The 57,671-nt window shown below is 51.2% G+C and carries 55 protein-coding genes, 1 tRNA gene and 4 pseudogenes (2 of these 60 running past the window's edge); 38 read left to right on the plus strand and 22 right to left on the minus strand.

From position 1 onward, the window contains the following. From E7747_RS03535 to E7747_RS03570, 8 genes are all read left to right on the plus strand, one after another. On the plus strand, positions 1-17 hold the 3' portion of the coding sequence (locus E7747_RS03535) for a hypothetical protein (protein ID WP_136414146.1). It extends 448 nt beyond the left edge of the window; only the last 17 of its 465 coding nucleotides appear in the window; its start codon lies beyond the left edge, outside the window; the stop codon is at positions 15-17. Positions 18-394: 377 nt separating this feature from the next. After that, on the plus strand, positions 395-1,771 hold the full coding sequence (locus E7747_RS03540) for a TrpB-like pyridoxal phosphate-dependent enzyme (protein ID WP_136414148.1): 1,377 nt from the start codon (positions 395-397) through the stop codon (positions 1,769-1,771). Positions 1,772-1,865: 94 nt separating this feature from the next. Then, a complete protein-coding gene (gene fmt, locus E7747_RS03545) occupies positions 1,866-2,828 on the plus strand; it encodes a methionyl-tRNA formyltransferase (protein ID WP_136414149.1) in 963 nt (320 codons plus the stop codon). A gap of 290 nt (positions 2,829-3,118) precedes the next feature. Then, on the plus strand, positions 3,119-3,721 hold the full coding sequence (locus tag E7747_RS03550; protein WP_123614031.1) for a CvpA family protein: 603 nt from the start codon (positions 3,119-3,121) through the stop codon (positions 3,719-3,721). Between the two features lie 8 nt (positions 3,722-3,729). Beyond that, positions 3,730-5,202: a Fe-S cluster assembly protein SufB gene (gene sufB / locus E7747_RS03555; protein ID WP_123614202.1), complete on the plus strand. Its 1,473-nt coding sequence runs from the start codon at positions 3,730-3,732 to the stop codon at positions 5,200-5,202. Further along, positions 5,202-5,957 (plus strand): SAM-dependent methyltransferase, encoded by a 756-nt coding sequence (locus E7747_RS03560; protein ID WP_370275933.1) that lies wholly within the window; start codon positions 5,202-5,204, stop codon positions 5,955-5,957. The genes sufB and E7747_RS03560 overlap by 1 nt, the downstream gene beginning before the upstream one ends. An 84-nt stretch (positions 5,958-6,041) precedes the next feature. Beyond that, on the plus strand, positions 6,042-7,082 hold the full coding sequence (locus tag E7747_RS03565; RefSeq protein WP_136414151.1) for an MBL fold metallo-hydrolase: 1,041 nt from the start codon (positions 6,042-6,044) through the stop codon (positions 7,080-7,082). Positions 7,083-7,103: 21 nt separating this feature from the next. Continuing rightward, a complete protein-coding gene (locus E7747_RS03570; RefSeq protein WP_136414153.1) occupies positions 7,104-7,757 on the plus strand; it encodes a hypothetical protein in 654 nt (217 codons plus the stop codon). 81 nt (positions 7,758-7,838) lie between these two features. On the opposite strand, the gene E7747_RS03575 is transcribed toward E7747_RS03570, so the two are convergent. The 10 genes and pseudogenes from E7747_RS03575 to aspS form a co-directional block, all read right to left on the minus strand. After that, positions 7,839-9,071, minus strand: a complete 1,233-nt coding sequence (locus E7747_RS03575; RefSeq protein ID WP_123614028.1) for an S-adenosylmethionine:tRNA ribosyltransferase-isomerase — start codon at positions 9,069-9,071, stop codon at positions 7,839-7,841. Beyond that, positions 9,068-9,721 (minus strand): ribulose-phosphate 3-epimerase, encoded by a 654-nt coding sequence (gene rpe, locus E7747_RS03580; protein ID WP_136414155.1) that lies wholly within the window; start codon positions 9,719-9,721, stop codon positions 9,068-9,070. Before rpe ends, E7747_RS03575 begins: the two co-directional genes overlap by 4 nt. 62 nt (positions 9,722-9,783) lie before the next feature. Next, complete coding sequence (locus tag E7747_RS03585; RefSeq protein WP_136417015.1) at positions 9,784-10,422, minus strand: DedA family protein; 639 nt, start codon at positions 10,420-10,422, stop codon at positions 9,784-9,786. Positions 10,423-10,698: 276 nt separating this feature from the next. Then, a complete protein-coding gene (locus E7747_RS03590; protein ID WP_228449238.1) occupies positions 10,699-11,217 on the minus strand; it encodes a uracil-DNA glycosylase family protein in 519 nt (172 codons plus the stop codon). Positions 11,218-11,322: 105 nt separating this feature from the next. Beyond that, positions 11,323-12,518 (minus strand): annotated as a pseudogene (locus E7747_RS03595) (FprA family A-type flavoprotein). Positions 12,519-12,664: 146 nt separating this feature from the next. After that, positions 12,665-13,231 carry an elongation factor P gene (gene efp / locus E7747_RS03600; protein ID WP_123614025.1) on the minus strand — a complete coding sequence of 189 codons (567 nt, stop codon included), beginning with the start codon at positions 13,229-13,231 and terminating at the stop codon, positions 12,665-12,667. Positions 13,232-13,290: 59 nt separating this feature from the next. After that, positions 13,291-13,857, minus strand: a complete 567-nt coding sequence (locus tag E7747_RS03605; RefSeq protein ID WP_136414157.1) for an FKBP-type peptidyl-prolyl cis-trans isomerase — start codon at positions 13,855-13,857, stop codon at positions 13,291-13,293. 51 nt (positions 13,858-13,908) lie between these two features. After that, positions 13,909-14,673, minus strand: a complete 765-nt coding sequence (locus tag E7747_RS03610; RefSeq protein ID WP_123614023.1) for a zinc ribbon domain-containing protein — start codon at positions 14,671-14,673, stop codon at positions 13,909-13,911. 35 nt (positions 14,674-14,708) lie between these two features. Then, positions 14,709-15,521, minus strand: coding sequence for a Nif3-like dinuclear metal center hexameric protein (locus E7747_RS03615; protein ID WP_123614022.1), 813 nt, complete (start codon positions 15,519-15,521; stop codon positions 14,709-14,711). 9 nt (positions 15,522-15,530) lie between these two features. Continuing rightward, a pseudogene (gene aspS, locus E7747_RS03620) lies at positions 15,531-17,293 on the minus strand (aspartate--tRNA ligase). A 282-nt stretch (positions 17,294-17,575) separates the two neighbouring features. On the opposite strand from aspS, the gene E7747_RS03625 reads away from it, so the two are divergent. From E7747_RS03625 to E7747_RS03650, 8 genes are all read left to right on the plus strand, one after another. Then, positions 17,576-18,100, plus strand: coding sequence for an RNA polymerase sigma-70 factor (locus E7747_RS03625; RefSeq protein WP_136414159.1), 525 nt, complete (start codon positions 17,576-17,578; stop codon positions 18,098-18,100). 287 nt (positions 18,101-18,387) lie between these two features. Beyond that, entirely contained in the window at positions 18,388-18,930 is a 543-nt protein-coding gene (locus tag E7747_RS03630) for a FecR family protein (protein ID WP_228449240.1), read from the plus strand. Beyond that, on the plus strand, positions 18,891-19,046 hold the full coding sequence (locus E7747_RS16865) for a hypothetical protein (protein WP_228449241.1): 156 nt from the start codon (positions 18,891-18,893) through the stop codon (positions 19,044-19,046). Before E7747_RS03630 ends, E7747_RS16865 begins: the two co-directional genes overlap by 40 nt. Then, the gene (locus E7747_RS16870) at positions 19,043-19,522 is read left to right on the plus strand and encodes a hypothetical protein (RefSeq protein WP_228449242.1); all 480 of its coding nucleotides are present in this window, start codon (positions 19,043-19,045) and stop codon (positions 19,520-19,522) included. The genes E7747_RS16865 and E7747_RS16870 overlap by 4 nt, the downstream gene beginning before the upstream one ends. Continuing rightward, positions 19,522-21,672 (plus strand): TonB-dependent receptor plug domain-containing protein, encoded by a 2,151-nt coding sequence (locus tag E7747_RS03635; RefSeq protein WP_228449243.1) that lies wholly within the window; start codon positions 19,522-19,524, stop codon positions 21,670-21,672. Before E7747_RS16870 ends, E7747_RS03635 begins: the two co-directional genes overlap by 1 nt. Positions 21,673-21,682: 10 nt before the next feature. Beyond that, positions 21,683-22,702, plus strand: coding sequence for a DUF4249 domain-containing protein (locus E7747_RS03640; protein WP_136414161.1), 1,020 nt, complete (start codon positions 21,683-21,685; stop codon positions 22,700-22,702). A gap of 74 nt (positions 22,703-22,776) precedes the next feature. After that, positions 22,777-23,307: a hypothetical protein gene (locus tag E7747_RS03645; protein WP_136414163.1), complete on the plus strand. Its 531-nt coding sequence runs from the start codon at positions 22,777-22,779 to the stop codon at positions 23,305-23,307. Further along, positions 23,291-23,476, plus strand: coding sequence for a hypothetical protein (locus E7747_RS03650; RefSeq protein WP_136414165.1), 186 nt, complete (start codon positions 23,291-23,293; stop codon positions 23,474-23,476). The genes E7747_RS03645 and E7747_RS03650 overlap by 17 nt, the downstream gene beginning before the upstream one ends. Positions 23,477-23,514: 38 nt before the next feature. Here E7747_RS03650 and E7747_RS03655 read toward each other — a convergent pair whose 3' ends face one another. Continuing rightward, a complete protein-coding gene (locus tag E7747_RS03655) occupies positions 23,515-23,766 on the minus strand; it encodes a hypothetical protein (protein WP_136414167.1) in 252 nt (83 codons plus the stop codon). Between the two features lie 508 nt (positions 23,767-24,274). On the opposite strand from E7747_RS03655, the gene E7747_RS03660 reads away from it, so the two are divergent. Then, positions 24,275-26,023: a phospho-sugar mutase gene (locus E7747_RS03660; protein ID WP_136414169.1), complete on the plus strand. Its 1,749-nt coding sequence runs from the start codon at positions 24,275-24,277 to the stop codon at positions 26,021-26,023. 153 nt (positions 26,024-26,176) lie between these two features. Then, positions 26,177-27,619: an alanine/glycine:cation symporter family protein gene (locus E7747_RS03665; RefSeq protein ID WP_228449244.1), complete on the plus strand. Its 1,443-nt coding sequence runs from the start codon at positions 26,177-26,179 to the stop codon at positions 27,617-27,619. 11 nt (positions 27,620-27,630) lie between these two features. Here E7747_RS03665 and E7747_RS03670 read toward each other — a convergent pair whose 3' ends face one another. After that, the gene (locus E7747_RS03670; RefSeq protein WP_136414171.1) at positions 27,631-28,257 is read right to left on the minus strand and encodes a porin family protein; all 627 of its coding nucleotides are present in this window, start codon (positions 28,255-28,257) and stop codon (positions 27,631-27,633) included. Positions 28,258-28,692: 435 nt separating this feature from the next. Here E7747_RS03670 and E7747_RS03675 point away from each other — a divergent pair, with 435 nt between their 5' ends. Next, positions 28,693-29,178, plus strand: coding sequence for a hypothetical protein (locus E7747_RS03675; RefSeq protein WP_136414173.1), 486 nt, complete (start codon positions 28,693-28,695; stop codon positions 29,176-29,178). 142 nt (positions 29,179-29,320) lie between these two features. Here E7747_RS03675 and prfB read toward each other — a convergent pair. Then, a protein-coding gene (gene prfB / locus E7747_RS03680; protein ID WP_136414175.1) for a peptide chain release factor 2 occupies positions 29,321-30,437 on the minus strand; the annotation gives its coding sequence in 2 pieces (ribosomal slippage) (positions 29,321-30,373 and positions 30,375-30,437; 1,116 coding nt in all). 122 nt (positions 30,438-30,559) lie between these two features. Here prfB and E7747_RS03685 point away from each other — a divergent pair. Then, positions 30,560-32,221, plus strand: a complete 1,662-nt coding sequence (locus E7747_RS03685) for a putative transporter (protein WP_136414177.1) — start codon at positions 30,560-30,562, stop codon at positions 32,219-32,221. Between the two features lie 71 nt (positions 32,222-32,292). Here E7747_RS03685 and E7747_RS03690 read toward each other — a convergent pair whose 3' ends face one another. From E7747_RS03690 to speA, 3 genes are read right to left on the minus strand one after another with little or no spacing between them, the layout of a single operon-like run. Beyond that, a complete protein-coding gene (locus tag E7747_RS03690) occupies positions 32,293-33,207 on the minus strand; it encodes a glutaminase (RefSeq protein ID WP_136414179.1) in 915 nt (304 codons plus the stop codon). Between the two features lie 29 nt (positions 33,208-33,236). After that, complete coding sequence (truA, locus tag E7747_RS03695) at positions 33,237-33,977, minus strand: tRNA pseudouridine(38-40) synthase TruA (RefSeq protein WP_317130222.1); 741 nt, start codon at positions 33,975-33,977, stop codon at positions 33,237-33,239. A gap of 5 nt (positions 33,978-33,982) precedes the next feature. Then, positions 33,983-35,884 (minus strand): biosynthetic arginine decarboxylase, encoded by a 1,902-nt coding sequence (speA, locus tag E7747_RS03700; protein WP_123613997.1) that lies wholly within the window; start codon positions 35,882-35,884, stop codon positions 33,983-33,985. 252 nt (positions 35,885-36,136) lie between these two features. Here speA and E7747_RS03705 point away from each other — a divergent pair. From E7747_RS03705 to E7747_RS16480, 8 genes and pseudogenes are all read left to right on the plus strand, one after another. Next, a pseudogene (locus tag E7747_RS03705) lies at positions 36,137-37,819 on the plus strand (tetratricopeptide repeat protein). Positions 37,820-38,051: 232 nt separating this feature from the next. Then, entirely contained in the window at positions 38,052-38,750 is a 699-nt protein-coding gene (locus E7747_RS03710; RefSeq protein WP_136414181.1) for an ion channel, read from the plus strand. A gap of 105 nt (positions 38,751-38,855) precedes the next feature. Next, positions 38,856-39,773, plus strand: a complete 918-nt coding sequence (locus tag E7747_RS03715; protein ID WP_228449245.1) for a serine O-acetyltransferase — start codon at positions 38,856-38,858, stop codon at positions 39,771-39,773. A 129-nt stretch (positions 39,774-39,902) separates the two neighbouring features. Beyond that, positions 39,903-41,489 (plus strand): THUMP domain-containing class I SAM-dependent RNA methyltransferase, encoded by a 1,587-nt coding sequence (locus E7747_RS03720; protein WP_136414183.1) that lies wholly within the window; start codon positions 39,903-39,905, stop codon positions 41,487-41,489. 142 nt (positions 41,490-41,631) lie between these two features. Then, positions 41,632-42,904 (plus strand): annotated as a pseudogene (gene purD / locus E7747_RS03725) (phosphoribosylamine--glycine ligase). A gap of 53 nt (positions 42,905-42,957) precedes the next feature. Further along, the gene (locus E7747_RS16475) at positions 42,958-43,956 is read left to right on the plus strand and encodes a hypothetical protein (protein WP_168185216.1); all 999 of its coding nucleotides are present in this window, start codon (positions 42,958-42,960) and stop codon (positions 43,954-43,956) included. Positions 43,957-44,078: 122 nt separating this feature from the next. Beyond that, positions 44,079-44,912, plus strand: a complete 834-nt coding sequence (locus tag E7747_RS03730; RefSeq protein ID WP_168185217.1) for an NAD(P)-dependent oxidoreductase — start codon at positions 44,079-44,081, stop codon at positions 44,910-44,912. After that, positions 44,875-45,024: a hypothetical protein gene (locus E7747_RS16480; RefSeq protein WP_168185218.1), complete on the plus strand. Its 150-nt coding sequence runs from the start codon at positions 44,875-44,877 to the stop codon at positions 45,022-45,024. The genes E7747_RS03730 and E7747_RS16480 overlap by 38 nt, the downstream gene beginning before the upstream one ends. Positions 45,025-45,029: 5 nt before the next feature. On the opposite strand, the gene E7747_RS03735 is transcribed toward E7747_RS16480, so the two are convergent. From E7747_RS03735 to E7747_RS03745, 3 genes are read right to left on the minus strand one after another with little or no spacing between them, the layout of a single operon-like run. Then, the gene (locus E7747_RS03735) at positions 45,030-45,713 is read right to left on the minus strand and encodes a response regulator transcription factor (RefSeq protein WP_123613990.1); all 684 of its coding nucleotides are present in this window, start codon (positions 45,711-45,713) and stop codon (positions 45,030-45,032) included. Next, positions 45,706-46,758, minus strand: coding sequence for a sensor histidine kinase (locus E7747_RS03740; protein ID WP_136414187.1), 1,053 nt, complete (start codon positions 46,756-46,758; stop codon positions 45,706-45,708). The genes E7747_RS03735 and E7747_RS03740 overlap by 8 nt, the downstream gene beginning before the upstream one ends. Beyond that, a complete protein-coding gene (locus E7747_RS03745; RefSeq protein WP_136414189.1) occupies positions 46,758-47,096 on the minus strand; it encodes a hypothetical protein in 339 nt (112 codons plus the stop codon). Before E7747_RS03745 ends, E7747_RS03740 begins: the two co-directional genes overlap by 1 nt. Positions 47,097-47,264: 168 nt before the next feature. Between E7747_RS03745 and E7747_RS03750 the strand changes: the two genes are divergently transcribed. The 5 genes from E7747_RS03750 to E7747_RS03770 all read left to right on the plus strand — a co-directional run bounded on the left by E7747_RS03750 (position 47,265) and on the right by E7747_RS03770 (position 53,073). After that, on the plus strand, positions 47,265-49,301 hold the full coding sequence (locus E7747_RS03750; RefSeq protein ID WP_136414191.1) for an outer membrane beta-barrel protein: 2,037 nt from the start codon (positions 47,265-47,267) through the stop codon (positions 49,299-49,301). Between the two features lie 188 nt (positions 49,302-49,489). Next, positions 49,490-50,365 (plus strand): DMT family transporter, encoded by an 876-nt coding sequence (locus E7747_RS03755; protein WP_136414193.1) that lies wholly within the window; start codon positions 49,490-49,492, stop codon positions 50,363-50,365. A gap of 158 nt (positions 50,366-50,523) precedes the next feature. Further along, positions 50,524-51,870, plus strand: a complete 1,347-nt coding sequence (gene gldE, locus E7747_RS03760) for a gliding motility-associated protein GldE (protein ID WP_228449246.1) — start codon at positions 50,524-50,526, stop codon at positions 51,868-51,870. Positions 51,871-51,895: 25 nt separating this feature from the next. After that, positions 51,896-52,495, plus strand: a complete 600-nt coding sequence (locus E7747_RS03765; RefSeq protein WP_136414195.1) for a hypothetical protein — start codon at positions 51,896-51,898, stop codon at positions 52,493-52,495. Further along, the gene (locus E7747_RS03770; RefSeq protein WP_136414197.1) at positions 52,492-53,073 is read left to right on the plus strand and encodes a 4'-phosphopantetheinyl transferase family protein; all 582 of its coding nucleotides are present in this window, start codon (positions 52,492-52,494) and stop codon (positions 53,071-53,073) included. The genes E7747_RS03765 and E7747_RS03770 overlap by 4 nt, the downstream gene beginning before the upstream one ends. Here E7747_RS03770 and E7747_RS03775 read toward each other — a convergent pair. Together E7747_RS03775 and E7747_RS03780 are read right to left on the minus strand one after the other, a co-directional pair. After that, positions 53,058-53,312 carry a S24 family peptidase gene (locus tag E7747_RS03775; protein WP_136414199.1) on the minus strand — a complete coding sequence of 85 codons (255 nt, stop codon included), beginning with the start codon at positions 53,310-53,312 and terminating at the stop codon, positions 53,058-53,060. The two genes, E7747_RS03770 and E7747_RS03775, sit on opposite strands and share 16 nt — an antisense overlap. A 17-nt stretch (positions 53,313-53,329) precedes the next feature. After that, positions 53,330-53,875 carry a helix-turn-helix domain-containing protein gene (locus E7747_RS03780; RefSeq protein ID WP_136414201.1) on the minus strand — a complete coding sequence of 182 codons (546 nt, stop codon included), beginning with the start codon at positions 53,873-53,875 and terminating at the stop codon, positions 53,330-53,332. Positions 53,876-54,163: 288 nt separating this feature from the next. Between E7747_RS03780 and E7747_RS03785 the strand changes: the two genes are divergently transcribed. From E7747_RS03785 to E7747_RS03805, 5 genes are all read left to right on the plus strand, one after another. Next, a tRNA-Met gene (locus E7747_RS03785) sits at positions 54,164-54,237 on the plus strand. Between the two features lie 187 nt (positions 54,238-54,424). Beyond that, positions 54,425-54,616, plus strand: coding sequence for a 30S ribosomal protein S21 (gene rpsU / locus E7747_RS03790; protein ID WP_107032413.1), 192 nt, complete (start codon positions 54,425-54,427; stop codon positions 54,614-54,616). Between the two features lie 194 nt (positions 54,617-54,810). Then, complete coding sequence (locus E7747_RS03795) at positions 54,811-55,680, plus strand: glucosidase family protein (RefSeq protein WP_136414203.1); 870 nt, start codon at positions 54,811-54,813, stop codon at positions 55,678-55,680. Continuing rightward, positions 55,569-56,825: a carbohydrate-binding protein gene (locus E7747_RS03800; protein WP_136414205.1), complete on the plus strand. Its 1,257-nt coding sequence runs from the start codon at positions 55,569-55,571 to the stop codon at positions 56,823-56,825. Before E7747_RS03795 ends, E7747_RS03800 begins: the two co-directional genes overlap by 112 nt. Next, entirely contained in the window at positions 56,825-57,319 is a 495-nt protein-coding gene (locus tag E7747_RS03805; protein ID WP_136414207.1) for a metallophosphoesterase family protein, read from the plus strand. Before E7747_RS03800 ends, E7747_RS03805 begins: the two co-directional genes overlap by 1 nt. A gap of 123 nt (positions 57,320-57,442) precedes the next feature. On the opposite strand, the gene E7747_RS03810 is transcribed toward E7747_RS03805, so the two are convergent. Further along, positions 57,443-57,671: the 3' end of a hypothetical protein gene (locus E7747_RS03810; RefSeq protein ID WP_136414209.1), read on the minus strand. 1,079 nt of this gene lie beyond the right edge of the window; the window shows 229 of its 1,308 coding nt (coding positions 1,080-1,308); its start codon lies beyond the right edge, outside the window — the gene reads right to left on this strand; the stop codon is at positions 57,443-57,445.

Consider the following 57,671-nt stretch of genomic DNA (forward strand, 5'->3'; position numbering starts at 1 on the left):
ATTCCCTAAGACGCTGATTTTAATGATTTTATCGTCGAAATTTTATGTTTTTTAAAATAAAATATTTATCTTTACGACATAAATTCATACATTTAACTTTGACACTTCATATTGCATCTAATTTTAACATTAGCGACAGACTATTAACACGACAAAATTTAATCATCAAACCTCGGTTTACTTTGTGATTCTATTCTTTACATTTAGCTATAAGCCTATGACACACCCCTCCGCAATCGCCGTCAACATGGCGATTGCTTTTTTTAGTTACCTCAAAAATTTTGTCACACATGTGGTGAATCTGCAATGAAAGCTAAAAAATCCGTAAGCAATGTGTTTTTCTGACCATAAAACAGTAAATTTGCATCTTAATAACCCCAGTTTACTATTATTTATGTCAGAAAAAAGAAAAAGATACTTCCTTGACGAGGAAGAAATCCCCCGCGCATGGTACAACATTCAGGCTGACATGCCTGTCAAACCCCTCCCGCCGCTCAACCCGCAGACCCGCGAACCGATGAAGGCCGAAGACCTCTATCCGATTTTTGCCCGCGAATGCTGCGATCAGGAACTCAACACCACCGACCGCTGGATTCAGATACCGGAGGAGGTTAGGGATATGTACAAATATTACCGCTCTACTCCGCTTGTCCGTGCCTATGGACTTGAAAAGGCACTCGGCACATCGGCACACATATATTTCAAGAACGAGAGTGTATCGCCGATGGGCTCCCACAAGCTCAATTCAGCCATCCCGCAAGCCTACTACTGCAAGAAGGAAGGTGTCAAAAACGTCACCACAGAGACAGGTGCCGGACAGTGGGGCGCGTCGCTCTCCTATGCGGCATCGCTCTTCGGACTCGACGCGGCGGTCTATCAGGTAAAAATTTCATACGAACAGAAGCCATACCGCCGCAGCATCATGCAGACCTACGGCGCACAGGTGACACCGTCGCCCTCAATGTCAACCCGCGCCGGAAAAGACATTCTCACCGTCAACCCAAACTATCAGGGCTCGCTCGGAACAGCCATATCAGAGGCTGTCGAGCTTGCCCGCACCACACCCGACTGCAAATATGCGCTCGGATCCGTGCTAAGCCATGTGACACTCCACCAGACCGTAATTGGTCTCGAAGCTGAAAAACAGATGGAGATGGCCGGAGAATATCCCGACATGGTAATCGCATGTTTCGGCGGAGGCTCGAACTTCGGAGGCATCTCCTTCCCCTTCATGCGCCACAAGATTGCCGGAGAGGAAGGCAAAAGCCACACCCGCTTCATAGCAGCCGAACCGTCATCGTGCCCCAAGCTGACAAAGGGCAAATTCTGCTACGACTTCGGCGACGAGGCCGGCTACACTCCGCTGCTGCCCATGTATTCGCTCGGCCACAAATTCTCACCCGCCAACATCCATGCAGGCGGTCTCCGCTATCATGGCGCAGGCGTTATTGTCAGCCAGCTGCTGAAAGACGGCCTTATGGAAGCGGTTGACATCGAACAGCTCGAATCGTTTGAAGCAGGCTGTCTGTTCGCACGTGCCGAAGGCATCATACCCGCACCGGAATCATGCCATGCGATCGCAGCCACCATCCGTGAAGTCAAGAAACTCAAGCCGGGCGAAAAAAAGGTGATACTTTTCAACCTTTCGGGCCACGGACTCGTCGACATGGCCTCGTATGACAAATATCTCTCCGGCGACCTTGTGAACTATTCGGTCACCGACGAGGAAATCGACGCCAACTTTGCCAAGTCTGACACAGTTGAAGCCTGACACTCCCACGGCGCAGGGTCTGAGGGCCACGAACCTCATCCCTGCGCCTGAACTATACTTTCTGTTTAAGTTACCTATATAATCCGACATACAGATGACCAAAGAAGACCTCAGAATCGTATTTCTCGGCACTCCTGATTTTGCAGTCGAAAGCCTCCGGCGCATCGTCGACGGCGGATACAACGTCGCAGGCGTGGTGACAATGCCTGACAAACCGGCGGGACGCGGACACAAAATGTATCATTCGCCCGTCAAGGAGTTTGCAGAAGCCCGCGGACTCCATCTCATGCAGCCGGTCAAGCTTAAAGACCCCGAGTTTGTCGATGAACTACGTTCGCTCAACGCCGACCTGTTTATCGTCATCGCCTTCCGCATGCTTCCTGAAGTGGTATGGACTATGCCGCGCCTCGGCACATTCAATCTCCACGCTTCGCTGCTCCCGCGCTACCGTGGCGCAGCCCCGATCAACTGGGCTGTCATCAACGGAGACACGGAGACCGGGGTCACGACTTTCTTCCTCAAGCATGAAATAGACACCGGCGACATCATCGCACAGGAACGTGTCGAAATCCTTCCGACCGACAATGTGGGCGATGTGCACGACCGCCTCATGATGCTCGGCGCAGACCTTACCATCAAGACCATCGACGACATCATTGCCGGGACACTCACCACAACCCCACAGGACAGACTTCTCGGCGAAACGGAAGCCACTCCTGCACCGAAGATTTTCAAGGAGACATGCAAAATCGACTGGACAGCCCCGGCCGAGACCATCCATAACCTCGTGCGCGGACTGTCGCCCTACCCCGCCGCATGGGCGACATTGGTCGACGGTGACACTGAACTTGGAGCAGTCAAGATTTTCGAGACACGCGTCACCGACACCCCGTCGGCCACTCCGGGAGAAATAATCATCGAAGGCGACAGCCTGACCGCCGGATGCGGCGACGGACGCCGTATCGAAATCCTGAGCCTCCAAGCGCCGGGAAAACGCCGCATGCCTGTGGCCGACTTCCTCCGCGGCTCGCGCCTCGCCAACCCTAAATTCATCTAAGCTTAGTCAGACATTATCAGTCTCCGCTACTAATCATCTGTTAATCTTCCCATTGCACATATCAACAGTCAACCAAAGACAATAGAGCGTAAAAAATTGCCATTGCCACAGACAATCATTAACAAATATTGTGAAACGGCATCCAATCAGACCGCATGCTCCGGCGTGCGGTTTTATTTTTATAACTATCTTTTCAACTGAGTTCGGGAATAATTTGTTAAATTTGCATCGAATATCCTTTTCCCGAAAGGGACTATAAGGAAAGAGTCAAAAAAACAAACCGATTTTTCATGGCAGCTATCGACATAATCCTACTTCTAATCTTCATTCTGACAGCGTGGCTCGGTTTCCGTAAAGGCATCATCACGCAGATCGGATCAGTCGCAGCCATAATCGTCGCCATCATAGCCTGCCGCATGTTCGGCGCGACTGTCGAGGACATTCTCTTCGGCCAGAGACCCGAGTGGGATTCCGGATTTTCAAAATACGCAGTCTCGATAATCTCCAACGCGGTTATCTACATGGTGGCCTACTATGCGGTCATCCTTGTCTCACGGCTGCTCCACACACTGACTCACGTGGTGCTGCTTGCTCCGCTCGACCATATCGCTGGGGCGGCTTTCTCGGTCGCGAAATACGGACTGCTCGTCAGTCTGCTGCTCAATCTCTACATCGTAGTCTTTCCGCAGACATCGTTGCTCGCACAATCGCGGCTGGCAGACGGAAAGGCCGTGGAAGCCGTCATCGGCTTTGCCCCGTGGGTGCTCGACGCAATCAATCCTGTCAATGACAGGCAGGATGACGGAAAGCTCCCTGAAAATAATGACAAGGAGACGGACTCCCAACGGATTCCCGACACAAAAACGGTCTCCCAAGTTGTATATTGCGAATAATGAATCAAATGGAAACAAAAGATAAGAATAACGCCAACGAGAGCGAGAAGCTCATCAAAAGCGCGACATCTGATGAATATAAATACGGGTTCACTTCCGACATCGACACCGACATCATTCCCGTCGGACTCAACGAGGAAGTTGTCCGTCTCATATCGGCAAAAAAAGGTGAGCCGGAATGGCTTCTCGACTTCCGTCTGAAAGCGTTCCGCTATTGGGAGACCCTGAAGATGCCTGACTGGGCACACCTCAACATCCCGCCCATCGACTATCAGGCTATCAGCTACTATGCCGAACCGCGCTCAAAGGCCAGAGGGCCTGAAAGCCTCGATGAAGTAGACCCGCAGCTGCTCGACACCTTCAACCGCCTCGGCATACCGCTGCAGGAACAGAAGGCTCTCGCAGGTATGGCCGTCGATGCCGTGATGGACTCGGTGAGCGTCAAGACCACCCACCGCGAGAAACTCGCGGAGAAGGGCATTATATTCTGCTCTATTTCCGAAGCGGTCAAGGACTATCCCGACCTCGTAAAAAAATATCTCGGTTCAGTGGTCAGCTACCGCGACAACTTTTTCGCTGCCCTCAACTCGGCCGTGTTCTCCGACGGATCGTTTGTCTACATTCCCAAAGGAGTACGCTGCCCGATGGAGCTTTCGACCTATTTCCGCATCAACGCGGCTGGAACAGGCCAGTTTGAACGCACCCTGATTGTGGCCGACGACGATGCCTACGTGAGCTACCTCGAAGGCTGCACCGCACCGATGCGCGACGAAAACCAGCTCCATGCCGCTATCGTCGAAATCGTGGTGGAAGACCGTGCGGAAGTGAAATACTCAACCGTACAGAACTGGTATGCAGGCGATGCAGAAGGTCGCGGAGGTATCTACAACTTTGTGACCAAACGCGGACTCTGCCGTGGCGACCACTCGAAACTTTCGTGGACTCAGGTAGAGACAGGTTCGGCAATCACATGGAAATATCCCTCGTGTGTGCTCAAAGGCGATTACTCACGCGGCGAATTTTACTCCGTGGCAGTCACAAAGAACTATCAGCAGGCCGACACCGGCACAAAAATGATACATATCGGCAAAAATTCCACCTCGACCATCGTTTCGAAGGGTATCTCAGCAGGTCATTCACAGAACTCCTACAGAGGTCTGGTCAAAGTGGCCAAGGATGCCGACGGATGCCGAAACTACACTCAATGCGACTCACTGCTGATGGGCAGCAAATGTGGCGCGCACACCTTCCCCTACATCGACGTGCTCAACGACACAGCCATTGTCGAACACGAGGCCACGACTTCAAAAATATCAGAAGACCAGCTCTTCTACTGCAATCAGCGAGGAATACCGACCGAGGAAGCTATAGCGCTTATTGTCAACGGCTATGCGAAGGAAGTAATGAACAAACTTCCGATGGAGTTTGCAGTCGAGGCACAGAACCTGCTCCAGATAACACTTGAAGGCTCTGTCGGATGATGACTGAAAAGCAAACGACCGATATCAAAGCCACAGACAACACCCGGCAAATCCGCCCGGCGCTCTATCTCATACCCTCGACCATGAGCGATGCGCCGGTGAGCGACGTAATCCCCGACGGCAATATCACGATAATCCGTGGCATAAGGCACTTCGTAGTTGAAAACGTCCGCACTGTCAGACGTTTCCTCAAGCGCTGTGACCGCAACATCGACATCGACACACTGAGTTTCACCGTGCTCGACGAGCATACACGGCCGGAAGAAATACCCGCCATGCTCAGTCCCATTGCCGAAGGCCATCCCGTCGGTGTAATTTCCGAAGCCGGCTGTCCGGCTATCGCCGATCCGGGTGCCGACCTTGTGGCAATAGCCCAGACGAAAGGCTACGAGACAATACCACTCGTCGGTCCATCAAGCATTATTCTCTCGCTTATGGGCTCAGGTTTCAACGGACAGAGTTTCGCCTTTGTCGGATACCTGCCACACGAATCCAAAGCCCGCACGGCACGACTGCGCGAACTCGAACAACGGATACGCCGGGAGGGACAGACGCAGATTTTCATCGAGACTCCCTATCGCAACAACCGCCTCATCGCCGAGCTTGCCTCAACCCTGCCACCGGGGCTTAAACTCTGTGTCGCATCCGACATCACCGGCCCGCAGCAGAGCATCGTGACTCTACCGCTGTCAAAATGGGCAAAGCGGAAGTATGACTACGACAAGATTCCGACGATATTCCTGCTGAATTCGTAGAGGGCTTATCAGATTCAGACTGTCGGATGTCAGACTATCCGAAACAAAGAATACCACAACCACATAACACCCATATACTACTCATTGGCTAAATCACGCAAAATAACAGGCAGACGCATGCCGGGCCTTTTCGATCCGTTTGACGACAATACTATCGAAAACGGAGATTTCCGCATTATTCCCGACAAAAAGATGGAGGAAATAACGCGGGAAATCAGGCGTGAACAACAATCGGCAGGTGTGATTGACGAACTTCCGCCCTTGGCTGCCAATGAAAAGGTATATTTCATGAGCTTCGGAAGCGGAAGTTCCGGCAACTGTTCCTATATCGGAGACAGCCAGAACGGATTTCTAATCGACGCCGGCGTGGAAATAGCAAAAGTAATCGAAAGCCTTCGCCGCAACGGCATCTCGATGGACAGGGTCAAAGGGATATGCCTCACGCATGATCATGGCGACCACATCCGCGATGTCTACGGCCTTTTGCGACGCTACCGTCATCTTCGGGTCTACTGCACGCCAAAGACACTCAACGGCATCCTGCGCCGCCACAATGTGTCGCGACGTATCAAGGACTATCACGCTCCTATCTACAAGGAATTCCCGTTCCGTATAGGCAATTTCGAGATTACGGCGTTTGAAGTGATGCACGACGGAGCAGACAATTCAGGCTATTTCATCACCCACGGCGACATCCGCTTTGCCATCGCGACCGACCTCGGCTGCATCAGCGAACGTGTGAACCACTACATGCGCCAAGCAACACACATCGTCATCGAGGCCAACTATGATTTCCAGATGCTACGCGAAGGCCGCTACCCCGAATATCTTAAAGCCCGCATCGAGGCAGCCAACGGACATCTCGACAACCGGGTGACAGCCAGTTTTCTCGCCGACATCTACACGCCACAACTGCGCAATGTGTTCCTCTGTCATCTATCTCTCGACAACAACACTCCACACAAGGCTATCGACGCGGTTGAGAGGGCGCTCACGGCCGCCGGTGTCAGATATTTCGGCAACGGATTCAACTGTCTCAATGACGCAGACGCGCCCGAGCCACGCATCCACCTCGCCGCCCTGCCTCGCTTTGAAGCCTCTCCTCTCTATCCCTTGGAGCTTTAGACCATAACCATCCTCCACACTATGATAACACCTGCCGAATTTTACAAATCTCTCCCGGGCGACATCCCGCGATTATTCTCCGAATGGGGACAGTTTCTCTACAACAACGTGGAATTCAACATGCCCGACAGCCCTCTGCATGCAAAAGGCCATTGCGAACGGGTGTTGTTCCACGCGCTCTACATGGGTAACCGCGAGATGGGCGGACAGGACTCCGAGGCACTTGAGATACTCGCACATGCAGCGGTGTTTCATGACACCCGCCGGCTTGATGAATATCTGGACACTGGTCACGGTGCACGCGCATCGGTCTACTATAAGGATTTCTGCCGGAAACCGGACTGCGATATCACATTTCATCCCGAAGCAGCCTATCTGATGCGCTATCACGACCTCGATGACAAAGTCGGAATCGAAGCCATCCGCAAAGCATTCCCGGAAAATCATGAACGGGTCGAAAAACTCTATGCGATATTCAAGGATGCCGACGCACTTGACCGCTGGAGGCTCGGACGATGGGGACTTGATGAAAAATATCTACGGACTCCATCATCACACCTTTTGGTCGAGACCGCACGCCGTCTGGTAAACGAAACCATGTCGCCCGAAGTCCTTGACCACTACGACAGACTTGTCGACAGCATAATGCGCAATAAGAACAAGGATAACGCTTAACAGACAGAAACAGAAAAAACGACGTGGCAGCTGTTGGACTTTTCAACAGCTGCCACATCGTTTTTTAACAACAGGTATCTTTTACAGAAACAGACACGCGTCGCCGTATGACAGAAAGCGGAAACGCTGGTCGTCAAGGGCATAATCATAGATCGAACGCCAATCAGGACTGCCGGGACTGCCTTGCAGGAATGCCGAGACGAGAAGCAAGAGCGTGGAACGCGGCTGATGGAAGTTTGTCACCATTCCTTTGACCACCTTGTACCGATAGCCCGGGGCTATCATCAATCGAGTCGAAGCGACAAAGACAGACTCACCTGTTTCATCAAGATGCTTCAATATGGCCTTCATCGCGTCAGATACCGACAGTTGGGGATGGGAGGTATCGTATGGATACCACTGCGGAAGCACATCTGCCGGCAATCCTTTCGCGAGACGGCATCCGAGATGATAGAGACTTTCAAGAGTGCGTACCGAAGTCGTCCCGACGGCAATCACCCGACGTGAGGTTTCGGCAAGCTCGGCAATCAGCTCTCGGCCGACAGCTATGAACTCGCTGTGCATGTCATGTTCGCCTATGACATCGGATTTCACCGGCTGAAACGTCCCTGCGCCGACATGGAGCGTCAGCTCACGGCGAGGAATCCCGCGACGGTCTATGCCGGAAAGCACCTCAGGCGTGAAATGCAGTCCGGCCGTCGGAGCGGCGACCGACCCGTCGATATGAGAGAACACAGTCTGATAGTCGCGCGAGTCACTCTCCTCGGTCGAACGGTTGAGATAGGGAGGAATCGGAATCTCGCCTACGGCCGAGATGATGCGCGAGAATGTGACTGCCTCATTGTCCCATGAAAACTCGACGACCGACGTGTTGCCTTCGCGCGCGATACGGGTGGCCATGAGAGTCAGCCCCTCACCGTCAATCACGAGAGGCATGCGCAGAGGTTCGTTTTTCCAACGCTTGGAGTTGCCGACAAAACATGTCCACGAACAGCGCCCGGTCGATGCAAAGCTACAGGCGTAGTCAGCGGGAACTGACGGTTCGAGACAGAAAATCTCAATCAACGCACCGTCCGAAGCCTCACCCTTACGGAAGCGCAGACGTGCGTTGATTACGCGGGTATTGTTATAGACCAGCATTGAGTCAGCAGGCAGCAGCTCAGGCAACTCGCTGAAAATGCGGGTCGACACATTGCCGTCGCCATCCTTTACGAGCAACAGACAGGCATCACGCACGGCAAGCGGATGCTTGGCAATGCGTTCGTCGGGAAGAGGATAATCGAATTTATCTATTCGTATGTCGCGGATATTCATACATCAAGTTCTATAAGGTCGGCTATAGCCTTATGGGGATTGTCAGCGCCAAACACATAGCTTCCGGCAACCAGCACGTCAGCCCCGGCTTCAATGAGGGCGGGCGCTGTGGAGAGGTTGACACCACCGTCAATCTCGATGACAGTTTCCGAGCCTGTCTCCTCGATAAGAGCACGCAGCTCGCGCACCTTACGGAGAGTGTTTGGGATGAAGCTCTGACCGCCGAAGCCCGGGTTCACGCTCATGAGAAGCACCATGTCAAGTTCACGGATTATATCGCGCAGGAACATGACCGGTGTGGCCGGATTAAGAGTAACGGCCGGACGCATGCCGGCATCACGGATCGTGTGGATTACACGGTCGAGATGAGTGCATGCCTCCCAGTGCACATTCATTATCTCAGCACCGGCGTCACGCACCCGGTCGACATAACGACCCGGCTCGGCCACCATCATGTGGACATCCAGCGGCTTCTCGGCAATGGTACTTATCGCCTTGATGACCGGGAAACCGATAGTGATGTTGGGAACAAACATTCCATCCATCACATCAATGTGTATCATGGACGCACGACTCGTGTTGACCATGCTGACAGCTTCGCCGAGACGGGCGAAATCCGCTGAAAGAAGAGAAGGAGCTACTTGTATCATATCAACTCTTGATGTGCACTATAGATTAATTAATAGGAAGAAGCTGGTAGAAGGAAGAGAAATCAGACTGTCGGAGTCTGTTTGCTGGGCTTAAAGGCATTCCACAGGATGACACCTACGCAGATGATACCGATGCCGAGACCTATATATGTAAGGTAGTCGTTATATTCCTCGACTTTAGCATAGAGCTGGTCCTGCGGAACCATTTTCCCGAGCCAGTAGCCGAGAGCGCCAAGCACAACATTCCATGTAAGCGCTCCAAGCCCTGTGAAGATTATGAACTTACCGACATTCATACGGGCGAGTCCGGCCGGGATTGAAATCAGCTGACGCACTGCGGGAATCAGACGGCCGATAAAGGTCGAGGCCGCCCCGTGTTTGTCGAAATATTCCTCGGCATGGCGCACCTTGGCTTCATCTATCAGACAGGCATGACCGAAACGGCTGTTGGCAAACTTATAGACAATCGGACGTCCGATCCACACGGAAAGATAGTAGTTGATGAGCGCACCGATAATCGCACCGACAGTCGCAAGACCGACAACGGCAAAGATATCGACATCCCCTTTGGTGCATGCGAGATATGCAGCCGGAGGAACTATGACTTCCGAGGGGAATGGGATGAATGAGCTCTCGACAATCATAAATCCGAGCACAAGAAGATAGACAGTCGTCGGGTCGGCGACCAGAAACTTCGCCATGATTCCGGCAGGATCAAAGATTGCCAGAAGAGGGAGTAAATCAAACATTTTCTAAACAATTATATGTGTGAGTAACGCAAATAAGACATCTGAAGCAGATGATAAAAATAGATTACACTGCTATAATGAAGAAGAACCGCAAAGGGTTCACAATGCAAAATTACATATTTAATAAGTAATAACAATGGCTACCGATTAATCAGTAGCCATTTGTGTGCAAATTTGATTATTGCCGACTGCCCCAGTTCCTGCTATCGGACTTCACGTGTCAACCTCTCATATCAATCCCGCACGGATGAAAAGCTGCCTGTAGGCATCGGCCTTGGCCTCTACCGCAAGCGGATAGGCCCGCGATGTCGACGGCATGCGTGTGATTTCAAGCTCTCGTCCGTCAGCTTCCCATGTCACGTCGACCCATTCTCCGATTTTAGGGAGAGGCGACGATGTGAGCATCGCGACCACGCTTGCCGCTTTTTCGCCGGTGGTGGCGATAAAACGGCATTCCGGCATCTCGGCAAGCAATGCTCCGAGATTGACAGGCTCAACGATGTCAAGAAATTTGTCGGAGGCGTTGTCTTTGAGTCTTCTGACAGCAGCCCCCGTGTCGTGGAGGGCAATCCCCTTTTCGGTCAGGAACTTTCTGATGGATGCCTCGTCAAACGTCCCGTCGGACAGACGGAAATGATTCACATCTCCATAAAAGATTATTCCCATGATGCGCCAGAAGTCATTGGTCTTGTTGGGATAATAAAACTCCATTGACCATCGCAGAGGTTTCGGAGGGAAAGTTCCCATGATCAACACCCGCGCATCGTGCGGGATAAATGGCGGAAAGGGATGCCGCTCAACAGGTATATTGTCAGTCATAACAGCTCGGATGAGTTAAGTCGGATAGAAAATTTATTGAAGAAGTTTTGCTGCGAGCGCACAGGCTGCATCGCGGCATTGCTGCAGCTGAACGGCGGTGGCCGCCTGTTTGAACGCTATGGGTTCGGCTGCACTGACAGCTCCGATGCTTTCAATATATGAGTTCATAGCTCCGACTGCCTTCTGCCCCATGTGCAGGAACCGATCAGAAGCACATCCCGGTTTTTCACTCCGCGAGTGGCAATAGCCTCCATCACGTTGCGCACAGGCGGGAAAAGGGTATCGGAATATGTCGGAGCGGCAATCACCAGACCGCGGTGTCTGAAAATATCGCTTAACATAAAGCTCAGGTCTGAGACCGAGGCATTGTGAACATCTATCTCCCGGATTCCGGCTTCGGCAAGAACTTCGGCTGCGGTCTCGGCCATCAGCTCGGTGTTGCCATACATCGAACCATAGATAACCGTGACACCATTATCGAGCGGTTCATAAAGACTGAGCCGGTCATAAATCCCGACAACCTCTGAAATCCTGTCACGCCACACCGGGCCGTGGGTAGTACAGAGAGTCCTGACAGCCACATTGTCAAACTTTCTCAACGCTTTCTGCACGAACAAGCCATATTTGCCAACTATGCTGCTGTAATAGCGGACCATCTCGGGAAAATAGCGAGACGTATCCATATCGCTGTCAACCACAGCTCCTGCAAGAGCACCGAAACAGCCGAAAGCATCACCGGAAAACAATGTTTCCTCTTCCACAAAATAGGTCATCATCGTCTCAGGCCAGTGAACCATCGGAGTCAGTGTAAACCGTAGGTTCACATCCGCGCCAAGCGACAGCGTGTCCCCATCCTTGACAGCAAGAGTCTTGTCGGCCACACCATAGAAACCATTGACCATCGCAAGAGTCTGGGCATTACCGACGATGACGATATCAGGATAGGCATCACGCAGCATTTTTATCGCGCCCGAATGATCAGGCTCCATGTGGTTTATGATAAGATAATCGGGCTTGCGGTCACCGATAATGTCACGGATATGCTCAATCTGACGGAGGGCATAGCACGCCTCAACCCCATCGACTATCGCAGTCTTGTCAGCACCGGTGATAAGATACGAGTTATAGCTGACTCCATAAGGGAGAGGCCACATGGCCTCGAAGCGGGATGTCGTGCGGTCGTTTACACCTATATAATGTATGTGGTCTGAAATTCTGGAAACTTTCATCTGTCCAATCGCTTTTACAAGAAAAAATATTGTGTGTGTATTAACTGTAAATAAATAGTAAAGGCCACGGCAATGAGATGTAACCGCAGCCTTTATTCCTATAAAATTCTTCCGCAGGAAAGATATATTCCCGTAAAAGAAAAGTCTTATTCCTTGATACGCTCTACGTAAGAACCGTCGCGGGTATCGACACGCACCTTATCGCCGATGTTGCAGAAAAGGGGCACACGGATTTCAGCACCGGTCTCAAGAGTAGCGGGCTTGAGAGTATTGGTTGCGGTGTCACCCTTTATACCGGGTTCGGTGTATGTGATTTCAAGCACAACGCTGGTAGGCATCTCACAGGTAAGGATAGTTTCGGAAGCTGCGTGAACCATAGCTTCGCAGATGTCACCTTCCTTGAGGAACTGAACACCGTCGATGCTCTCGCCGGGAAGCGCTACCTGCTCGAAAGTTTCGGTGTGCATAAAGTTGTAGCCCATATCGTCACGGTAGAGATACTGGTAGGGACGACGCTCGATGCGCACTTCGTTAACCTTCACGCCAGAGTTCCAAGTCTTGTCGAGGACACGGCCTGTCTTGACGTTTTTAAGCTTTGTGCGGACGAAAGCAGGGCCTTTGCCGGGCTTTACGTGGAGGAATTCAACAATAAAGAAGTAGTTGCCGTCGATATCGAGGCACATACCGTTTTTAAAGTCTGCAGTAGTTGCCATGTGTTGTAGATGGTGTTGTTTTGATTAAGCGTAAAAAAATTTAAGGGTGGGCCGGAAGGTTACTTGCCGCATCCGTCACAACCGCAAGAGCTGTCGCCGCAGTCTGAGTCACCGCATCCGCCGCCGCAACATCCGCCGCCACAGGTGGGGTGAAGTTCTTCGGGCTTAGCGTCGCGGACAGTGACGACCTTGCCTTTGAAGCAGAGATCCTTGCCCACAAGAGGATGATTGAAGTCCATGACCACATGGTCGGGTGTAACTTCAAGCACCTTGCCGGTGATGCGGAATCCGTCGCCTGTCATCATTGGGATATAGGCGTCCTTCTTGATAGTCTCGGCATCAAACTTTCCGTCGACCATAAAGATGTCTTTGTCAAGACGGGCCACATCGTCGGGATTATAGGGGAAACCCTCTCCGGCAGCTACAGGAACGTCAAATGTCTGACCGGGTTCAAGCCCTTCGAGCGCACGCTCAAGCGGGAGAATGAGTCCTTTTGTCACTCCAAAGATAAAACGTTCGGGCTCTTCGTCGACAACGTTGTGGACAAGAGTTTCGGTCCCGTCAGGAGCGACTTCATAGAGATCATAGCTTATTTCGACATATTTGCCAGGGAGAATCTTTTCCATAATTATTTTAAGTTTTGTTTAGTCGGTTGAGAACTGAATCTATAAAATTCCTTACTCAGTCACTCCGGCCAGTTCAGGATCAATCATGATACGTCCGCAGTATTCACAGACGATGATTTTCTTGTGCATCTTGATTTCCATCTGCTTCTGCGGGGGAATGCGGTTGAAGCATCCGCCACAGGCGTTACGCTGGATGTAGACAACGCCGAGACCGTTGCGGGCATTCTTGCGGATACGCTTGAAAGCTGTGAGAGTGCGTGTGTCAATCTTAGGTTCGATTTCCTTTGCGTTAAGACGCAGACGCTCTTCGTCTTTCTTGGTCTCTGACACGATTTCTTCAAGCTGGTGACGCTTGTCGACAAGGATGTGGTTGCGGTCGGAAAGCGATTCCTCAGCCGCAGCGATGTCGGCTGTCTTGTTTTCAATCTCGCGGGCATACTGGTTGATGCGCTTTTCCGAGAGCTGGATTTCGAGAGTCTGGAATTCTATCTCCTTTGATAACAAATCAAACTCACGATTGTTGCGCACGTTGTCAAGCTGCTGCTTGTAGGTCGCAATCTGAGCCTGAGCCTGCTCGATGTTGTTTTTCTCCTTGGCCGACTTGAGGCGCAGGTCCTCGATTTCGGCATGGAACTTATCGATGCGGGTGTGGAGACCCTCGATGTGGTCTTCGAGGTCACGCACTTCCTCCGGGAGCTCGCCGCGGATGGTCTTGATGCGGTCAATCTCGGAAAGGATAGTCTGGAGCTCGTAGAGGGCGCGGAGGCGCTGCTCAACTGACAATGACTGTTCGGATTTATTTTGGTCTATCGCCATATATGTATATATGTAGAATTTTTATAATTCTTCTTTCAGACGTAGCACACCGGATTGTGTTCGGCGTGCGATTGCCGGACTGCAAAGGTAGGAAATTTTTCTGAAATTATGGCCGAAAAAATTGACTTAGTGCATATTTCGCTTTCAAAATGCCCGGTATCGACCATAAGAATAGCCCTTCCGTGGTCGACAAAGTCGTGATAGCGGGTGTCGGAAGTTATATATGCGTCAGCTCCCGCAGCAATCGCATCGCCGATGAACTCGCCGCCCGAACCGCTGCAAAGAGCTACTCGCCTGATTTCTTTCAGCCCGGCCGGCCCTTCAGAACGGCGCACGACCGGCGCACCGTAGACCTCCTTGACACGGGCGATGAACCCGTCGACCGACATCGGCGACGGATATTCCCCTACTATGCCAAGACCGGTATCAGTGCTTCCCGGCTGCGGCGCAAGCACGCGCATTGACTCAAGGCCGAGCATGACACCGAGCTTGCGCGACACACCGTGGCTCGCAGAATCGAGCGCGGTGTGCGACGAATAGACGGCTATACCTGCCTTTATAGCAGAAATCACCGCGCGCTCCACGGGGGAAGCGCCGGTGATCTGTCTGAGTCCTTTGAATATCAACGGATGATGTGAGACAATCAGATTGCACCCTTCGGCCTCCGCCTCAGCCACCACATCGGGAGTGACATCGAGACAGAGCATAGCGCCGGTGCATGGCGCGTCGGGCGATAGCGGACAAAGCTGCCAGCCTGTATTGTCCCACTTCTCCTGAAGACCCGGAGATGCGAAGTCTTCAATGCAGCCGACTATTTCGGCAAGCGTCACGGATTGCTTCGCGCTCATGGTCGTGGTTTATTTCTTTTCGTCGGAAAGATCGATGCGGATGCTTAGCTCTTCGAGCTGAGATTCGTCGATGGCCGACGGGGCATCAATCATCATGTCGCGCCCGGAATTGTTCTTCGGGAATGCAATCACGTCGCGGATCGAATCGAGTCCGGCAAGGATGCTGACGAAACGGTCGAATCCGAAGGCAAGACCTCCGTGGGGGGGCGCACCAAACTTGAAGGCGTTCATCAGGAAGCCGAACTTATATTGTGCGTCCTCTTCGGTGAGACCGAGCAGACGGAACATCTTGTCCTGAAGTTCAGCCTCGTGGATACGGATTGAACCGCCGCCCAGCTCGTTGCCGTTGACAACCATGTCGTAGGCAGTCGCACGCACAGCGCCGGTATCGCTGTCAAGGAGATGTATATCTTCGGGGTTCGGAGAGGTGAAGGGATGGTGCATCGCATAGTAGCGCTGAGTCTCTTCGTCCCATTCGAAGAGGGGGAAGTCAATGACCCAGAGACACGAGAACTTCTGCGGGTCGCGGAGTCCGAGACGTGAACCCATCTCAAGACGGAGTTCGCAGAGCTGCTTGCGGGTCTTCATTGTCGGGCCGGCAAGAATCAGGATAAGGTCACCTGCCTTTGCGCCGCAACGGTCGGCCCATGCGCGGAGTTCGTCTTCGGTGTAGAATTTCGATACTGACGATTTGATCGAGCCGTCGGCCTCTACTTGACCCACATCATGCCTTTGGCACCAATCTGCGGACGTTTAACGAAATCGGTCAGCTGGTCGAGCTGCTTGCGGGTGTAGTCGGCACAGCCGGGTGCTACGATAGCGCCGACATACTCGGCATCATCAAGCACGGCGAAGCCCTTGCCTCCGGTGAGATCCTTGATTTCGACAAACTCCATGCCGAAGCGGGTGTCGGGCTTGTCAGAACCATAGAGACGCATAGCGTCGGCCCATGTCATGCGAGGGAACGGATCGGTGAAATCAATATCCTTGACATATTTGAAAATATGCTTTACAAGTCCTTCAAACATATTGAGCACATCTTCCTGATCGACAAACGACATCTCGCAGTCAATCTGGGTGAACTCAGGCTGACGGTCGGCGCGGAGGTCTTCGTCGCGGAAACATTTCACAATCTGGAAGTAACGGTCGAAACCGCTGACCATCAGAAGCTGCTTGAAAGTCTGTGGCGACTGTGGAAGAGCGTAGAACTCACCGGGATTCATGCGCGAGGGAACAACGAAGTCGCGCGCACCCTCGGGAGTAGACTTGATGAGCACCGGGGTCTCCACCTCAAGGAAGCCCTTGGAGTCGAGGTAGCGACGGATTTCAAAAGCCATGCGGTGGCGGAGTTCGAGATTCGCTCGCACGCAGTTGCGACGAAGGTCGAGATAGCGGTATTTCATGCGGAGGTCGTCGCCGCCGTCAGTGTCGTCCTCGATTGTGAAAGGGGGCACTTCGCTGCGGTTAAGCACCTTCAGCTCCGATGCGATGATTTCGATGTCGCCTGTCGGGAGATTCGGGTTCTTGCTGGTGCGCTCGGCAACCTTGCCTTTAACCTGAACCACAAACTCACGTCCGAGATGATTGGCTGCCTCACAGAGAGCAGCATCATTTTCGATGTTAAACACCACCTGAGTAATACCGTAGCGGTCACGCACGTCTACAAAGGTCATACCACCCATCTTGCGGGCGCGCTGCACCCAGCCGGCGAGGGTCACTTCCTGACCCGCATCGCTGAGTCGGAGTTCGCCGCATGTTTTCGTTCTATACATAGCAGAACTGGTTCTATTTAGATATATTTAATCCGGATTGGTTAATTTTTCAAGCACACGATAGGCAACAGCCTGAAGCCAACGGCACTTCAATGTGCAAAATTACAAAGAATCAGATAGAAAATCAAAAAAAAATCATTCCACCGGACAAATTTAGACCCTCAGCCTGATATTGGCTACAAATTCAACGTTTTCATGTTCAAAAGCCACAATCTGGATAAATTTATTGAATATTATGGATAATTTTGCAGCCGGAATACATTTTAGAATAACTCACGCCTTATGTCAATCACGGACAAGAAGCCGATTATCAGCGCAGAAGATATATTCAGGAGGTACTACAGACCTCTGTGTCTCTACGCGCTCCGCTATCTCCGCAGTCCTGAAAATTCAGAAGACGTGGTGCAGGACTGCCTGACTGATTTCCTCGAACGCAGAGACGACGGTCATGATGTGGCTGACGTGAAGTCATATCTTTTCATGATGGTGAGAAACCGCAGCCTTGATATGCTTCGACGGGCCAGCCTCATCGACAGTTCGGCGACCGACGAGGAATTCGATGATATAATCGATGAAGATGACCGCGAGGAAGCGGCCTTTATTGAAGCACGGCTATGGACTGCCATCGACTCACTGCCGGAAAAATGTCGCGAAGTGCTGCTGATGAGCAAGCGCGACGGACTCAAATATGAAGAAATAGCCGAAGAGATGGGCATTTCGGTCAATACCGTGAAAAATCAGATAAGCAAAGCTCTTAAAGCACTCAAAGAGGGCTGCCATCGGGTCTACATGTTCTTTTTCGGTTAACCGGCACAAGAAAGAAAACGGCAAAAGAAATCTAATTTACAACAACTTACAATATTCATGCAAAAATTTTCACTTTTGCATAGTAGTTTTTTCAGCATTTCTCTGTCATAGGGTAAAACAACAGTGTAAAATATGGACAGAGAAAACAGACATCTTAGATTCGTACTCAAGTATTACGCACCCGGACGTTTCGACACCAAAGCGCTCTGCGCGCCTATCGCGCAGACCATCCGGCCGGATTCAGATTAAGATTACTGAACCGCTTCACTATAGGCATAGCGGCATCCGTGGCGATATGTATAGCCTTAGGCTACCACGTTTTCAATTCCGGCCGCGAAGCCATGACACGACTCTATGCCTATGACAATGCCGTCAGCTATACACTCCCTGACAGCTCAGTCGTGACTCTTTTCCCTCATTCTTCTCTCTCATATCACTCAGAAAGTTTCGGCGATGACTCAAGACAGGTCGAAATGACAGGTAAAGTCGAATTCCGTGTGACAAAAAATCCCGAAGCGCCTTTTGTCGCAAACGCAACCTACGCAACTGTAACCGTGCTCGGCACTCAGTTCACGGTCGACGAACTCAATCCCGATTCAATCGGCGTGTCGGTGACATCGGGCAAAGTCAGGTTTACCGCAAAGGATGGAAACGAAGGCATAATCCTCACCAAAGGCATGCACGCCTGTCTGCTCGCAGGCGCTGATGATCCTGAAATCATAGAGACCACTCAGACCGGCGGCACACCGGCAGCGCATAAATTTGTGTTTGACAACACTCCGCTCCCGACGTGCTCAAGAGGCTATCGGCTCATTTCAATGTCAGTCTGACATGTAGCTCGACAGGCAAGGTACTCACAGCCGAATTCGAGACAGACAATCTCGATGAAATCATCATGCTCATTGAAAAATCACTTGACGTAAAAATTGAAAAAGAAACAAAATGACACGCATCCTGTCACTCATCATATTGTCCGCACTACTTCTCACACAGCAGATTAACGGAGAACCCGTTAAAGACCCGACCACTTCAACCCTGCGTCAAAAAATCGAGGATGTCAAGACGCGCCACGGTGTGAAATTCGTATATGATTCATCACTCCTCCTCGACATACCATACAGAGGAAAAAAGCTCGACGGTCTGCCCCTTGACAAAAGCCTTGCGGAATTATTCCGCAACACCGGGCTGCGCTGGGAGAAAAACGGCGATTACGTCATCATAATGCCTGCTAAAAAATACACACTCAGCGGCTATGTCACCGAACCCGACGGAGAGACCGTCATCAACGCTACCGTCCTCGACATAACCAGCGGAGCCGGCACGCTGACCAACGAACACGGATTTTTCAGCCTGACCCTCCCGAAGGCCATCATTCGGTCAGTTTCTCATCAATCGGCAACTCCGACCGCGTCGAGGACATAATGCTCAGCGGGAACAAGACTCTCAACGTAGTCCTCTCGCCCGGCAACGAACTTGAGGAAGTGGTGGTCACTGCCGACCTCAACTCACCGCTCCACACAACCCAGACAGGCAAAATATCGCTCACGGCCAAAGACCTCAACCGCGAATACGCGCTGCTAAGCTCCCCCGATGTCGTCAAAACCCTACAGACGCTCTCGGGAGTAGCGGCCGGAACTGAAATAACATCGGGGCTGTATGTCCACGGCGGTGACAACGACCAGAATCTTTTCATGCTCGACGGCACACCGCTCTATCAGGTCAACCACCTCGGCGGACTATTCTCATCGTTCAACACCGATGTCATCAAGAACATCGACTTCTATAAAAGCGGATTTCCGGCCCGCTACGGAGGCCGACTGTCATCCGTGGTCGATGTGCGCACCAAGGACGGCAACATGAATGAATATCATGGCTCGTTCAGCGTCGGACTTCTCGACGGCCGCCTCCAGATCGAAGGACCGATTGTCAGAAACCGTACCTCGTTCAACATCGGCCTGCGACGCACTTGGCTCGACCTCATCACAATCCCCGCGTTCGCAATCTACAATAAAAACCAAAAGGGCGAAAATACCGACATCCGCTATGCCTTTCACGATTTCAACGCAAAAGTGACCCATATCTTCTCGCCTCGCAGCCGCGCCGACATAAGTTTCTTTTCCGGCAACGATACATTCAGGGCAAAAGACACTTACGAAGACCTCTACCAATACCGTCAAGACGAGTATAGCAAAATAAACCTCCAATGGGGCAACATGACTGCTGCAATGAACTGGAAATACCAGTTCTCGCCAAAACTCTACTCCGTTTTCACGGCGATATATACATACAACAAGTCGCGGCAGGGCTATATCGACAACTACAACACATATACCCTCGACAGCACAATCATCGGAATCACACATGTAGAGAACCACAGCCGTTCGACCATCAACGATTTCGGCGCCCGCATGGAACTCGACTACCGTCTAAACCAGACACACCACATCCGCACGGGTGCAAACTACCTCATGCACTTCTTCAAGCCACAGAGTTTCGCACAGAACAATTTTTCAGGCAACGGCACCGACATGGACACGACAGCCCGCAACATCCACCACACAATGCGCGGACATGAGCTTTCGGTCTATGCCGAAGACAACATCGCTCTCGGCGAAAGATGGAGAGTCAACGCCGGGATACACTGCACGCTGTTCAATATCCCTGACAAGACCTACGGCACGCTCGAACCGCGCCTTGCAGTCCGCTATCAGGCATCGGACCGCGTCACGCTAAAGGCGTCCTACACGAAGATGAGCCAATACATGCACCAGCTTTCAAACTCCTATCTCAATCTTCCGACCGACTACTGGGTCCCTTCGACAGCTAAAATAGCCCCATCGCGCTCACAGCAATATGCGGCGAGAGTCTACCTGATGCTCCCGCGCAACATACGTCTGAGCGCCGAAGGATTCTACAAGACGATGGAAAACCTGATTGAATATGACGGCGGCAACTCCCTTACCCCGCCTTTCGAGAACTGGGATTCCCGCATCCGCCGCGGACGCGGACGCGCCTACGGCATGGAAATCGAAGGCGGCTACGGCAACGAGCGGCTGAGCATAAGCGGGTCATACACCCTGTCGTGGAACGAACGCAATTTTCCCGGATTCCACTCCGGCTGGTATCCCGACAAATTCGACAACAGGCACAAACTCAATATCAACCTAAGCTACAAAATCACCAACCGGATCGATGCCTATGCGGCATGGTCGTTCCACAGCGGAAACCGCATGACAGTCCCGCAACAGATCACCTTAGCCCCGACAATCCCCGTGCCCGGAGGGGCAGGTCACGAATACTATGAGCTATCAGAGCAGAATTATATATGGGTATACGAGAAACCCAACAATATATCGCTCGCGGCCTACCACCGTCTCGACCTCGGCATCAATTTCCGACGGACGACAAAAAAGGGCAATGAACGGATATGGAACATCAGCGTCTACAACGCCTATTGCCGCATGAATCCTTTCACCGCCAAAATCGTAGTGATGCCCAACGGTACATACCGTGGCAAAGCGACTGCCATCTTCCCGATTCTCCCCTCGTTCAGCTACACATATAAATTCTAAGGATAAAGAAATGAAACCCTTCCACTTATTATTATATATTGCGGCCTCACTCCCGATCGGCTGCAACTCGCACTTCGAAATCGAGGGACTGCAGGCCGAAGAAAAATTGGTTGTCTACTGTATGCCCACAGCCGGCTATGACACCACTGTAATCCAACTGTCAAAAACCGTCCCGCTCAACTCGGCAGGGCTGCCACCGGAAGGAATTCCTGACGCAGATATTGAATTTACCGTAAACGGCGAGAGCCAGAAAGTATGCTGGTCAGAGTCGGGGACAGGAAGCATGGTTCCCGACAAAAGCTACTACGTAGTCAAAAAACTCTCCAAAGGCGACAGAATTGACATCGCTGCAAGTTCCGGCAGACTTCCGACGGTCAGATCAAGCTCCGTTGTCCCCGACGGATTCAGACTGCATAAGGTTGTCTTAGCCGAGTCATCCACAGATGCCGGCTACGACCGTCAAATCCGCATCACATTCTCCGATGACCCACAGACTGAAGACTACTACGGTGTAAGAGTCATGAAAAAAGCACATTATACATATACCTATTTCGACTGGGCAGAAGACAGATGGATAGAAGATACAAGGACAGGCGTGTATCTCCCGCTTGTCGATGTATCCGGCGAGCCGTTGCTCAACAATAAAATCGGACTTGACGCGACATTAGACTTCGACTATAATTACTATCAGGACCTCTACATCTGGAACGACGACATGATTTCAGGAAAAGAATATACGCTCAAGATAAATGTAGAACTTGAATACAACGATGAAGAAGACAACTTCTCTTCAACATACAATTATAAAGTATGTCTCTACCGCCTATCGCCTGAACTCTATAAATTCCTGAAATCACTCAACGACATCAGCAACAACGAGCTCGGGCAGAACGGCCTCGCGCCCATACGCAGCCACTATTCAAACATCACTGACGGCTTCGGCTTCTTAGGGGCTGCCAGCCTCTATGAGACCCCGTGGCTCGACAATCCAGACAGTGATGAAACAGAGGTCTGGACACCTGCCGGATAGGCCTGACCGATAATCAATCATAGATTCCTACAATCAATATTCATTCTAATTCTAAATTAAAACTCTCCAGTCAAATGATGAAAACCAACTTTTCAACAGTCATCATCGCAATGCTGTCAACATTCATCCTCCTCACCTCATGTAACAACGACGATGAATACACGCCGGTCAATGCCACGTCACAGTCCTGCCGGATACTTATGGAATGTATAAATTCCGACGGCCGCAACCTTGTCGACGACAACGGATTTGTGAAAAATGTCACCATCGAGGGAAACTCCTCTCACTCGACAATCAAATTTGACGTGCAGACCGTCAATGGCAGGAAATATCTCGCCTTCGACGCAGACCTTCCGGACCAGAAGGCAATGGAGTGGAACTCCGGGCGCAGCGAAGCCACCGGAATATCGAAAGTGACCGTTAGATTCAACAAGCAGAAGACCGAACTCCGCTGCATGATGAAGCTGAAAGCCAACCGTCCGCCGGTCACTACAGGCGGATCAATCGTCCTTGAAGAAGTCAGCTGTAACAACCGTTCATATCGTCGAGCCGGCTCAAACGTGACAGTCTCGCTCCACTTCAACAGAAATGGCAAATTTAACTGACCGAATGAAAACCGAAATCTCCATACGCAGACGCAACCTCACACTCGCCCTCGTCCTGACAGCCATTGCGGCAATCGGGCTTAGCGCGTGCGCACGCACAACATTCTCCCTGCCATACGGCGACAGACCGGCGACCATAAGCGTCACCCGGCCTATCGGGAATAAGTGAGATAGATAAACGGCCGAATATCACCAGAGAGAGGCAAGCTACAAGTGACGCTGTTCGGCCTTAAAATCAAAATTCAGAGAAGCGTTGAAAACGTCCGGCATATTACCCGATACGCCATGCAGACCGGACGCCACCGAATCTTTTATGGCATTGGTCTGGTTCTTTGCCATATACGCAGACCGTCCGCGCGATAACGACACATCAGCTCCTCCTGACGGCAACATGGCGCAGATTGAACCCACTAATGAAAGAAAAATAAAACATGTAAGTGATATTGCTTGCTTATCCATAATTTGATTTTAGACGGCCCTCCGGCCTGTGATTTTCATTGGAAACGGTGCAGGGTAGCCCCCTTCACCGTTTCTTTTTTATCTTGTGGTTTGTAGCTTATACAATAACAGTTTGCCGCTCGACGCGCACAATCATTAATGACAACACTCTTTATCATATTTTTGTTTAATTGATGTTAGCTTTTTTCGCCCGTTACCTGACTTCGGGGGTTACAATCTGTACTCTTCCAATGATTATCATAAATAAGTATCTTTTATCAAGAATCTGTTAATACAATATAGCGACATTTCATTTTTAAGATTCACTTAACCAAATTTAGACAACGCTTTAACATTTTTATCCCGATTTCTTTGTTATTTCCACAAAAGGCCGTAAATTTGCCTTAATCACAATTCTAAAATTACTGACAGGAACTATCCTTTCATTAAAAGTAGTGAACAAAGCTGATACCGATGCTTACGGCCATCCCGAAAGCTGAAAAACAAAAAATTAACCCCCTAAAAATATATGGAAAACGAACAATTATTGAAAGAAGTCACCGCTAAAGCACAGGTATGGCTCGGTGACGGTTATGACGAGGAAACCCGCACAGAAGTAAAACGTATGCTCGATGCCGACGACAAGACCGAGCTAATCGAAAGTTTCTACAAAGATCTCGAATTCGGTACAGGCGGTCTCCGTGGCATCATGGGAGCCGGCACTAACCGCATGAATATCTACACTGTCGGCGCTGCCACTCAGGGTCTCGCCAACTATCTTAAGGAAAACTTCAAGGATCTTCCTGAAATAAGCGTTGCCGTAGGCCACGACGTGCGCAACAACTCACGCAAGTTTGCTGAAATCGTAGCCGACATCTTCTCGGCCAACGGAATCAAGGTATATCTTTTCGACAGCTTCCGTCCGACCCCCGAACTCTCGTTCGCCATCCGTCATTTCGGTTGCCAGAGCGGTGTCAACATCACAGCTTCACACAACCCGAAAATCTACAACGGCTATAAGGCTTACTGGGAAGACGGCGCTCAGATTATCGCCCCCCACGATGTCAACATCATCAACCACGTAAACAAAATCAAACGCGAGGACATCAAGTTTGACGGCGACAAATCAAAAATCCAGATTATCGGCGCTGATGTCGACAAGGTTTATCTTGAAAAAATCAAAGGACTCTCGCTCAGCCCCGATGTCATCGAACGCCACAAGGACCTCAAGATCGTCTATACTCCGATCCACGGCACAGGTGTCGAGCTTATCCCCGACTCACTCCGCAACTTCGGCTTCACCAACATCATCCACGTACCCGAGCAGGATATCCCCAGCGGTGAATTCCCCACTGTCGAATCGCCCAACCCCGAAGTCCCCTCGGCAATGGCTATGGCCATCGCGAAAGCCAAGGAAGTCAACGCCGACATCGTTATGGCATCTGACCCCGACGCCGACCGAATCGGCTGTGTGATCCGCGACAACAGCGGCGAATACGTGCTTCTTAACGGCAACCAGATTGTGATGATTCTTCTCAACTACATCATCACCCGCAACAAGGAACTCGGTCTGCTCAAGGGCAACGAATTCGCAGTCAAGACCATCGTGACCACCGAAACTATCAAGGCTATCTGCGATGCCATGAATGTGCGTCTCTTCGACTGCTACACCGGCTTCAAGTGGATTGCAGCCGTGATGCGCGACAACGAAGATGTGCTCCGCTACCTCGGAGGCGGTGAAGAAAGCTACGGCTTCCTCGCCGAGACCTTCGTCCGCGACAAGGACGCAGTATCTGCCTGCTCGCTCATGGCCGAGGCTTGCGCATGGGCAAAGGATAAGGGCATGGACTTCCAGGCAATGCTCGCCGACATCTATATGAAGTATGGCTTCAGCCACGAAGTAGGCGTGTCTGTCGTTCGTCCCGGCAAGAGCGGTGCTGAAGAAATTCAGGCTCTCATGAAGCAGTTCCGCGAGAACCCGCCGAAGTCTCTCGCAGGAAGCCCCGTGACCGTCATCAAGGACTATGGCACCCTCGACATTATCTACACCGACGGCAAGCCTAACGAAAAACTCGACTTCCCCTGCACTTCAAACGTGCTTCAGTATTTCACCGAAGACGGATCGAAGGTTTCTGTACGTCCTTCAGGAACAGAACCCAAAATCAAGTTCTACATGGAAGTCAAAGTTCCGATGGAAAAACCCGAAGACTACGACAAGTGCGGCAAGCTCGCCGAAGCTAAGGTCGAAGCTCTCAAAAAAGACCTCGGTATAGCATAATAGCCACTTAAGTAATTTACAGGCTTAAAATACAAAGAGATCCATCAGCAATCAACGATATGTGGTTGCTGATGGATTTTCTTTTATCTACAGTCTGTAGCAATCATTTTGAACGACGGTCATTGATAAAAAATTTGTAATTTTGTGGTAAATATGACTACTACAGACTCTACTATGCTCGAAAATATTGTCTCTGCCGTCAGCGGAGTGCTGACCGACTATGTTATGGTTACCGTCCTTTTGGCGGTAGCTCTGTTTTTCACAATCGCCACCCGAGGGGTGCAGTTCAGAATGGTTGGCGAGATGTGCCGCCTGCTCGTGCGTTCAGGCAAGCGCGACAACGACCGCCGTGCCAACGACGCTCCCTCCCACGGCTCGATCAGTTCGTTTCAGGCATTCGCACTATCCATCGCCTCGCGCGTCGGGACGGGCAACCTTGCGGGTGTCGGAACAGCCATAGCCCTCGGCGGACCGGGTGCGGTATTCTGGATGTGGGTCATCGCCATACTCGGAGCTGCAAGCGCGTTTGTCGAGTCGACCCTCGCGCAGCTCTTCAAGGTCAAGGGCGAGAAATCGTTTATGGGAGGGCCGGCCTACTACATACTCAAAGGTCTCCACAAGCGCTGGTGGGCCGTCACCTTTGCCGTGCTCATCACCCTCACGTTCGGTTTCGCATTCAACTCCGTGCAGTCCAACACCATCGCCGACGCTCTAAATTCCTCTTTCTCAATTCCACGCGAACTGACCGCATGGACGCTCTGCATCCTGACCCTCATCGTCATCTGGGGCGGTGTACAGCGAGTGTCGCGTTTCAGCGAAATCGTTGTTCCATTTATGGCGGTAGCCTATATTATTCTGGCTATCATAATAATTGCCCTCAACATCACCCACTTCCCCGCCGTCATGGCCATGATTGTCAAAAACGCATTCGGCTTTGACGAAGCTCTGGGCGGAAGCATAGGCGCAGCTATAATCATGGGTATCAAGCGCGGGCTTTTCAGCAATGAAGCGGGCGAAGGCTCGACTCCAAACGCCGCAGCGACCGCATCGGTCAGCCACCCTGTGAAACAGGGACTCATCCAGACACTCGGTGTCTACACCGACACCCTCCTCGTCTGCACCGCCACCGCATTCATCATTCTTTGCAGCGGTATTTTCATGGACGGTCACGACGGCATCGTGCTCACACAGCATGCCATAGATGCCGGGCTCGGAACCGGCTCAAACATCGGCTCGACATTTGTCAGCATCGCGATATTTTTCTTTGCCTTCACAAGCATAATAGCCAACTATTACTACGGAGAGACCAACATCCGCTTTATCCGTAACAACGACACCCTGATAAATATCTACCGTCTGCTCGTCGGAGGCATCGTCTATGCCGGAGCGGTCATGTCGCTCGATCTCGTGTGGGGATTCGCCGACATCACCATGGCGCTCATGACCCTCTGCAACCTCGCAGCCATCGTCATGCTCGGCAAATATGCCATCCGTCTGCTCAACGACTACCGCGCTCAGCGCCGCCGCGGCCTCGACCCCATCTACCGCTCATCCACCATCCCCGAAATCGCCCCCGAGACCGAGTGCTGGGAGTGAACGAGCCAGAATCAGAAATAATATTTCACAGAGACCTTTACTCTGTTTGCAAACAATTCTGAGGAGCTGACCGGACAGTTCCTCTTTTTCATATCTATCAGGCCAAAATACCCCATAACTCCAATCGATATGTTATCTCTGACAATATCAAATCCGACACCGCAGGAAAGATTCACCGGTTTCCATACATCATCCATATCATCCGCCAAGCCGTCAGGCACATTCGAAGCATGATTGCTGAAAAAATAAGAAAGCTCAATTCCGGCCAACGGAGCGATATTCAACAGGTCGTCTATCTCAAACAGATAGCCACCGGTCAGAGACGTTGAGACAGAACACCGGGTCAGACTCATCTCACTGCCAAACTCATCGCCTGTTTTCAGCTTCATACCATCAACATCAAATGACACACCCGGCTCGTAGTACCAGTTTGACAGCCAAGAGATATTGCATACGCCTCCGATTCCGCCTCCATAGCTGATTGTCACATCCTTTGACGTCCAGCCTCCAGGGATGTTAATGTTGAACGACGGTTTGACACCCCATCTGACCATTCTCCCAGTCTGTACGTCATCGCTCTCCCACGCTTTCCCGGCAAAAGGGAGCAGAAGCAAAATATAAAACAGTATATAACGCATATGTCTATCACAATGATTCGGTAAATTTCGTTGTTGTCCAGTTGCGTCTAAGCCGCTAACTGAGCCAAGGCTGAACAACCTCAAATTTTACCGAATCATTGTATAATAAATGTCAATGAATTTGATTTTGGGTCAAGTTACAAATATTTTATCAGTGTACAACCTATACTAATATATTTTAACAATATTTAATAGACCTATCCAAATAAATATTGTTTTGATTTACACTTATATACATCGGCATATACCGTTATCGCGGTTATGTGCGTATTCTTTGATTCTGCCATGATCTATCGCTCCTCGACCATTCCCGAAATCGCCCCTGAAACCGAGTGCTGGGACTAAGAGGCTGTTTAAAGAGAAATAAGGGCTTAATTAAGTCAAAAAGATTTAAAGCAACTATCTGCTCTTCAAACCGTAAAAGACAAAATCCTTGTGGTCTATAAAGCCGATAATGAAGAAAAGTTAAAAGAAGAGCTGGCAAAAAACGGTTTATCGCTTACCAATATCACATTGCATCACACCCAGACACATTTGGATGAAGTATCCGAAACAGGCCGGCAACTTCTATCTGACTGCAAAAAAGCGACAATCGAAACCGATTATCGGAAAATCAAACCAGCCCTGCCCTATGTAGTCGGATGGTCATACTATTACAGATGGTTAGAGGAAGACCGCGAGCTTATACCAAGTATTGTTATTTCACTAAGATTGAAAAACGAAAATGACCAGACGAAATTAGAAAAACTTGCCGAGAAAAGAAATGTGCATTTTATCGGGTCAGGAAGTTTTGACACTTTGGAGTTCGTATGCACAAAGGACCCTAAATGCAATCCACTTGAAATGGCCAATATATTCTACGAAAGTGGATTGTGTGAATTTTCCGCTCCGCGTTTTGGTGGGCCTGGACAGTTTGATTAAAGAAGTAAGCAATGATTACTGAATAATCATCACTACGACTAAACTGCAAAACTAATATTCATAAGAACAACGGTTTAACAATAAACGGACAGTGCCCAATAAACTATTTATCGGGCACTGTCCGTTTATTGACATCAATATTTTACTCCTCCGTGGCGGCAAACTCCATGAGGTAGGCTTTGATGAAAGCATCGAGGTCGCCGTCCATGACTCCGTTGACATCCGAAGTCTGATAGTTGGTGCGGTGATCCTTCACGCGTCGGTCGTCAAACACGTAGCTGCGTATCTGCGAACCCCATTCGATTTTCATCTTGCCAGCCTCGATCTTGGCCTGCTCCTGAAGACGGTGTTGCAGCTCCTTGTCGTAGAGTATCGAGCGGAGCTGACGCATGGCGTTCTCCTTGTTCTTGGGCTGGTCGCGAGTCTCGGTATTCTCGATAAGGATTTCTTCCTGCTCGCCGGTGTAGGGGTCGGTGAACTGGTAGCGCAGACGCACACCAGACTCGACCTTGTTGACGTTCTGGCCGCCCGCGCCACCCGAACGGAACGTGTCCCACGAAAGGAGCGCCAGATCAACCTTGACCTCTATGGTATCGTCGACAAGCGGTGTTACGAACACCGATGCAAACGAAGTCATGCGCTTGCCCTGAGCATTGTAGGGCGACACGCGCACGAGGCGGTGCACACCGTTCTCGCTCTTGAGATAGCCATAGGCGAAATCGCCCTCGACGTTGATGGTACATGATTTGATACCGGCCTCGTCGCCTTCGAGAAGGTTGGCAATCGAAGTCTTGTAGCCGTGGCTCTCACACCAGCGCAGATACATGCGCATGAGCATCGAGGCCCAGTCCTGACTCTCCGTGCCTCCGGCACCAGAGTTGATTTTGAGCACTACGCCAAGCTTATCCTCCTCGCGGCGGAGCATGTTGCGCAGCTCAAGATTCTCGATTTTGGTGATGGCATCGGCATAGAGCGCATCGATTTCGCTTTCCTCCACGAGTCCTTCCTTGAGGAAATCCCATGCGAGCTGAAGCTCGTTGACAGTCTTGTCAATCTCCTCATAGCCGTCGATCCACGCCTGAATGTCCTTGATTTTTTTCATCTGTGCCTGTGCTTCCTTGGGATGCTCCCAGAAGTCAGGCACATGAGTGCGGAGTTCTTCCTCCTCTACTTGAATTTTCTTGCTGTCGATGTCAAAGATACCTCCTCAGCGCCAGCTTGCGCTCAAAAGTCTCTTTTAATTGTTCCTGAGTAATCATTATGTGTTACGGATGAAACTTGGTTAAAAAATCTAAGCAATTCTTCAGAAAATCAAATCCGAAAAATCACTTATGTAGTTATCTCGGCTGCAAATTTACGCATTATTTACTAATTTTGCAGCATGCAATGGTTTTCAGACATATTTATGAGCCACTCGGCGCTTCAGGCTGTGATTATAATCTCAATAATAATCGCGGTCGGACTCGCTCTCGGCAAAATCCGTGTGTGGGGCATCTCGCTCGGTGTGACATTCGTGTTTTTCGCAGGAATCCTTGCCGGACACATCGGACTGTCAATCGACCCGACAATCCTGCACTACACAGAAAACCTCGGCCTCGTACTGTTTGTCTACGAACTCGGACTGAAAGTCGGCCCGGGATTTTTCAGCTCTTTCCGCAAGGGTGGCATGCAGCTCAACCTTCTCGGACTCGGAGTGATTGTCATCGGAACACTCATGGCGGTGCTGTTCAGCATCTTCCTCGGAGTGCCCATCGGCGAGGCGACGGGTCTGCTCTGCGGAGCGACGACCAACACCCCGGCTCTCGGTGCGGCACAGCAGGCACTCGAACAGCTCGGACGCTCAGCCAACGGTGCGGCCCTCAGCTGCGCAGTCACCTATCCACTCGGTGTCGTCGGCGTGATTCTCGCCATAATAGCCCTGCGCAAGACGCTCATTCGTCCGGGAACGCCACTTTCATCAGCACCTGAAGAGACCGACTCAACTTTCATAGCCGAATTCAAGATCTGCAATCCGGCAATCTACGACATGAGTGTCAGGGAAATCACATCGCTGACAAAGACTAAATTCGTAATCTCCCGCTTGTGGAGAAACGAGGCCGTGCTCGTCCCCGATTCCAGCACAATTCTCCACAAGGACGACCATCTTCTTGTCATCACCACACAGACCGACTGTCCGAAACTCAAAGTGCTTTTCGGCAAACAGGAGGCCCGCGACTGGAACAAGAAAGACATCGACTGGAATTCTATCGACAATCAGCTCATTTCGCGACGCATCATTGTCAGCCGCTCGTCGATCAACGGAAAGAAACTCGGCTCACTGCGTCTCCGCAACCAGTATCACATCAACATCAGCCGCATAACCCGCAGCGGCCTACACCTCGTGGCAACCCCCGAACTGATTCTGCAGCTCGGCGACACTCTCACAGTGGTCGGAAGCGCCGCCGACATCGAAAAAGTAGAGCAGACGCTCGGCAACTCGGCCATAAAGCTCAAAGATCCGAATCTCGGAGCAATCTTCATCGGCATCGTGCTCGGTCTGGTACTCGGCTCGATTCCTATCGCAATCCCGGGCATATCGACACCAATCAAGCTCGGTCTGGCCGGAGGTCCGATCATCGTCGGCATTCTCATCGGTCGTTTCGGGCCGCAGTTCCGCCTCGTCACCTACACCACGCGCAGTGCCAACCTCATGCTGCGCGGCATCGGCCTCTCGCTCTATCTCGCCTGTCTCGGCCTCGACGCAGGCGCACAGTTCCTCGACACCATCATGCGTTCCGAAGGTCTGATGTGGATAGGCCTCGGCTTCCTCATCACAATAATCCCCGTCCTGATCATGGGAGCAGTGGCCATGAAACTCTTCCGCCTCGACTTCGGCCTGACCTGCGGAATGCTCTGCGGAAGCATGGCAAATCCGATGGCCTTGAACTATGCCAACGACATCATTCCCGGAGATTTCGCAACCGTAAGCTATGCCACAGTCTACCCGATGTCGATGTTCTGCCGAGTTATAATCGCCCAATTGATAATACTTTTCTTCATATAAAAATACTCACACAATTACTACCGGAAAGCCGAAATAAGAGATATAAAAATTTCCTGATTTCAAAGTGTGGATTAGAAAATTGATTCGCTCGTATAGGTGGTGAGAAGTTCGAGAGCTTTCATGCCCATGACGGAATTTCCTTTTTCATTCAGACGCGGACTCCATGTCGCCACCGAGTAACGCCCCGGATAGACAGCCCCTATGCCTCCTCCGACACCGCTCTTGCCGGGAAGCCCGACGAGATATGAGTATTCACCGGCATCGTTGTAGAAACCGCATGTCTGCATGACAGCATTTATCCTCTTGACCTGCGAGGATGTCAGGCGCACATTGCCGAAGGCAAAATCCGACTTACGGTCGGCAAACGGCAGGAATGCACGCGAGAGCTGACGGCAACTCATCTCGACCGAGCACTGAAGGAAATAGAAACGCAACACCTCCTCGATGTCATTCTCCAGATTCCCATAGTATTTCAGCATATTTGCAATGGCCGCGTTGATATAGCCCTTCTCGCGCTCCGAGGCGGCGACATCTCGGTCATAGCCAACGGTATCGTCCCCGGCTATCTCGCGCACAAAAGCCAGATAGTCGGCCTCAGGCTCGGCGAGCGCCGACATGAGCACGTCGGCAAGCACGATAGCCCCGGCGTTGATGAAAGGATTACGCGGTATGCCTCTGTCAAGCTCCAGCTGTATCAGAGAGTTGAAAGCTGCGCCCGAAGGCTCTTTCCCCACCCTTTCCCAAAGCTTCTCGCCCATGAGCGACAAAGCCATTGAAAGCGAGAAAACCTTTGTGACACTCTGGATTGAAAAACGTTCGTCAACATCTCCACGTTCGAAAATCTCACCGTCGACTGTCGTTATGCAGATTCCGAATCGGTCTGGATTGACTTTTGCAAGCGCAGGAATGTAGTCGGCCTGTCGTCCGACATTGCGGAGAGGCTCAATCTCTCCGGCAATTGCCCTTAGTACTTCCTCGTAGTTCATGGCCAAAAGAGCGTGTTAAACAACAATCGTCAATATGTCACTTCCCACAGATAGAGCGCATGACCCGGCATCGAAGTCCCTGCGGCACAGCGGTCACGCTTGGCAATAACTTCGGCAAACTGGCTCACCGACATCTTTCCGCGGCCCACTTCCACGAGCGTACCGACCACCGCCCTCACCATATTGCGGAGAAAACGGTCGGCCGTGATGACAAACACCCATCCGTCATCGCCAACCCTCTCCCACCGCGCCTTGGTGACACGGCAGATATTGGTCTTGGCATCTGTGTGAAGCTTGGCGAACGATGTGAAATCAGCCGTTTCGAGCAATATCGCCGCAGCTTCATTCATCTTCCCGAAATCCAATCCTTCAGGAGCTTTCCAGCTCAACGGATAGAAGAAGGGCGACTTCGACGTGACGGCATAGTAGTGATAGGTGCGCGACGTAGCGTCAAAACGCGCATGCTTGTCAGGCTCGACCTCATAGATTTCCTCAATGGCGATGTCCTTCCCGACAATAGCATTCAGATTCCTGACGAGCCTTGCCGGATCTGTCAATGGAGAATCGACATCAAAATGGGCCACCATCATGCGGGCGTTGACCCCGGTGTCCGTACGTCCAGCCCCGACAATTTTCATGTCGCGGCGCATGACGGTCGACAGTGCAGCCTCGATTACGGACTGCACTGTCACCTCTCCGGGCTGGCACTGCCAGCCGTGGAAGGGAGCGCCACGGTAGGCCAGACGCATGAAATATCTCGTCTGTCCCACTGCGGTCAATCTTTTTCTATATAGGTGTAACCGTAGAGTCCCGAACGGTAGTTGCTCAGGAATTCACGCCCCTCGTCGGGGGTAATCTTTCCGGCCTTCATTGAAGCTGTCACCCAAGCCTCGACATTGCGCACAAGCTTCTTGGGGTTGAACTGCACATAGTCGAGCACATCGGCCACCGTCTCGCCGTCTATTATACGGTCGATCTCATAACGGTCCTTGTAGACCGAGATATGCACTGCATTCGTGTCGCCGAAGAGGTTGTGCATGTCACCGAGAATTTCCTGATAAGCACCGACGAGGAACACTCCAAGGTAATAGGGCTCTGAAGCCTTGACCGGGTGGACCGGGAGCGAGTTGGCCACACCGCCGTGGGTCGATATGAAGTTGGAAATCTTGCCGTCGCTGTCGCATGTGATGTCCTGAAGCGTACATGTGCGGGTAGGCTTCTCATCGAGACGCGACAAAGGAATAATCGGGAACACCTGATCGATGGCCCATGAGTCAGTGAGCGACTGGAAGAGCGAGAAGTTACAGAAATATTTGTCAGGAACCATCTTGGCCACCTTACGCAGTTCTTCAGGCGCATGCTTCATGCCTGAGGCTATGTCACCGACCTCACGGGCTATGCTCCAGAAGAGTTCCTCGATCTGGGCGCGTGTGCGGAGATCGAGCATACCGAGGCTGAACAGGTCGAGAGCCTCTTCACGGATCTGGAGAGCATCGTGCCAGCTTTCAAGAAGCCGCTGCTGGTCAAGCTTGTCCCAGATTACATAAAGCTCCTTGGCGAGTTCATGGTCAGTCTCTTCAATATCATTCGAATCCTTCCATATCGGGAGCTGCGTGGTCTCAAGCACCTCGAACACCAGCACAGAGTGATGGGCGGTCAGCGAACGTCCGCTCTCGTTGATGATGTTGGGCTGCTTTATCCCGTTTTTGACACATGCGTCGACGATGGTCGACACAGCGTCGTTGGCATACTCCTGAATGCTGTAGTTCATCGAACTTCCCGACACGGAATTGCGTGTGCCGTCATAGTCCACACCAAGACCGCCGCCTATATCCATGAAATCTATGTCAAACCCCATCTGTGTGAGCTGGACATAGAACTGTGCGGCTTCGCGGATGGCAGTCTTTATACGGCGGATTTTGGTAATCTGACTGCCTATGTGGAAATGGATTAGCTTCAGACTATTTTTCATCTTGTTGCGCTCCATATAGTCAAGCGCCTCAAGAAGCTCCGACGAATTGAGACCGAATTTCGACACATCGCCGCCACTCGTCTCCCACTTGCCCGAACCTGACGAAGCAAGCTTGATGCGGATACCGACGTTAGGCTCTATGTCCATGCGCTTCGCCACCTCGGAAATGATGCGGAGTTCATTGAGCTTTTCCACCACTATATATATACGGCGTCCCATCTTCTGTGCAAGAAGTGCAAGCTCTATGTATGTCTGGTCCTTATATCCATTGCAGATTATAAGAGCGTTTTCCTTTATATTCGTGGCAAGCACAGCATGGAGCTCGGGCTTCGAGCCGGCTTCAAGGCCGATGTTGAATTTCTCACCGTGAGTGACAATCTCCTCGACTACCGGACGCATCTGATTCACCTTGATAGGATAGATGATATAGTTCTGAGCCTTGTAGTCATACTCCTTTGAAGCCACCGCAAAGCAGTTTGAAATCTTTTCGATACGGTTGTCAAGGATGTCGGGGAAACGCAGTAGGACAGGCGAAGTGATGTCACGGACCTGAAGCTCGTCCATCACCTCACGCAAATCTACCGAGGCATAACCCTCACGGGGTGTCACGGCCACATTACCCTTTTCGTTTATGGAGAAATACTTACGTCCCCATCCTTGAATATTATACAGTTCCTCACTGTCTTCAATTCGCCATTTTCTCATCGGCTGTTGTCTCTTAAAAATTATATTCGTGTAAAATCGTAAAAACAAACAGATTTTTAGCGCGGACAACCGTAGCGATGCGGCTATCCAATAAGCAAAAGTACAACTTATTTTACGAAATCATCCATTTTTCACACAATTATTTTCATAAATTTGGTTTATTTACAATAAAGGTTGTATCTTTGCTACTGAATTGCGTCCGTTTAAATTTTCAACGTATATTCGTATTCAACTATAACTACATTTTTTGCTATGGACAAAAAAATCGCTTTTTCTGTGCTTCTCGGCTCTGCAGTCATGCTGACCGGTTGCGGAAAGAAGATGAATCAGTTCGCTGCTGATTACTTCACAACCAACCCTAACCCCTCGAAGTCGTGGGTCAGAACGTACCCGCCACTGTAACAGGCAACATTCCCCGAAATTCTTCGTGAAGAATGCTACTGTAACTGTTACTCCCTACCTCACATTTGACAACCAGGAAGTCGCAGGCAACTCAATGACATTCCAAGGTGAAAAAGTGCGTGGCAACAACCGCGTCATCTCTTATGACAATGGCGGAACTGTAACAATCCCGTAAACTATGTTTACCAGCCCGAAATGCAGCGTTCTGAGCTTTATCTCGGATTCACTGTTGACCAGAAAGGCAAGCAGTATGTCCTTCCCCGCGTGAAAGTTGCCGACGGCGTTATCGCCACCGCAGCTATCGCCGATGCAGCTTCTGTTGACCCCGCAATCGCTCCCGATAAGTTCCAGCGCATCATCAACGAAAAGTATAAGGCTGACATTCTCTTCCTTATCAACGTTGCAAACCTCCGCGACAGCCAGCTCAACTCTGCTGAAATGAAGGCTTGGAACGAAAACGTTGCCGCTGCCAACGCCGACAAGAACCGCGAAATCAAAGAACTCAACATCGAGTCTTACGCTTCGCCCGACGGTCCCTACGCATTCAACACTCAGCTCGCTGAAAAGCGTGAGACAAACACCAAGGGCTATCTCGAAAAGAAACTCAAGAAAGACAACATCACTGAATTCGGCGAACTTACCGCCAACTTCACTCCTGAAGACTGGGAAGGCTTCCAGAAGCTCGTTTCTGAAAGCAACATTCAGGACAAGGATCTCATCCTCAGCGTCCTCAAGATGTATCAGGATCCCGAAATCCGCGACCGTGAAATCCGCAACATGACAAGCGTATTCGACGAACTCGCTGAAACTATCCTCCCCCGTCTCCGCTACTCTCGTCTCACCGCTTCTGTCGACGTTATCGGCAAGAGCGATGCTGAGATCAATCAGGCATTCGACACCAATCCTTCTTCACTCACCGTTGACGAACTCCTCTATGCTGCCACCCTTACCGACGACCTCAACCGTCAGAAGGCAATCTACACCGCAGCTACAAAGGTTTATCCCAACGACTTCCGCGGCTTCAACAACCTCGGTAACGTCCTCTATCAGCAGGGCGACTACGACGGTGCGATGAACGCATTCAAGAAGGCTTCAAGCATCAACCCCGCTTCAGCTGAAGCCCAGATGAACCAGGGTCTCGTTGCACTTCTCAACAACGACTTCAAGGCTGCTAACCAAGCATTCGGCAAGGCCGGCGGTCTCCCCGAACTCGGTTCTGCACTCGGTGTTTACTATCTCCAGCAGGGTGATGTCAACGCAGCTGTGAAGGCTTTCGGAAATGACAAGAGCAACAACGCCGCTCTCGCTCAGCTCCTCAGCAAGGACTACAGCAAGGCTAAGACAACTCTTTCTGCAATCCAGAACCCCGACGCTACTACCTACTACCTCATGGCAGTCCTCGGCGCTCGCACTAACAACGAGCAGACAGTTCTCTCTAACCTCCGTCAGGCTATCAAGCTCGACAACAGCCTTGCAAAGCAGGCCGCAAACGACCTCGAATTCTCTCGCTTTAACATCTCTTCAGTTCTCTAATTAGAGACTATCGGCTGAAGAGCCTTGCAATAGTACGAATCACCCGCATCCGTCGTCAGTGACGGATGCGGGTGAACTGTTTTTATCCCCCTCGCCGTGTCAACCAACCCCCACACACCGACGTTATTTCTATAACTCACGTCCTGCTTCATACTTAACACACCGTACACCGTACATTGTACTTTGTACTTTGTACTTAATATTTCATACTTAATACTTCAAACGCCACAACATGACTTCCGAGGGAAACGATAAAATCAGGAAATACCTGATCGACATACTGCGATGGATAATAATCATCCTCTCCATACTACTGATAGTCTTCATATCGGTCGACACCTTCACCGGGGTAAACTTCCTTGAAAGCCGACGCTACATGACATTCCAGTTCTGGGTATGCGTCATCTTCATGGCCGACTTCTTCATCGAGCTTACACTGTCTGCCAACCGCTGGGGCTACGTACGCTCCCACTTCCTCTATTTTCTTCTGTCAATCCCCTATCTCAATCTGATTGATATCCTTCACATCCACCTCACTCCCGAGCAGCTGTTTTTTGTCCGCTTCATCCCCCTTGCGCGTGGGGTCATGGCCATGACGATAGTGGTCGGCGCCATTTCCGAAAACAAGCTGACATCCTTCCTCATGTCCTACATCGTATCGCTCGCCTCCTTCATATATCTCGGCAGCCTACTGTTCTACTATTGCGAAAGCGGTGTCAATACGGCCGTTACCGATTTCGGCCTTGCACTATGGTGGGCCTGCATGAACGCCACGACCCTCGGGTGTGACATCTATCCCGTCACTGTGACCGGCAAGATACTCGGATGTATCCTTTCGGTCGGCGGAATCATCATGTTTCCTCTGTTCACGGTATATATCACGGCACTTATCCGCCAGTACACCAAAACCCACAAATTTTATCAGCAATAAATTCACACCGCACTCAAAAAAATAGTAACTTTGCAAATCAATAGCAACGCCGGGCAGACATCGCTCCGGCTGAAATGCAAAACGCGCCACAGCATAACTGAAATAATGGAACAGACATTGACCAATCGGCCAGGCATAGACCGGGTGATAGGACACCTGTGCAGCATCGACGAAATGCGCCACGTATGCCCCACCCGCGGAGGTGAAGGAGAGCCACTTCTCTCAAACACCGAGGTATGCCGGATCGTAGAGCTGGCCTCCCGACTCATGTTTCCCGGATTTTTCACCGAAAGCTACCGGGGACAGTCGGTCATGCGTGCTGTCATGACCCTCGAATGTCACGAACTCCATGAACTCCTCTCCCGCCAGATTGCCGCCGGACTCTGTTTCGACCGCGACAACTGCGAATCCTCTGTCGAAGAAATCCACAAGCGCGCCAACACCGATGCCGATGCCTTCATCGAAAGTCTTCCCGAACTCCGCCGTGTGCTCGACACTGATATTGACGCTACCTATCTCGGCGACCCCGCAGCCGTCTCCACCCACGAAATCATAGCCTGCTACCCGGGATTCCGCGCAACCATCAGCTATCGCATCGCCCACCGTCTGCAGCTGCTCGAAGTGCCCATCGTCCCGCGCATGATCACCGAACTTGCACATTCGTCAACCGGTATCGACATCCATCCCGGTGCTTCCATCGGCAAAAGTTTTGTCATCGACCACGGGACGGGAGTCGTCATCGGAGCGACAGCGATCATAGGCGACAATGTGAAGATATATCAGGGAGTCACACTCGGTGCAAAGAGTTTCGTTACAGACGACTCCAACAATCCCGTCAAGGGCATACCCCGCCATCCCATTATCGGCAACAATGTGGTCATCTACTCAAACTCTACCATACTCGGCCGTATCACCATCGGCGACGATGCCGTAATCGGCGGTAACCTGTGGGTGACACGCGATGTAGCGCCGGGCGAAAAACTAATTCAGGCACGAGCCGATAATTTCCGCTCCACGCGCTGATCGGCCGCCACATCATCCCGATTCAGACATGGAATAGCCCGGGACAGAACCGGGAAACACCCCCTGCCACAAGGACAAATCAGAAAATATAGCAGTAAAGAATAGAATAATACAGAAAGTCAAAAAAGAATGGAACATCGTTTTGAAATGGTCGCCAAGACCTTCAAAGGTCTTGAGGAAGTGCTCGCCGACGAACTCCGCGAACTCGGAGCGGTCAATGTCGAGCCCGGACGCCGCATGGTTTCCTTCGAGGGTGACCTCGCAATGCTCTATCGTGCCAACATCTGTTGCCGCACCGCCCTCTGCATCCTTAAACCGATCTACAAGTTCATCGCCAAGGATGCCGATTCACTCTATGAAATGGTCAAGGAGTACAACTGGAGCGATGTGCTCACTCTTGAAAAGACTTTTTCAATCGACACCACAACCCACTCGTCGGAGTTCACACACTCGCGCTTTGTGACCTATCGCGTAAAGGACGCGATTGTCGATTATTTCAAAGACCGTTTCGGTCCTGACAAGCGACCCGGTGTCCGTCTCAACGATGCCGATGTCATGATCAACGTCCACATTGACGGCGACCGTGTCACTCTGTCGCTCAACTCGTCGGGCGAATCGCTCCACAAGCGCGGCTGGCGCGAGGCGCAGACCGAAGCCCCCATCAACGAGGTGCTTGCCGCCGGAATAATCCTCAAGAGCGGATGGCGCGGCGACTGCCCCTTCGTAGATCCCATGTGCGGATCGGGAACTTTCCTTGTCGAAGCAGCCATGATTGCCGCCAACATCAAACCAGGCAGCTACCGCAAGGGATTTGCGTTTGAACACTGGCACGACTACGATGCCGAACTCTTCGAGAAGATAATGGACGAGAATTCCGAGCGCCGCGACCTTCCGTTCAAGATTTACGGCGCAGACGTGTCACCCAAGGCCGTAGCCATCGCCGAGCGCAACATTCTTGCAGCCGGTGTCGACGAATACGTCAATCTCCGCATAAAATCACTCCAGCAGTGGGATGCAGCTCCTGCCGACGGAAAGCCCGGAGTGCTCATCACCAACCCCCCTTACGGCGAGCGCATCAATTCTCAGGACATGGAGCAGCTCTACAAGCTCATCGGCAACAAGCTCAAGCGTGTATTCCTCGGCTACCACGCATGGGTAATCTCATCAAACATCGACTATCTCACCGCCATCGGCCTCAGCCCATCCACAAAGGAAGAGATGCAGAACGGAGGTCTTGACTGCGAACTCCGCGAATACATCATCTTTGAAGGCACCAAGAGCGATTTCCGCAAAGAGGGCGGAGTGCTGAAGGAAGCGCCAGTCAACCGTCCCGACCGCAACCGTCCGGGTCGCAAGAGCGACAGCGAATGGAAACGCGATGCCCGCGCCAAAGGCATGGGCGGAAAGGAAGCTGCTCCTTCGCGCCGCAAGTCAAACCCGCTTGAAGACAAGTATCGTCCAAAGAAAGGCGGATATGCACGCAACGAGGAGCGCCGACGCAAATTCAAGGAAGAGACTGCTGCTCAGAGCGAGGCCGAACAGCTACTCTCGCGTCACCGCAACCCGCATGCGCTCAAATCGCTTGGCGAATCTCCCAAACGCCCCTCGATTCCGGCTTCTGAAGGTCCGTTCATGCGCACACGCCGCCGCTGGAAGCGCCCGAAAACGACGCTCAGACTCCCGATGGCGACAACACTAACAACGATTAATAAATAAACCCCTCACAATCACATATAAACAACCGGTCATGTCAATCCAACAAAACCTCAACACGCTTCGTCACCCCGTAAGCAACACTCCTGAAAAGAGTCCCTTCAACGCCGGCGAAACCCTCGCGCAGCAGCACGAAAAACTAACCGTGCTCCTGCTCGGTTCGGGAGGTCGCGAATGTGCGCTTGCTTGGAAAATATCCCTGTCTCCATGTCTTGAAAAGCTCTATATCGCACCCGGCAACGGAGGCACAGGAGCTTATGGCGAAAATGTCGGCATCTCGCCTCTTGATTTCAAGGCAATCGCCGATTTTGCAGCCGAGAAGAAAGTTGACATGGTTGTCGTGGGCAACGAAGACCCGCTCGTGGCCGGCATCTTCGACTACTTCGAAGGCAAGGAAGGAGCGCCCGTTGTGGTAGGTCCGTCTAAAGCCGGCGCGGCTCTCGAAGGCAGCAAGGATTTCGCAAAGCAGTTTATGGTGCGCCATTCAATCCCCACCGCCCGCTACCAGAGCTTCACAGCCGAGACGGTCGAGGAAGGCTGCAAGTTTCTCGAAACCCTTAAAGCCCCCTACGTCCTCAAGGCCGACGGCCTCGCTGCCGGAAAAGGTGTGCTGATCATCGACTCTCTTGACGAAGCCAAGTCTTCTCTCCGCGAAATGCTTGGAGGAATGTTCGGCAAATCGTCGGCGACCGTCGTGATCGAAGAGTTCCTCAAAGGCATCGAATGCTCCGTATTCGTGCTTACCGACGGAAACGGCGGTTACCGCATACTCCCTGTCGCAAAGGACTACAAACGCATCGGCGAAGGCGACACCGGACCAAACACCGGGGGCATGGGCGCTGTCAGCCCCGTAGTGTTCGCCGATAAGGAATTCATGCGCAAGGTCGAGGAACGAATCATCCTCCGACCGTCAACGGCCTTATTGCCGAGGGTATCACTTACAGAGGATTTATTTTCCTCGGCCTCATCGAAGTCGAGGGCGAACCGATGGTGATTGAATACAATGTCCGCATGGGCGATCCTGAAACCGAAGTAGTGATGCTGCGCATTGCCTCCGACCTTCTCCGCTGCTCGATGCCGCAGGCCGTGGAAACCTCGGTGACATGCCGCTCGCCGAAGACCCGCGTTTCGCCACCACCGTAATGGTTGTGTCAGGCGGTTATCCCGGCAGCTATTCCAAGGGTGAGATAATAACCGGCGCAGAGGACGCAGTCAATGCAATCCTCTTCCATGCCGGCACAAGCCGCACAGGAGACGGCGAGCTTTTGACATCAGGCGGACGCGTCATTGCATGCAGCGCTTACGGTAAAGACATCGACGAAGCTCTTGCCAACAGCTATGCGGCAGCCAATACAGTCAACTTCGAAGGGAAATACATGCGCCGCGACATCGGCCTTGACCTGAAAAAGCTGTCGTAAGCGTCTGCTTCGGCTTCCTCTCTCCCCTCTCAAACTCCAAATTATCCTACAATATGACCCGAAAGGAAGTCACATTTACGCGAATAATACGGTCGCGGGGCATGGCTGTGATCCTTGCCCTCGCGGCCATTTTCATGACATTACAAGCCTACGCTTTCGGCAAAATCCCTAACATTACCGACTTCCGTACCATTGCGTTCCCTACGCCATCAGAATGGCTCGCCGATCCGTGGATTTCAATGTTGATCAACATACTCGTAGTCCTTGCGACAGGAGCGGTGATGATATTGATCAACCGTCACTTTAACCTGTTGCGCACCACTTCGGTGTTTTTCGCGGCCTACTTCATGCTCACTATGGCCTGTGTCCCTGCAGTCATGGGCCAGTTCACGGCCTCGTCTATACTCGGACTGCTGATAATGGGAGCCGTATGGCTCTTGTTCAGCGTCTATAACACAGGGCCGAGCAACCGCAGGATTTTCCTTGCTTTTTTTCTCCTCGGACTCGGACAGCTTGTTGAATATACATTCGTTCTCTACATTCCCGTCTTCATTGCCGGACTGGGACAGATGAGAATATTCCGTTTCAAAAAAATCCTTGCGGCTATCCTCGGCAACATCACACCTGCATGGATCGTATGGGGGCTTGATCTTGCCCCGAAGCCCGAAATACCGCAACTTATCTTCACTCCTCCGGCCATGTTGCTGTCGGCTTATGAAAACTGGCCTCTTCTTGCGGCGGTGGCACTTGCTCTGATTGCCGGTTTTTTTCTCGGCAGCTTCAACCTGCTCAAAATCATCGGCTTCAACGCTCAGGCAAGAGCATTCAACGGTTTCATTTCGCTACTTTCAATCGCCACAGGTATTTTCGCAATCGTCAATTTCACAAACATAGCGTTCTATGTGACTCTGCTCAACGCATGTGTGGCGTTTCAGGTCGGCCATTTTTTCAGGCTGACCGTCATGCGGCGCGGATATATCATTGTGACATCACTGTCGGTAGCCTATCTCGCAATCTACACATGGGCTATGCTGACCACCATACCCTCATAAATTATGAAAAATACAACCACGCTCCGGATTGTTGCCGACCGCAACATCCCCTTTATAAAAGACGCGCTTGCCGGAATAGGCACAGCCACCTATCTGCCGGCGACGCCATCACTCCCGATGTGATGCACGATGCCGACATTCTGCTGACACGAACGCGGACAAAATGCAACTCCGCTCTGCTCGATGCCTCGCCGTGCACATTTATCGGAACGGCAACGATAGGCACAGACCACATCGACCTTGACTATTGCCGTTCGAAAGGAATCGAGGTAGCCAACGCTCCGGGCTGCAACGCTCCGGCTGTCGGACAATATGTCCTTGCCGCCATCGCCCGCAATCTAAAACCCGGCGAGACTTTTGCCGACAAGACTCTTGGCATAATCGGAGCGGGCAACGTCGGCTCGCTTGTCGGCCGCTGGGCGCGTGCAACAGGAATGAAAGTGCTTCTCAACGACCCTCCGAAGGAGGAACAAGGCGATGACGGCAACTGCTATGTATCGCTCGATGAAATAGCGGAAAAGTGTGATGTCATCACGATACATACGCCATTGACCACAGGTGCAAAACATCCGACCTTCCATCTTGTCGGCAAAGAATTCCTCTCCGGCCTCGTGCGCCGGCCATTACTCATAAACAGCGCCCGCGGACCTGTCACCGACACCGTGGCTCTGAAACAGGCATACACCGACGGTCTTGTCTCGGCACTTGCAATCGACTGCTGGAGGAGAACCCGACATCGATATGGAATTGCTTGCGATGGCCGGCATAGCCACTCCACATATCGCGGGATATTCCGAGGAAGGAAAAATCCGCGCGACATCAATGGTGCTCGATGCCCTCGCCCTGCATCTAAAGAATCACTACGACATGGAGATTACTCCCGAGGAGCTGAAATCAAGTCTGCCCTTCGCACAGAGCGTGCCCGAATTCGTAAACACGGATGCTCTCGGCTATGACATAGATTCAGATACCTTACGGCTAAAGAATGTACCCGCCGACCTCATCCCCTCCACATTCGAATCGCTCCGCAACAACTATCCTCTCCGCCCCGAACCCCGTCAGGCATAAGACCGTCACTGTCTGACGGTAAGCATGTAGCCGAAACCGCGTTGATTCACTATCGACAAAGCCGGGTCATGGCGAAGGGCTCGACGAAGCTTGTGTATGTAGCCGTGGAGCGAATTACGGTTGCTCTGGTCGTCACGCTGCCAGACAGCTATCATCAGTTCTGACGCATCGACAGTCTTGCCGATATTCACGGCAAGATGCTGAAGTATCTTCGCCTCAAAATATGACAATTCCGTCTCCACACCCTCAAACGTAAGCGTCTGCGCAGTGATATTGAATGTATATGCCCCGATAGTGTATTTTATATCCGCGCTGCCGTTGTGTCCATAACGGCGTAGCAAGGCTTTTATCCTTACAATCAGCTCTCTCAGTTCAAAAGGCTTTTTGAGGTAGTCGTCAGCGCCTATCTCAAAGCCTTTTTCCACATCTTCAACAGTGCTTTTAGCCGTCAGGAACAGCAATGGCACTCCCGGCGACAGCTTTCTTATCTCCTTTGCCATTGAAAAACCGTCCATGACCGGCATCATCACATCGGCCACAACGATGTCAGCCCCTTGAGCCCTGAACTTCCGCAAACCGTCGAGACCGTCAATGGCCGTGACCACATCGTAACCCTGACCGATCAGCGTATCAGCAACAATCAGCGACAGGTCTGCCTCATCTTCCACCAAAAGGATTCTGCTACCCATTTTTACCGAATTTAATTGTGAATACAGAGCCTTCGCCCGTCTTGCTCTTTACATCAATGCTCCAGCCCATTTTGTCAAGAATGCTTTTGACATAATAGAGACCGATTCCATAGCCCCTCACATCCTGACGGTTGCCGTGAGGCACCCGATAAAACTTGTTGAATATATATGGCAATGACTTCTGCGGGATGCCGATGCCGTTGTCTGACACTGAAATACCTTTGGAATCCAGTCCGACAACAATCCTGACACTTTCACCCGAATATTTGATTGCATTGTCAATCAGATTGTTCAACACGTTTGTCAGATGAGTCCTGTCAGCTTCCACACAGACATCTCCGTCGGCCTCGACTTCAATCTCAATCTGTTTTCCGCCTCTCATCCGCTGTGCTGCCGCTATTTCCTCGGTGAACGGCCCGAGTCTTATGGTCTCCGGTTTGAGCTTCATGGTCTTGCGACGCTCCATGCTCATCGACAGAATGTTCTCCACCAATTCTCCGAGACGCTTCAATTGCCTGTTGGCTATTTTCAGATAGTTTTCTCTTTTCGACGGGTCATTGCCGGTGTCATAGTTGAGCAAGGCATCGTTTGCTGAATAGGCTATGGCTATCGGAGTCTTAAGCTCATGTGTCATATTGCTGACAAAATCATCTTTCATCTCCTCGATGGTGCGCAACCGCGAGACGGTGTGAAACAGATACATAAACGCCATTGCTATAAGCAATATAATAGCTGCGGTGGAAAGCACTATCCCCTTCATGCGATCGAATATATATTTGTCGGGGGGAGAAAAATATGCCACATAGCTTTCGCCGGAAAGCAGATTGTAGCAGACAGTGATACTGTCAAGCCCTGCTGCCGAACGGAGACGTGCATCACCGGCCACCAGCTTATTGTCAGAATCAACACTCAGCACCGAGGCAACTTCAAGATTTATGCCTTTCCGTCTGAGCGACAGACGAAACAGACTGTCCATGTCAGCGATACGAAGTTTATAGACCGGGTCAATGGTCTGATGTGCTCCATAACCGATTTCATTCACCATTATGTCAGAATAGTTTGTACCCGAGCCAACGGCGTTGTCCGTGTGGCCATTACGCTATCGTTTCCGTCCACAATGGTCACATGAAGCGTATCGCCACGGATTGAACGTGACTGTGACATGCTTTTGCCCTGATACGCTATATCCGGATTTATTTCAGGGTATTTGGTGGCTCGGTTAAGCACTTCGTCGAGATCAGCATCGCGAAGCGACTGCTCGACAAGCTCCCGTGTCTGAGCCGATATACCCTCATAGAGTTCTTTCAGGCACAACAGATTGTAGCAGAGCATCATTACGAGAGCTCCTACAAGCAGCGAACTTTTTATCTTGAAATCTTTCATAGGTTTGCATGCAAATTTAGTGATAATTTCCATAATCAGCCATCGCCTCCATACCTATTTAAGACTAAATAAGGAGCATTTAAGACTAAATAAGGCAAGCGGTTATGATATTGATTGAATCCGGCGATAATTTTGCGTCAGTAACTCAAAACAACATCACTCTGTGTCATGAAAAAAATAACATTGTTCCTTACGCTGATTTCAAGCCTCCACGCAGCCGGACAGTCAGGAATACAAGACTCAATTCCCGCTCAAGAGCTTAACGAAGTAATAGTCAGGGGCGAACGGCCTCAGATCAAAGGTCATGACGGAGTGCTGACAGTAGATCTTCCGGCCATAGTCAGAGAAAAGCCGGTGACAAATGTCCTTGAGGCATTAAGCTATCTTCCCGGAGTTGTCGACAACAACGGCAGCATCGGACTCAGCGGTGCGACAAGTGTCACAATCATTCTTAACGGTGAACTGACGAACATGCCAGTGCAGAATTTATATCAACTGCTATATTCAACCCCCGTTGACCGACTGAAGAATGTAGAGATAATGTATGCAGCCCCGGCAAAATACCATGTAAGCGGGGCGGTCATCAACATTGTCCTCAAGACCCCGCGCCCGCTCGACGGACTGACCGGACAGCTACAGGCAGGTTATACACAGACCCGCTATCCCTCATACAACACAGGCGCAGCCACGACATACGCATTGAAAGACTGGACTTTCGATGTCAACTGGACACTTTCGCGAAACAAGACTTATAGCCGGCAGGAAACGTACTCCAACCATCTTGTCAACGGCCAGCGGACCATGATTGAAGACGATATGCGCCAGACAGGCTACAATCTGTCAAATCTCATATATGCCTCAATAGCCTACAAGCCTTTCAGAATCACATATAACGGACAGATTACATCCGACTCGCACAACAATAGCCTGTCGACAGGAACATTCGGCCGTTACATCAACCGTTATTCTTACCTTTCGCCGACAGGCTATCACAATATCTCCCTGCGCTACACCTCTACTTTCGGTCTCACGGCAGGAGCGGACTACACTTCATATAGCGAAGACAGGGAACAGAAACTGACGAAAGACGCAACTACCCTTGTCCGGGCCTTTAACCGCCAGACCATAGAACGCTACCACACCTATATAGATATGGAACACCAGTCGGGCCGATGGCAGATAAACTACGGTCTTGAATATCAGCATTCCGACGATCATAGCCGTCAAAGCTACATACTTCCGTCCCAAGAGGGTTTTAATGATGTCCTTAAAGAAGATGTAGCTGACGCATATATCGGTCTGCAGGCTTCATTCGACAGCGGGCTTTCATTCAGTGCCTCGGCAAAAGGTGAATATTTCCATAATGACTTGCAGCATAACTGGAACTTCATCCCTCAGCTTGGCGTGACCTACTACAAAACACCCAAAAGCATATTTCAGCTGAATTTTACGTCCCAGCGGATTTATCCGCAATACTGGGAACTTCACGGAGCTACATCCTATATAAATGAGTATTCGTCCATTTCAGGAAATCCGTCATTGCAACCTTACATGAATTATGCCGCCCAGCTCAGCTATATACTGAATCAGAAATACAGCGCCACGCTCTATATGCTGCATGCAGACAAATACTCTGTCCAGCTCCCCTACCAGATGCCCGACAAACTTCAGCTATTATTTCAGACTGTAAACTTCGATTTTTCACGCACTGTCGGCCTTCAATTCAACGCACCTTTCGACATAAAGGATGTGTTCAACACCACGGCGGTTGTCAACATATCCCACAAACAGGAAAAAGCCACCCATTTCCATGATATAGGCTTCGACAACCGGAGATGGTCATTTTACGGAGCGCTTAGCAACACCCTTAAACCATCTCCCGGAAGTCCGCTTTCATTTTCAGCCGACGCAACATATATCACCGGCCAGATTCAAGGACCGGGCAAATTCAATCCGTTATGGAGGATTGACGCAGGGATGAAATGGCGGTTCGGAAAGCAACGGAGCTGCGAAATAAATCTGAAATTCAATGACATCTTCAATACATGGAAACCAAAACTGACCATCGACAATGCAGGACAGGACTATAAGCTGACCGCTCACGACATAGCAAGAAATCTGAGGCTGTCGTTTATCTGGAAATTCAACGGCTTCAGGCCAAAAGACCTGACAGTGGATACCTCGCGTTTCGGAACGGGCCAATGACTCTCCACGACACTTCAAATTTCAGGCTACAGACATGGTGTAAATTCGTTCTCATAAGAAACTGAATCACAACAGAGTGTGATTTATAATTTTCACTGCAAATTTATATGTTTTTTATTATTCCGGCATATATTTTCGGTCAATCAGACACTATTATGTAAATTTGCAAAGTCAAAAAGCACCAGTTCATGAAACGCAGCAGCAACTTCATTCCACATCTCTTTGCTTCAATCTCGGTTATAGTGTGGGGAGTCACATTTGTCTCTACCAAAGTCCTGATCGGACAAGGGCTTACACCGCTACAGATATTCGTCTACCGCTTCGCCCTTGCCTATGTGTGCATGCTGCCGCTCATGCGCCGTCTGTGGGCCAATAGCCTTAAAGACGAAATCTGTCTTGCTCTCGGAGGTCTGTCTGGAGGATCGCTCTACTTCCTCACCGAAAACACGGCGCTCGGCATAACATTCGCCTCCAACGTATCGCTCCTCATCTGCACCGCCCCTATCTTCACCATCATCCTCGACCGTATCATCTGGAAGACACCTTTGCGCAAAAGCCTGCTCGTCGGGTCGCTGATTGCGCTCGTCGGAGTCGCCGTCGTGATAATCAACGGAAACTTGGAGTTTAAAATCAGTCCTCTCGGCGACTTTCTGACCATCGTCGCGGCGATACTATGGGCTATCTACAGTATCATTGTGAGAAAACTCAGCCGCACATACGACACATTCTTCATCTCGCGCAAGGTGTTTTTCTATGGAGTGGTCTCCGTGCTGCCACTTTTCATCGCATCCACCTCTCCGGCGGAACTATCACTGCTCGGCCGAAGCGCCGTGTGGTCCAACATTATGTTTCTCGGCATCATGGCCTCGATGCTCTGCTACATGATGTGGAACGTCTCGGTCAAAGCCCTCGGCGCGGACAAGGCATCAAACTATATCTATGTCAACCCGCTTGTGACAATAATCGCCTCCGCAATCTTCCTCGGCGAACCGCTGACAGTCTTCACCTTCATAGGCGCGGCCGCCATCATCGGCGGAGTCTTCATAGCCGAACGCTGCGGATGAGAATCCCCGGGAAATAATTGTTGCATGAAATACAATGCCAATCACTAAAAAATTACTATCTTTGCAGCGATAACACCGACGGCGCGATTATGCCGGAGGATTTTGTATAACTTATATTTTTAGTCTTGGACTCAGACCCTTTACCGGCCACTGAACAGGTGGCAAGCTTTCTACTTGACATCATCAACAATCCCCTGCTGAGCATCCCGGCCATGTCAACGGCTCAGATTGTATCGCTATCGCTGGCAATTATAGCCCTCGTCATTTCCGGATTCGTCTCAGGCAGTGAAATCTCATTTTTCTCGCTTACACCCGTACAGTGCGATGAACTCGAAGAGTCTTCTTCGGGTGAGCGCGTGATGCGCCTGTTGCGTGTGCCCGAAAGGCTACTCGCTACCATCCTCATAATCAACAATCTGGTCAACGTGACCATCGTTGTGCTGTGTAACTTCGCACTCGGCCCGATATTTTCAGGGATGAGCGCCGTGTGGAGCTTCATCCTCCAGACCGTGTTGCTTACATTCCTGATCCTGCTTTTCGGCGAAATCCTTCCGAAACTATATGCCAACTCCAACAATCTGGCATGGGCAAAAATGGCTGCGCCTGTGCTTGAAGCCGGCGTGAAACTTTTCTATCCGCTTTCATCAGTGCTTGTCAAAAGCAGCGGCATAGTGAAAAAGGTCGTGACCAAGGAGAATACCGCGGTAACCGCCGATGACCTCTCGCAGGCTCTCGAAATAGCACAGGTGACCGACGGCGACAACAAAGACATGCTCGAAGGAATCCTCAAGTTCGGCGACACAACCGCATCCGAAGTGATGACTCCACGTGTCGACGTGACAGGACTCGATGTCGACGACGACTTCGCTGAAGTGATGAAGGTTGTGATCGAGAGCGGTTTCGCTCGTCTGCCGGTCTATGAAAATTCGATGGACAACATCAAGGGGGTTCTTTATTCGCGTGACCTCCTCCCATATATCGGCCGGACCAAAGAGGAATTCGAATGGCAGAAGCTGATGCGCGAACCCTATTTCGTCCCCGAATCACGCATGATCGACGATCTTCTTGAAGATTTCCGCTCACGCCGTGTCCATCTCGCCATCGTTGTCGATGAATTCGGAGGCACACAGGGCATTGTGACCCTCGAAGATGTGCTTGAAGAAATCGTCGGTGACATCGACGACGAGTATGACGTCGAAGAGAAAAACTATCGCCGTCTGCCCGACGACACCTATATATTCGAAGGCAAGACACTGCTCAACGACTTTTTCCGTGTCACAGACCTCGATGAAGACGACTATTCGTCAGTCACCGAAGACTGCGAGACTCTTGCCGGAATGCTCCTTGCAATCAAAGGCGACTTCCCGAAAGAAAAAGAGTCGATTGTCTACGGCCGCTGCCGTTTCCTCATACTGTCGATTCATCAGCACCGCATAGTCAACGTGCGTGTCAAGGTTATGTCTGAAGTACAGCCCGACCAGATGACACCCTCACAGACAGTCTGACCTACAGAAGCCTTATCCGAAAGCCATGACAGCCCTCCTCAGATTCATGCCCCCGGCAGTGACAGCCTGTGTGGTTCTCGCTGCCGCCGTCGCTTGTTCAAACGGCGACAACTCCAATTCAGCCGTGCCAAAGCCCGACGCATGGCCACGCATCGAGACTCCGGCTGAGGACTATACAGTCCATGAATTCAATTCCGTAAGCATTCCGCTCAACAGCGCAGCCACAGTCACCTCGCGCGAAAAAGACGGAGGCGTGTGGATCGACATATCATATCCGACATTCCACAACACACGGCTCTATCTGACACTCCTGCCGGCCGCATCGTCAGAAAATCTCGCGAAAATACTCGACAACCGGCGCGAACGCATGGAACTTAACAGCGGAGGCGCTATGACTGAGCTGACTGAACTGACATCCGACGGAGGCTGGCAGTGTCTGCTCGCCATGACGCGCAGTTCGCTCACAACACCACTGCAAATCCTTGCCCACGACGGAAAAAATGTGATTTCAGGCACACTCTATTTCAACTTTCCTCCTGCAACCAGCCCTGATTCCGTCAGTCCGATAGTCGATGCCGTAAACCGCGACCTCATCCACACCCTGAAGCATATCCGTACGCAATGATGACGAGCATAGATTTTCAGGACTGCACCGTCCACCTAATCCCCCTACCTCAACCACAGCCGGGCGACGACAAGCGACACCGCGAACGCGAAGCCTGTGCATCACTCGTCGCAAAAGCATTCGGAAGCTGTTCCCGGACAGCCCATTACGAGGATGGAGCGCCGTATGTCGACACTAATCCCGACATCCCGATATCCATATCGCACTCCGACACCACATGCGCTCTCGCAATCGCACGGAGCCGACACATGTGCATAGGCATAGACATCGAACGCCCGCGCATGCAGCTAAGACGCGTGGCCGCCAGATTCCTTACCGACGACGAATACCCCAAACTCTGCCTACTCGACGAAGACCGGCAACTCGACCATCTGCTGAAAAAATGGACCGCCAAAGAGGCCGTCTACAAAGCGGCACGCACTCCCGGACTCGGACTGAAAGAAATCCAAGTTTCCGACGATTTCAGCCGTGCAGAAACCCCGGGACAGGCCTACCGTATCTCATACCACCGTTTCAGCGACGGGGAAATGCTCTGCATAGCGCTCTCCGAAGATGACCGCGCTCAATTGATTTCATAATTGATAATCGCCTCCACGACATAGAGCGACCGTATGTCGGAACGAGCCACATCCATGTCGTCGTATGCGGGATTGTCGCTGTGGAGTATCACCATCGACGGATCAGGATGGCGGCGCAGATACTTGACCATACGAAATTCAGGGAGATCTACAACATAAATCTGCCCCCAGAAAATATTGCGCATGTCGCTAATCTTACGTATCGCCACATATCCACCGTTGACAATGCGTGGCATCATGCTGTCGCCCCTCACCTTTAATATATGGCAGCCGGGAGGAATCCCCGGAATGTCAATAGCCCCGATCGGACGTATTTCGCCGAAAAGCGCGTCAAGACTCCTGCAACCGGCGGTAACGTCAAGGTCGTAGACAGGCGTGGCATGAAGGATTTCTGCTCAATCGGCATGTCGTCAGGACTTATTTCCTTAGCTATAGGCTGTTTGTCAAACGGCAGTCCCGTACCATCGCGAAGCCACGGTTTCGACACCCCCAGATCGGCCACAATGCGGTTGACAAGCCCTTCGGAAAAAGGCAGTTTCCCGTTGAGCACTTTTGAGAGATTTGAGGCATCAATCCTCAGCAATGCGGCAAGCCGTCTCTGCGACAAGCGTTTCAGCCCCATGAGATAACGCACCCGTCCTATTATAGCTTCCGAATCAATCTGCGACACCTGAGCAGACTCACCGCCGGCAGACTCGGCAACCGAAACATCGTCCACGGATATTCCCACAACACCACGAAGGCTGCCATTCGACGACTTCCCGTCGGCAACATATCTATCCATCGTATCAGAGTCAAGCATAGTATAATGAATTAAGTCAAGGATTAAACAACTGTAATATCACCAACAAATATATAATAATGTGGTAGTTTTGTCAAGTTAAAATAGCTTAAACTTTTCTTCGACATATACATAGCTCGACGAATCATTATTACTTTTAAACCACATCTCTCCACACCATGCGTCAAGCAAATTCAAACAACTTTGAAAACAATGTTAAAAACTTTTTCTGAAAAAATTTTGCAGTTTCAGAAAAAGTTCCTACCTTTGCCCTCGCAAAAGCAAAAGAATCTCATCGAGGGATTTTATGGCGAGATAGCTCAGTTGGTTAGAGCGTCGGATTCATAACCCGGAGGTCCCGAGTTCAATTCTCGGTCTCGCTACAATAAAATCGGTCATATTCACGCGAGTATGACCGATTTTTCTTTGAAATTACGAAAAGAATTTGTAATTTTGCCCCGCAATTTGGATGAATGTTTCGAGACATGCTTTCCAAAGCCTCCGACATCCGTCCGAAAAGCAAGATTAACAACATATTATTAATTTAAAACCTATAATCAAGAAACCAAAATGATTATCGTACAAGTAAAAGAAGGTGAAAATATCGAAAAGGCACTGAAGAAATTCAAGCGTAAATTTGAAAAAACCGGCATCGTTCGCGAGCTCCGTTCACGTCAGGCTTTCCAGAAGCCCTCTGTGACCAACCGCAAGAAAATGATGAAGGCTGTCTACGTTCAGCAGCTCCGCGCTAACGAAGAGTAATCCTGAACCCCGATTTTTCAAATCAATCGAAAGGAGGCAGAATCCACTCCGGAAATATCACCCGAATTTATTTGATAAACACATAAACGCTATCATGGCGGTGAGGATTGGCTGATGCCAATCCCCATCGCTATTGTTATAAACTAATCTGCCGACAATTCACAACGGCCTGCCATAACCTACAGACTGCCAAAATGCGTTGCCTGACCTACATATTCATGACCCTTGTCCTCATCCTTGCGACAGGATGCGGACATGACTATGTGGAAAAAGAAAGCATCCACACATGCAGCGAATATGAAGTCTATAACGACAGCATTGTCCGTGGCGAAAAAATCCACACAGCCCTTTCACCGACAGAAATAACAGGCGCATGGCGCATGCCCGACACCACAAAAGTGACTCCGGCCTACAGCTCCTCACAGATGATGGCCGATGCCATCTTCACCAAAGCTATGAGTGAGACCCCGGCATTCACACCATTGGAAATCTATCTCTCGCTCGGAATGCTACGCCCCGAGGAGTCAATCAAGGCTTTGCGAGAAATCGCCAACAGACCGATTCCGGACAACGAGGACTTCCCCTGCTCCACGCTCACACCCTACTGGGCACTCGCCGCATGGGAGACCTACTGCGCCACCGGCTCGAAACAGTGGCTCAAAGAGGCATACAACCTACTTGGCAAGATGCTCTCGCGCCAAAGAAAACTCACACCCTCCCAGTTACAGGGGTTCATGTGCGGAATGCCTCAGGGCGTCACCGACCCGGCATCATTCTATCCCGAATGGATGGACGACATGGCACGCTTTGAAACCATCGCAACATCGGTCAACATCACCCGCGCCAATTCCCTCTCGATAGCGTCGATGATGGCCGCCGAACTGCGCCTCTATGCCGAACGCGAGCTTCACACCGAGGCATCACGTCTGCGCAACCTCATCAATGACCGCCTGTGGTTTCCGACCTGCAGCGCTACAGCCAGTATCTCTACGGCTCTTTCTATCCGATCGTCTCACCAGTGTCCGACAACGAGGCAAATGCCCTTGCCATACTCACCGGCATAGCAACCCCTGAAATGTCGGAAGCCATCGTGGCCTCGCTTCCTTACTCTCCGTGCGGAATCCCGTCAACCGTTCCGGCATTCCGGCCAGACACACCACTGACTCCTGAGCTTCAGGCTCTGTTCGCCGTCTCGGCTGCAAAAGTCCGCAATCCCCTCGCCTTTACCCTCGCCTCGGCATCATTGTGGAATCTGTCGGTCTCGACACCCGCGCCCGCTCTCTGGCCGGCTGCTGTCTTAAAAGGTATGTTCGGAATCTCACTCTCACCCACCGGGATGACCTTCAGCCCGATGGTTCCCACAGCCTTCCCCGGCGAAAAACGGATTAAGGGACTACGCTATCGCAATGCCACACTCGATGTCAATATTCTCGGGACTGGCGACCGCGTGGCATCATTCAAACTCGACTCCGTAAGCATCGACAACCACTCGGTAGGTACTGACATAAGCGGACATCACACCGTGACCATCACTCTCTCCGGCAACGATCTCAATTGCAAACCGCTGAAGATCGAGGAGACAAAAATCATTCCGGCGCTTCCGGCAGTCAACTGGTCGTCGCCATTCGACTTCACCATCACGAATTTCGACCGCCGGCTGCGCTATGGTGTGTATATCAATGGGGTAATGGAAGAAGCCATTTCCTCTGACCATTACAGTGTCCGACAGACAGGACTCACCGTTACCGACATCGTGCCAATGCTCTCGGCCGACTGCGCAGGCTACACTCCAAAGCCACACGTCTACATTCCTCCCGCCAACCTCATCACAATCCCTGCCTCGTCAATCACTCCACGGCGACCGCCGCGCCACTTCATAAAAGACCCAGCCACGGCTACAAACTATATCGAACTGGCCGCCCGCCACAACACACGCATCACGTGCTATGCCAACGTCCCTGACGAAGGCGACTACCTCATCACCATCGGCTACAGCAACGGAACTGACCGCTGCGCGCTCCGCACGCTCGATGTCAACAACCGCTATGCGGCCACTCTCCTCTTCCCACCGCGCAAGGCTCTCGACTGGATTTCAGTCTATCCGTCGACCACTGCGGAAATTCACCTGAAAGCGGGAGTCAACAAACTCGCCCTGACATACATTCAGGGGACAATACTTTTCAACAGACTCACACTCATAAAACGCTGATGAAAACAATAGGCATACTTTCCGACACACATTCATGCTGGGACGACCGCTATGCCGTCCATTTCAAGGACTGCGACGAAATCTGGCATGCCGGCGATGTCGGCGACATCGACATTATCCGACGGCTTGAGGACACTGCGCCGGTGGTGCGTGCCGTGCGCGGCAATATCGACCACGGCGATGTGTGCCGCAGATGCCGTGAATCGGAAATTTTTGAAGTCGAGGGTCTGCGGGTATGGCTCACCCACATAGCCGGCTATCCCGGGAAATATGCCCCCGGAGTCAAAAACTTCCTTTCCGCCAACCGGATCGACATAATGGTCTGCGGCCACTCCCACATCCTGAAAGTCATGCCTGACCGCCAGCTCGACCTGCTACACATCAATCCCGGCGCTGCCGGCTATCACGGATGGCAGAAAGTCCGCACACTCATCCGCCTCATCGTCGACAACGGCAGCATCAACAGTCTTGAAGTCATCGAACTCGGCAAATAAAAAATCACATCCGTCGGGCCATTGCAGCGGGGACTCCCGGCTCTGCTTTCCCGGCGGATGCTTTTATTGTAAAGTTAGGTTTGAGATAGAAGTCGGTGTCAGACCGCTCCGATATATTATTTTTTAGAAAGAGAACTGCGCGAGCAATCCGGCTCTGCGTCCCCACCCGTTCTCTCCGTTGAAATCCTGACGTTTGCCGAAATTGAATTCACCGCCGAAACGGATACGCGGTGTGACGTCCCAGAACAGATTGACTGCCCCGTAGAGACCATACTTATAGTCAGTACCGTCGACTGTGAACGATGGCAGATAGCGTCCCTGACCGAAAGTGGCCGACATGAATATCTGTGGA

The sequence above is a fragment of the Duncaniella dubosii genome, assembly GCF_004803915.1.
Lineage (GTDB): Bacteria > Bacteroidota > Bacteroidia > Bacteroidales > Muribaculaceae > Duncaniella > Duncaniella dubosii.

Coding starts and splice junctions, on each gene's coding strand:
- E7747_RS03720 (WP_136414183.1), top strand. CDS start 39,903: ATGGAACATCGTTTTGAAATGGTCGCCAAGACCTTCAAAGGTCTTGAG.
- E7747_RS03765 (WP_136414195.1), top strand. CDS start 51,896: ATGACAGCCCTCCTCAGATTCATGCCCCCGGCAGTGACAGCCTGTGTG.
- E7747_RS03650 (WP_136414165.1), top strand. CDS start 23,291: ATGGCAAATTTAACTGACCGAATGAAAACCGAAATCTCCATACGCAGA.
- E7747_RS03570 (WP_136414153.1), top strand. CDS start 7,104: ATGATAACACCTGCCGAATTTTACAAATCTCTCCCGGGCGACATCCCG.
- E7747_RS03730 (WP_168185217.1), top strand. CDS start 44,079: ATGCACGATGCCGACATTCTGCTGACACGAACGCGGACAAAATGCAAC.
- E7747_RS03780 (WP_136414201.1), bottom strand. CDS start 53,875: ATGCTTGACTCTGATACGATGGATAGATATGTTGCCGACGGGAAGTCG.
- rpsU (WP_107032413.1), top strand. CDS start 54,425: ATGATTATCGTACAAGTAAAAGAAGGTGAAAATATCGAAAAGGCACTG.
- E7747_RS03755 (WP_136414193.1), top strand. CDS start 49,490: ATGAAACGCAGCAGCAACTTCATTCCACATCTCTTTGCTTCAATCTCG.
- E7747_RS03590 (WP_228449238.1), bottom strand. CDS start 11,217: ATGGGAACTTTCCCTCCGAAACCTCTGCGATGGTCAATGGAGTTTTAT.
- E7747_RS03710 (WP_136414181.1), top strand. CDS start 38,052: ATGACTTCCGAGGGAAACGATAAAATCAGGAAATACCTGATCGACATA.
- rpe (WP_136414155.1), bottom strand. CDS start 9,721: ATGATACAAGTAGCTCCTTCTCTTCTTTCAGCGGATTTCGCCCGTCTC.
- E7747_RS03805 (WP_136414207.1), top strand. CDS start 56,825: ATGAAAACAATAGGCATACTTTCCGACACACATTCATGCTGGGACGAC.
- E7747_RS03665 (WP_228449244.1), top strand. CDS start 26,177: ATGACTACTACAGACTCTACTATGCTCGAAAATATTGTCTCTGCCGTC.
- fmt (WP_136414149.1), top strand. CDS start 1,866: ATGACCAAAGAAGACCTCAGAATCGTATTTCTCGGCACTCCTGATTTT.
- E7747_RS03585 (WP_136417015.1), bottom strand. CDS start 10,422: ATGGCGAAGTTTCTGGTCGCCGACCCGACGACTGTCTATCTTCTTGTG.
- E7747_RS03550 (WP_123614031.1), top strand. CDS start 3,119: ATGGCAGCTATCGACATAATCCTACTTCTAATCTTCATTCTGACAGCG.
- E7747_RS03615 (WP_123614022.1), bottom strand. CDS start 15,521: ATGAGCGCGAAGCAATCCGTGACGCTTGCCGAAATAGTCGGCTGCATT.
- E7747_RS03640 (WP_136414161.1), top strand. CDS start 21,683: ATGAAACCCTTCCACTTATTATTATATATTGCGGCCTCACTCCCGATC.
- E7747_RS03740 (WP_136414187.1), bottom strand. CDS start 46,758: ATGGTGAATGAAATCGGTTATGGAGCACATCAGACCATTGACCCGGTC.
- efp (WP_123614025.1), bottom strand. CDS start 13,231: ATGGCAACTACTGCAGACTTTAAAAACGGTATGTGCCTCGATATCGAC.
- sufB (WP_123614202.1), top strand. CDS start 3,730: ATGGAAACAAAAGATAAGAATAACGCCAACGAGAGCGAGAAGCTCATC.
- E7747_RS03685 (WP_136414177.1), top strand. CDS start 30,560: ATGCAATGGTTTTCAGACATATTTATGAGCCACTCGGCGCTTCAGGCT.
- E7747_RS03795 (WP_136414203.1), top strand. CDS start 54,811: ATGCGTTGCCTGACCTACATATTCATGACCCTTGTCCTCATCCTTGCG.
- E7747_RS03635 (WP_228449243.1), top strand. CDS start 19,522: ATGCTCAGCGGGAACAAGACTCTCAACGTAGTCCTCTCGCCCGGCAAC.
- E7747_RS03690 (WP_136414179.1), bottom strand. CDS start 33,207: ATGAACTACGAGGAAGTACTAAGGGCAATTGCCGGAGAGATTGAGCCT.
- E7747_RS03745 (WP_136414189.1), bottom strand. CDS start 47,096: ATGAAAGATTTCAAGATAAAAAGTTCGCTGCTTGTAGGAGCTCTCGTA.
- E7747_RS03715 (WP_228449245.1), top strand. CDS start 38,856: ATGGAACAGACATTGACCAATCGGCCAGGCATAGACCGGGTGATAGGA.
- E7747_RS03660 (WP_136414169.1), top strand. CDS start 24,275: ATGGAAAACGAACAATTATTGAAAGAAGTCACCGCTAAAGCACAGGTA.
- E7747_RS03625 (WP_136414159.1), top strand. CDS start 17,576: ATGTCAATCACGGACAAGAAGCCGATTATCAGCGCAGAAGATATATTC.
- speA (WP_123613997.1), bottom strand. CDS start 35,884: ATGAGAAAATGGCGAATTGAAGACAGTGAGGAACTGTATAATATTCAA.
- E7747_RS03605 (WP_136414157.1), bottom strand. CDS start 13,857: ATGGAAAAGATTCTCCCTGGCAAATATGTCGAAATAAGCTATGATCTC.
- E7747_RS16870 (WP_228449242.1), top strand. CDS start 19,043: ATGACACGCATCCTGTCACTCATCATATTGTCCGCACTACTTCTCACA.
- E7747_RS03610 (WP_123614023.1), bottom strand. CDS start 14,673: ATGGCGATAGACCAAAATAAATCCGAACAGTCATTGTCAGTTGAGCAG.
- E7747_RS03735 (WP_123613990.1), bottom strand. CDS start 45,713: ATGGGTAGCAGAATCCTTTTGGTGGAAGATGAGGCAGACCTGTCGCTG.
- E7747_RS03670 (WP_136414171.1), bottom strand. CDS start 28,257: ATGCGTTATATACTGTTTTATATTTTGCTTCTGCTCCCTTTTGCCGGG.
- E7747_RS03770 (WP_136414197.1), top strand. CDS start 52,492: ATGATGACGAGCATAGATTTTCAGGACTGCACCGTCCACCTAATCCCC.
- E7747_RS03540 (WP_136414148.1), top strand. CDS start 395: ATGTCAGAAAAAAGAAAAAGATACTTCCTTGACGAGGAAGAAATCCCC.
- E7747_RS03750 (WP_136414191.1), top strand. CDS start 47,265: ATGAAAAAAATAACATTGTTCCTTACGCTGATTTCAAGCCTCCACGCA.
- E7747_RS03645 (WP_136414163.1), top strand. CDS start 22,777: ATGATGAAAACCAACTTTTCAACAGTCATCATCGCAATGCTGTCAACA.
- E7747_RS03775 (WP_136414199.1), bottom strand. CDS start 53,312: ATGATGCCACGCATTGTCAACGGTGGATATGTGGCGATACGTAAGATT.
- E7747_RS03575 (WP_123614028.1), bottom strand. CDS start 9,071: ATGAATATCCGCGACATACGAATAGATAAATTCGATTATCCTCTTCCC.
- E7747_RS16475 (WP_168185216.1), top strand. CDS start 42,958: ATGACCCGAAAGGAAGTCACATTTACGCGAATAATACGGTCGCGGGGC.
- E7747_RS03655 (WP_136414167.1), bottom strand. CDS start 23,766: ATGGATAAGCAAGCAATATCACTTACATGTTTTATTTTTCTTTCATTA.
- E7747_RS03560 (WP_370275933.1), top strand. CDS start 5,202: ATGACTGAAAAGCAAACGACCGATATCAAAGCCACAGACAACACCCGG.